The sequence below is a fragment of the Sphingomonas larreae genome (assembly GCF_051400595.1).
In the GTDB taxonomy this organism is placed as follows: Bacteria; Pseudomonadota; Alphaproteobacteria; order Sphingomonadales; family Sphingomonadaceae; genus Sphingomonas.
This window is the reverse complement of record NZ_JBLFFI010000008.1, coordinates 57,672-113,477: the sequence shown is the minus strand read 5'-3', so window position 1 is coordinate 113,477 and position 55,806 is coordinate 57,672. Positions and strand designations below refer to the sequence as shown.

The following is a 55,806-nucleotide window of genomic DNA, read 5'->3' as shown; positions in this document are numbered from 1 at the left end:
AAGCGCGTCTCGGCCTTCACCTTCTCATAGTCGATCGCGATCAGCGTGGCGGCATGATCTGCCTGCTCCTGCGTCTCGGCGACCACCGCGGCGACGATCTGGCCGTTATAGTGGACGCAGTCGTCCTGGAGGATCGGAAGGCTGCTGTTCCCGGTCGCGGTCGGATCGGTCATCGAGATCAGCCCCGGCGTCCGCACCCGCGGCATGTTGCGATGGTCGACCACCAGCAGCACGCCCGGTGCCGCCGTCGCTGCCGCGGTGTCGATCCGGACGATCCGGCCGCGCGTCACGGTCGCGTGCACGAGCGCCGCGTAGCAGAGCCCCGGCATCGCCACTTCTGCGGAGAAGCGCGCGTCACCCCGCACCTTAAGCTCAGCATCAACGCGCGGCGCCTGTCGACCGAGTTCGCCGTGCGCGCCGATCAGCGGGTCGGGCGTGCCGCCTGGAAGCCACTGCGCCGGCACCCAGCCGAGCGCGGTGCGGACGGAATCAACGACGACGTTCTGCACCCGGCTCATGCGCGCACTCCACTCAGCTCGGCGAGAACCGCCACGATCGTCCGCTGAGCCAACGGCACCTTGAACGCGTTGCCATCCAGCGGAGTCGCGGCCCCGAGCTCTGCCGCCGCGGCGCGTGCAAACAGCGCGTCACTTGGTCGCTCGCCCAGCAGCACAGCTTCGGCGTGACGCGCGCGCCATGGCTTCGGCGCAAGGCCGCCGAGCGCCAGCCGAGCCTCGGCGATACGACCGTCCTCGATCGCCAGCTGCGCCGCGACCGACACCAGGGCGAACGCGTAGCTCGCGCGGTCGCGTACCTTGCGATAGGCGGCGGGGCCGACCAGCGGAGGCGGCAACTCAAGGGCGACGACGAGCTCGCCCGGCCGAAGCTCTGTCTCGATGTCGGGCCGGTCACCCGGCAGGCGGTAGAGATCGTCGAGCGCGACCGAGCGCGTGCCCTGCCCACCGGCCAGGTGGATCCGCGCATCGAGGGCGACGAGCGCCACCGCCATGTCGGACGGGTGGGTTGCGACGCACGACGCGGAAGTGCCGAGGATGGCATGGTAGCGCGTGAAGCCGCCGCGCGCGTCGCATCCGCTGCCGGGTGCGCGCTTATTGCAGCGCGATCCGGCCGCGTCGGCGAAATAGAGGCAGCGCGTGCGCTGGAGCAGGTTGCCGCCGATCGTCGCCATGTTGCGCACCTGCGCCGAGGCGCCCGCGAGGATCGCGCGCGAGAGCATCGGATAGTGCGCGCGGACGAGCGGGTGCGCGGCGACCGCGCTGTTGCGCGCCGCCGCGCCGATGACCAACCCGCCCCCTGCCGCGCGCACGATCGGCGCCGGCAGTACCGACACGTCGACGAGGGTGGTCGGATGCTCGATCTGCTTGCGCATCAGGTCGATCAGGTTCGTCCCTCCGCCGAGCGGCCGATGACCTTCTTCGCCGGCGAGGCGGATCGCATCCGCGGTCCCATCGGGGCGACGATAGCCTACCGGGGTCACAGTCGGCGCCCGGCCGCGACTGCGAGGATCGCGTCGACGATGCCGTTGTGCGCGCCGCAGCGACACAGGTTGCCGCTCATCCGTTCCCGCACCTCATCGCGCGAGAGCGTCGGCGGGGCCGCGAGATCGGCGGTGACGTAGCTGGGGACGCCCGCGGCGATCTCGTCGAGCATCGCAGACGCGGCGCAGATCTGCCCCGGCGTGCAATAGCCGCACTGCAGCGCGTCATGCGCAATGAAGGCGGCTTGAAGCGGGTGGAGCGTCGCGTCACCGCCGTCAGCGGCGAGACCCTCGATTGTGGTGACCGAGCGGCCGTCTGCCTGGGCAGCCAATGTCAGGCACGCGAGGACGCGCTGGCCGTCGACGATGACGGTACAGGCGCCGCACGCGCCCTGGTTACAGCCCAGCTTCGTGCCGGTGAGGAGAAGCCGCTCGCGTAGGTGATCGAGTAGAGAGATACGCGCATCTGCCGGAGGTGCGACCGAGACGCCGTTGACCAAGATCGCCATCGCTCATCCCCAGCAGCGCGCACCCCTCATGCGCCACCCTAAGATACAGCGATGTTCGCACTATTCAAGTCTCGGATGAAAGGATCTTCGTCATCATCGCGATTAGCTGCCGGCGCTCGGTGATGGTGAGCGGCTCGAGCATGCGCCGATGCAGATCACCGTAGGACGCTTGTAGCGCGTCCACGCGCGACTGGCCCGTCGGAGTGAGCCGCAGCGACACCGCGCGACGATCATGTTCGGGGCGATGACGCTCGATCAAGTCGCGCTTGACGAGCCGGTCGCTAGAGGAGGAGATCGTCGTGGTCGGTACGCCGAGAAACCGCGATATGTCGGTCGGGCCGCAATCAGGGTGCCGCCCGACAAAAACCAGCACCTGCTTGTCGAGCTCGTTGAGCGGCTTCTCCGCACCGAGCGCCTCGGCAAGCTTGTAGCGGCGCGTGAAGAGGTCGAAGATCTCGCTTAGGGCCGCGAGCTCTGCGTCAGACGGAGTAGACATCCTCGGGGCATAGCGCCCGGTGAGCTACCGTGACCAGCACCCTCCTCTCTCCGCCGTATGGAAGCTACAAGGTCCTGGCGCTGCGCCGAGACCCAAGAGTGGTCACTCCCAACGCCCTGCTTGGCTTCCAACTTCGGACGCCCATTCATCTCCGCGGCCGACACGCGTGTCGCGCCGCAAAACCGCTCGCTTGGTCGGGTCTAGGAGGGATAGCCGACGCCCAACTCTCGCGAGAGCTGGCTACTGCCTAAACCATCGCCGAGCGACTCGGCGCGTAACAACGAACCCAATCGCCGCAACAGCCAAGCACGTAAGCGCAACTGCAAGCACCACCGCGGCCATCAGCAGGTCTGAGCAGGGATCAAGATCGGGGTGAAGGCGGTGAGACGGATTACAGACCCAGAAAAGCGCGAAGAGGACCCACGCTCCCGCCGTGCAAAACACGAGCAGGCCAGCCATGAGTCCGCAGGTCATGCCAATGACGTTAGACCAAAGGATTGATGCCGCCTTCATTCCAGCAGTATGGCGCGATCAGCCGTGTCCGCAACAGGGAGGCAGTTCGATCTCGAACGCCCATGATCTGAGAGATGCGGCCCCGCCGCTTTTGAGCGGCTTGCGACTCCCTCGCCTCTCGTGCCGAGGACCCACGTTCGGTCACTCAGATCGTGCGAGGCTCATCCGTTAGCGGACGCTTGTTCAGGTCTCCGGTGCCGAAGCTACTCACCGGTTTAACGGCACTTTCCTGCCCGAAAGCACGTTGCCATACTGATACTGTCCGAACAGACGAGACACGTACCGCCTGACAGGGTGGCCTACGATCGCTTCGCGAGATGGTTAATCCTCACGTGCTGTTGCCCGGACGAAACGTCGGATGCCACCGCGCGTTCTTGATGGATGATCATGTCGAAGCTGCTCATGACCGTGTCGCTGATGGCAGCGGACTCCGCAAGTATCTCTGCGATGAAGTGGGGGAAGCGTGTGCTGCTGGTCAGCGCGCCCAATGCAAACGATCCCTCGCTCAACGACCAACGCCGCATCATCGCTCGATGGAGATCGGGCGCGGCGGAGCGCGACATTACCATCGTCGAAGTTGTAGGGGACAACGTAGTGGGAGTGAGCAATTCGGCGGCCATGCTCCGGCAACGTTACAGATTGCCGACCGCCAATTTTGCGGTCGTCTTGATCGGCAAGGATGGCGGCAGCAAGCTGCGCGGAACACGACCGATCGCTGCCGCCACGCTTGAAGAAGTGATCGACGCGATGCCGATGCGTCGCGGCGGCAAGCGCTAGCCCACCTTCAGCTCGAGCACGAGATCAGGTCACTTCCTTGAGAGCGACCGCATAATCGATACTGACACGCGAAGACCCACTTTCGACCATTCACGGGCTTTTCGCGCAGTCCGAAACCTGCCGTTCATTCATGTCAGCCGCTTAATCCAGCGCTTTGACATGTACTGGCGTTATGGGTTGAGGATATCGACGTGGCGACCGGTGTTACCCCCTGATGCGTAATCGCTTGCTCTCCGCCCTCGCCTGCTCGGCCATGCTCTCGACCACCGCCAGTGCGCAAACCGAGCCGCTGGGCGTCAATCTGGAGCGGTTCGACTATCCGGCCCCCGTGCACTGGTTCGAGGCGGAGTCACAGGGCCATCCGATTCGCATGGCCTTTCTCGACTGGCCGGCGGCCACCACGCCCAACGGCACGACGGTCGTCCTGCTCCACGGCAAGAACTTCTGCGCCGCGACCTGGGGCGACACCGCGCGCGGACTGACGGCGGCGGGCTATCGCGTCATCGCACCGGACCAGATCGGCTTCTGCAAATCGTCCAAGCCGACCGGCTATCAGTACAGCTTCCATGCCATGGCCGCGCTGACCACGGCACTGCTTGACCGGGCCGGAGCCGGCAAGGTCGTGCTGGTCGGCCATTCGACCGGCGGCATTCTCGCCACGCGCTTCGCGCTCCTGTACCCTGAGCGGGTCGCGAAGCTGGTGCTGGTCAACCCGCTCGGCCTCAACGACACGCTGAGTGAGGGCGTGCCCTATACCGACCTCGGCAAGCTTCGCACCGAGGAAGCCAAGACCAACGCGGCGTCGATCAAGGCCTATCAGCTTCGCAACTATTATCATGGGGTCTGGCGGCCGGCCTATGATCGCTGGGTTGCCATGCTGGCCGGGCAATATGCCAGCCCCGATGGCGAGACGGTGCGCGACGCACAGGCCCGTCTGTCCGATATGATCCAAATCCAGCCGGTCGCGGCCGAGCTGACGCGCCTAGCGGTGCCGACTACGCTCATCATCGGCCAGCGCGACCTGACCGCCTTTCGCGCCAACAGCGCGCCCGAGGATCGGCGCGCACGCATCCGCACGGTGCCGCAGGCCGCAGAGGAGGCGGTGAAGCGCATCCCGGGCGCCCGCCTCATCCGCCTGGACGATCTCGGCCACTCGCCGCAGGTCGAAGCGCCCGCCGAGTTCCTGCAGTCGCTTCGCTCTGCGATGACGCCGTGAAGCGATATGCCTGCGCGCTGGCGCTCCTCCTCGCCAGCGGTTGCGATGCTGCACCTGCGCCACGGCAAGCGGTCGTATCCAGCCCGGTTAAGACGCGCGGCCTGGACAGCGCCATCCTTGCCGACACCATCGCCAAGGCCCGTCGTCTTCCCCGGCTCCGCTCGCAACTGGTTCTCCGCGACGGGCAAGTGCTGGCTGAGCAGCGGTTTAACGGCGGGCCGCCGCTCGATCGGCCGGTTAATATCAAGTCCGCGTCCAAGTCGGTCCTGTCCGCGCTGGTCGGGATCGCGATCGCGAAAGGCGCGCTAACCGACGTCGATCAGCTCGTGCTGTCGGTGCTCGGCAGCAATGCACCTCCCGATCCGGACCCGCGTCTTACCCGGCTGACCGTCGAGGACTTGCTGACGATGCGCGCGGGGCTCGAGCGGACGTCGGGCGAGAATTACGGGCGCTGGGTGTCCAGCCGCAACTAAGTTCGCTTCGCCCTCGCGCGCCCGTTCGTCGATGAGCCGGGCGGTGCGATGCTCTACTCGACCGGCAACACGCATCTGCTGTCGACGATGCTGACCCGCGCGTCGGGACGCGACACCCATGCCCTGATGCGCGACTGGCTGGCGGAGCCGCTCGGCATTACCATCCCGCCATGGTCGCGCGATCCGCAGGGCATCTATCTCGGCGGCAACGACATGATGATGTCGCCGCGCAGTCTAGCGCGGTTCGGCGAACTCTATCGCCTGGGCGGCGTGATAGACGGACGGCGGATCGTGCCTGCCCGCTGGATCGAGGAAAGCTGGCCCCCGCGCACCGTATCGCCGTGGAGCGGTGGACAATATGGCTTTGGCTGGTTCGTTGGCACCATTCGTGACCATCCGTTGCGTTTCGCCTGGGGCTATGGCGGGCAGATGCTGTTCATCGTGCCTGGCCTGAAGCTGACGGTCGTCATGACCCCAGACCCCGGGGGCGCGCGAAACAATGGTCATATTGCTGCGCTCCACACGCTCCTTAATGAGGGAATTGTGCCTGCCGCCGAGCTGGGTAGTGCGCCGTAACGGGCCTGGTGGTGAAGATGCCACAGATCGAGCAGGCAATCCCGTGGTGCGGCAGAAGCGAGATCAATTTTGAGGCTCGCGCCCAGGCCTTATGACCCATTTGCGGTCATTCAGGAGGCTCCGACCGCTCCCCAACTCCGGTCTATCGTTCATCACGTGGGAGCAGCCCAAAATGCCGTTTTGTGGCGGCTACCATGCTGAGGCGCGCAGCGCAGCTGTCCAGGCTTCATCCTGACGTTGATCAACAAACACGCCATTTTAAACCTTTGCGTTGCAGTTGGGGTCGACGGAAACGCGCTCCGTTGAGAGCGCCAAAGCGGAGTGATGGATCGTGGCGAAGCTCTCCGGCTTTTCGCGCCGACTTTTGCGCGACCGGCGTGGCAACGTCCTGCTGATCGGCGCGGCGAGCATGTTGCCACTCCTCGGCATGTTGGGAGGTGCCTTCGATATGGCACGTGCCTACCTCGTTCGCACTCGGCTGCAACAAGCGTGCGACGCCGCGGTGCTCGCCGGTCGGCTTGGTATGGGGGCTGAGGCTTGGAGCAGCGTAGCTCAGCAAAAGGCCGACCGCTACTTCCAGTCAAACTTCCGCACTGGCCAGTATGGCTCAACGGGGTCACGTATCATCTACGAGCCGCGGAGCATTTCGACCGTGCACGCCACCGCTTCGGCCAGCGTTCCCATGCTAATCATGAAGGTGTTCGGCTTCGGCGCGATAGATCTGCAGGCGAGCTGCGACGCGCAGATGGAGTTGCCAAATGCCGACATCATGTTCGTGCTCGACACGACGCTGTCGATGGCGGAATCCAACCCCGGCGACTCGATCAGCCGCATCGCGGCGCTTCGCTCGTCGGTGCAGAATTTCTATACGGTTCTGCAGAAGGCTAAGGGCAGCGAGACGCGGCTGCGCTACGGCTTCGTGCCGTATGCCTCCACTGTTAACGTGGGAACGTTGCTCAAGCCAGACTGGCTCGTAAGCCGCTGGACCTATCAGTCGCGCGTCGCGAAAGAGGTAGAGAGTGTTCCTAGAACAGGCTCAGAGTTCAAGGAGGAGCCGACTGGACCATGGACGTACGTCAGCGGCAGCAAGGACACGACAACATACACCATCCCGGCTGAGCGTTGCACTGTCACATCCGAGCAGAACTACAAACCATACGATGAAAACCGTGTGAACAATCCTGACGGCACCGCGACATGGACAGCTGTTCAGATAATCAACAACATCGATCGAAGCGCCCGCCTAAGTGGTGGCGCCTGCACGGTGACCGAAGTGAGATACAAGGATTACGTGCAAAAGCAGCCATGGAGAAGGTACAAGAATCCAGATGCCGGCGCCGTTACCTACGACAATCGCTACTGGTGGGACTACGCACCCGTGGAATACGCGCTTGCGAGCCTGCGCAATGCTGATGGACTTGGTAATGTCTCAGGTGGTGAGTTCACGGCGCAGGTCGCCAACAATCATCAGATGCGCACGATCAGCTGGACCCGCAGCAACGCCTGCATCGAGGAACGCCAGTCGTCGCTGAACCATGACGCGATGAAGGCCGACCCGGGGTTCGACCTTGACGTCGACACGGTCCCGATCGCGGGCGATGCCAAGACACAGTGGCGCCCCGCCCTGCCGGGTCTGGTCTACTCGCGCAAACAGTGGAATGCGAACGACATCCGCGATGACCGCTGGGGTGCGCCGACGACGGTGCTGCACAGCTATGACAATTACATAACGCCGAGCAGCGACACCGCCGTCCGGGCCGCCTGCCCGACCTACGCCCGCAAGCTGTCTGTGATCGATGCCACCACGCTGAGCAGCTATCTCGCCTCGCTTAAGCCGGCGGGTCTGACCTACCACGACGTCGGCTTCCTCTGGGGGCTACGCCTGCTCTCCGCGCAGGGCCTGTTCGCGAGCGAGAATCAGGCGCCGCTCGGCAGCAAATTGGCGCGTCACCTGATCTTCATGACGGACGGTCAGACCGAGACCCACGTCGCCGATTATGATGCCTATGGCCTCTCCGCGCTGGACCGGCGGCGCACGCCGGCCACACGCCTGCCCACCGCGGGCGAGCAGAACAGCCTCGTCGAGCAGCGGCTCGGCAGCCTCTGCCTGGTCGCCAAGGCCAAGGGCGTCACCGTCTGGGTGATTGCCTTCGGCACCTCGCTCACACCGCTGCTGAGCGGCTGTGCGACACAGGGCCATGCCTTCGAGGCGAAGAATGCCGCCGAGCTGGAGGCAGCCTTCTCCGACATCGCCAAGCGCATCTCGCACCTGCGGCTGGTGCGCTGATGCGCCGGCTGCTTCACGATCGCACCGCGGCAACCGCAATCGAGTTCGCGCTCGCCGCGCCGGTGCTGCTGATCCTCGTAACCGGCGGGCTCGAGCTCGGTTATGACGCCTACGTCCGCACCGTGGTGGAAGGCGAGATGCAGCGCGCCAGCCGCAGCCGCACGCTGGAAACCGCGGGCGACGCGGCGCAGCGCGCCTTTATCGAGAACCGGGTGCGCGACACGGTGCACCAGCTCGCGCCCACCGCGAGCGTGACCTTCACGCGCCGCTCCTTCCGCGACTATGCCGAGGTCGACGCGCCCTTTGAGCCGTTCAACGACGTCAACGCCAACGGCGTCTGCGACGCGCACGAGACCTACCAAGACCTCAACAACAACGGCCGCTGGGACGAGCGCGGCGGCAGCGACGAGAGCGACGGCAACGCGCGCGACGTCGTCGTCTACACCGCCACCGTCCACCATGCGCGGCTGATGCCGATCGCGATCAACCCGCTGCGGCGCGAGCGCCCGATCGTCGCCCGGACCGCCTTCCGCAACCAGCCCTATGATCAGCAGACCGCGGTGATCGAACGGAGCTGCCCGTGAGCATCCATTCCGGTGTGGCGCAAGCGTTGCGCCGCGATTGCTCCGGGGTCGCCTTGGTCGAGCTCGCGCTCGCGCTGCCTTTGTTCCTGCTGATGATCATGGGCCTGGCCGAGCTGTGCCACTATGCTTTGATGAAGCAGCGGCTCAGCCAGATCGCGCTGCAGGTCGCCGACAATGCCGGCCGACTGGGCAGCGTCGAGTTGGCCGGACCTCAACGCCTCACCGAGGCGCAGGTCAACGACGTGCTACTCGGCGGCACCGTCGCTGGCGAGGGGCTGGATTTCGCGCACCGCGGCCGCATCATCCTCTCCAGCCTCGAGCAGAATACCGACAAGGGACAGTGGATCCACTGGCAACGCTGCCGCGGCGGGCTGGACCATCCGTCCTCCTACGGGGTGGAGAACGCCGGGGCCGAGGGCACAAGCTTCCCCGGGATGGGGCCGAGCGACTCACGCATCCTCGGCGACGCCGATCGCCCGGCCATGTTCGTGGAGGTGGCGTATCGGCACGAGCCGCTGACTTTCCTGAACCTGCTCTCCTCGCCGATGATCGTGGAGATCGCGGCGATGCCGGCGCGCGTCGAGCGCGACCTGACGAGGCTCGACAACGGCACGGACGTGAACGTGTCGCGTTGTTTATAGAAATCGCGGTCGTTGCGCCTGAAAGGCGTTGGTAAGAGGGACCCAGAAGCGGTCACTCCCGGACCCGGGGCGCCTTTCAACTTCGGTCGTCCATTCATCTCGACGGGCGGCACGCCTTGCGCGCCGCAAAGGCTGTCGCCTTATTCGCTTTTTCTCTACAGCTTGCGGAACGCGCTCTTTGGGATGAGTAAGCGCGCGTAGTGCAGCGTTGTAAGAGAATCTTAGGCCAGATCGGCCACTTAGCACCGCACTGACGTATGCTGGGGTGTGGCGTGAAGGGCTTGGTTTTCACCACATTTTTCGAGTTCTGCGAGCGGAACTTCGGTGCCGATATGCTCGATGACGTAATCGAGGCGGCCAACCTCCCCCACGGGGGAGCCTACACGAGTGTGGGAACCTATCCATTCCAGGAGATGGTGGCGTTGATCACCGGCCTGACGCGCCGCTCGGGAACGCCCATGCCGACGTTGATGGAGCGGTTTGGCACGTTCTGTTTTGAGCAGTGGGTGAACAAATTTCCGCAGCTTTTCCGCGACCGCGACCTCTTCGATGTGCTCGACGGCATTGATGACTTCCACGAGCGGGAGGTGCGACGATTGTACCCCGACGCCGAGCTGCCGTCCTTTCGCGTGGTCGAGCGGACGTACGATCAACTGACGCTTGATTATCGCAGCTGCAAGCCGCTCGCAGACTTAGCCGTCGGCGTCATCAAGGGCGCCGCCGTCCACCTGAGAGAGCCTGTCGAAGTCAGCTATTCCCCACTCGGTGACACAATCCGCTTCACCGTGACGCGCAACACCTTGAGGCGTGTAGCGTGATCGACACGGTTTCACCGGACGATGAGATCCGGCGCCTTCAGGGCCGTCTGGCACGCGAGCGTGCCGCTCGCGAGGCCGCAGAAGCGTTGGTGGAGGAGAAAACCCGCGAAATCTACGAGATCAACCTGCGGATCGTAGAGGCGAATACCCAGCTCGTAGCACGTAACGCCGCTCTAAAAGCGTCAGAGGCTGAGCTTACCGGTGAGCGTAACGCCCTCGAGATTGCGATGCGTGAGCTGTCGCAGGTCGTTCAGGTTATCGCCGGCATCGCGAGCCAGTCCCGTCTGCTGGCTCTCAACGCGTCCATCGAGGCTGCACGCGCAGGAGACGCCGGGCGTGGCTTCGGCGTAGTTGCTGAGGAAGTCGGCAAGCTAGCCGGTGCCACGCGGTCAGCGACCGAGAAGGCGGCCGACGTCCTGGCAGCTGGGCTTAGCGGATCCATGGCACGGACTATTGCTAAAGGCGTCCCCCTAGGCCCTTAATGTTTACTTCCGGCGGGAGCGGAGGTTGGCGGCGGGTGTCGCCCCGTTACAGCAGGCAGGATCACGGGCGTTTTCCAAACGCACGGAGGGCACCTCGACGGAGGGTATCTCCGCCACACACCGGCTTCTTAGCCGATAGCTTCGGCGTCGAGCTGACCGCTGTCGCCGGATCGCAGCCGTTTTTGTGCAAGGCGCTGATGTTTACCGGCTAAGGCCCGAGGCTCTCGAGTACGAGATGCGAGCTGACAGGATCGTGCGGCATCGTAATGATTCGCAGATTGCAGCCCCGCGCGTGCGCCGTGGCGCTGATCAAGCTGGCTGAATGTTCAGCCCACTACGCCGCTACCGGCCGCGATTGAGATGCTGGCGATCGCGACGAGCGCCAGATATGCCGCGCCAGCCAGCTTATTTACCTGGCTAGTGCGTGCCGATGATCGTGCTCTCATCTTCTCCCGATCGATCAAGCGTCGCTGAGTCCACCGGGGTCGTGGCTGCTCGACATTACCGTAGCTGGTTCTGATTCTCAGAACGAAGGGCAGCAAGGCGGAAGCCAAGAGTTACGACCGTAAAGCTCGGCATAGGCGCTTGCGAGCCCTCGCCTCTCATGCGAAGACCCATGCAGCACCCGAAAGCGATCGTGCCGTTCTGCCCTTCGATGAGCGATCGGGTCTCCACGCTGAACGAACGACTGGTTTTCTCGGCCGTCCGCCCGAACGCGGACCGGCCGCTTTCCACCCGACTCAGGATCTCGGGCCCCCTCCCCTGCCGTCTGAACGAACGGCCGAACTTCCCAGCAGACCGCTCAATAGCGGACGGGCAGCTATCCACCCTACCCGGGCAGGCGTTCAAGCCCCCTGCCTCGCCTGATCGAACCTCCGCGTTGTTGGCGATCGCCATACCACGGAGTGGCAGCTTTCCCCCCTTCGTCGCGACCGAGCCCCCTCTTCTTCCTCCTGAACTAACGGACGGTTTGCCCTCCCGTCCGCCCGATAGCGGACGAACAGCTCTCCCATTCTGGGCCGGCAATCGAACCCCCTCCCCTGCCGGCTGAACGGCTGGTTCTACCGGCCGACCGCCCCGCAGCAGGGGGCGGCTATCCACCCGCCAATCATGGTGTCCGCGGCGCCTAACCAAGCGCGCGGTGCTGCGCTGGCGCGGCATCCGAGATGGCAAAGCGGAACAGTCGCCGCATGCCCAAAACCAAATACTCATACTCGCCCGCGGCAGCCACCGCACTTGCAAGCGCTCGAAGCATATACCTCATGCGCTTCCCTAGCCTGCCCCGCGCCTGCCACGATCGGCGCTGACGCCTGCGTTTATGATGAGATCCTCTCAATTTGACCTTGAACAGCGAAAGAGTCGGAGCAACACCCTCATACGCGTTCGGCCGAGGGCGACGCCGCTGCGAAGCTGACCGACGACAACGCACGGTCCGCGTTGACCCGGTGCCAGCGCTACCTTGGGCTATAAGGTTCAGGACCAGAAGCTGTACCGCGGGCCCCGCAGATCAGCGTGAGCCGCTCGAGAGTGGCTCGCCCATACCAGCCGGCAGTAGCGGTGAAGAGGCGCTTTCCCCGATAAGCCGTCAGGCAGACGATCGCTTCCGGTCTTCGCATATCTCCGCTGTAACCGTTCGGTTCGCCCGAACCGCCACGAGCAAGGCGGGTCGAAAATCAGCGGTCTGCTTTCCCCACTCCCCTGCTCCCCAAATCGTTCCCCTTACTCGCGACCTCCTATCTACCCTTTTTGCGCGCCGCCTCAGCCTCCTCGGCCAAATCCAGAAGAAGCCTCATCGCCTCACCCTTTTTCATTCGGTGCCGGTATGCGAACTCGTCATAGCGGTCGCGATCCTCCGGCGTCGTGCGGATGTGAAAGTTCGCGGTGTAGATGGCAGCTCGGACCGGCGAAGGCACGGCCGTAGGCTTCGATGCCGTATCAGCAGGTTCAGACTTGAAGCCAAGCCGCTCCCCGCCCTGCCGCGCGGCCGCGCGCTGTTCTGCCGTCGGCACGGGGATGTCATCATCTTCGTCGAGTGCGAATTTCGCGAGTCCGGGGCGAGCGCTGCCTTTGGTCATGCCGGTGCCTTTTCGTTGAGGAGGGTCAACACATCGACGGTGAAAGCTGCCGCGTTAGCACGGGCGGTGGCGAGCGAGCCGACGTCCGTCGCCTTCAGCGTCGCGAGCGTGCCGCCGAAGCTGAACAGCGCGCGAAACGCACCGCGATCCGCAAGTGCGGTGCTTATCACGGGGATGCCAGCCTCTTGCAGGCCGGCAATGATCTGCTTGAGGTCGCGCGGCCATAGGCGGTCGGATGCCTGGGTCTTAGCCAGCACCGCCGCGAACTTGAGCGGCTTATCACGGTGTTTCGAAACCTGCTTGACGTTCTTGAAGGCACGCGCCGCTTCGTTGGAGTCTAGCGCCGATCCTTGCATCGGAATCAGCGCGAGATTGGAGACGAGGAGCGCGTTTGTTACTCGGCCGGAGGCCCTGCCCTCCAGGTCGACTATTACGAACTTGGCGCGCCGACGTGCTTCGGTGATCGTGTCGATAATTGTCTCTTCATCGATCTCCTCAACCACCTCGATGTTGTCAGGCTTTCCCTTCAGCGCTGCCCATTTCGACAGAGGAAAGTTCGGGTCGGCGTCGACCAGGATCACGTTGGCGCCTTGCGCTGCGAGCTCCGTGGCAAGGAGCAGGGCGGTAGTAGTCTTACCCACCCCGCCCTTGGGCGACAGCAGCGTGATGACGGGCATTCGAACCTCCAACTTGCACGTTCACGTGGCAATCCGCTGCGTTAAAGCGGTTCCGGCGGTTCCGCAAGTCACAACGGTTCTAGCGGCCGCGGCGGAGCGCGCGGTTACGGCGGTTCGAAATGACGATGCGAAGCGCCACTAATTGCCGGTCGCGAAGAGCTCCCCTACCCCTGACAAATCGGCTCCTGCCGGCTTTGTCTTGCGCGCCCCGCGCACACGGTACCAATAGCCTGTGACGTTCTTGGCCGGATCGATGGCCTAGGAGCAAACCGGCCTATCCTCGCCTTACTAACGATCCACAACTGATAGCTCCGCTTCCTCATCGCTCAAGAGCTCCGAACCAGCTCCGTCGAGCGCCGCGTTTGCTTGACAAGCGAGAGAACGTCCTTCTCGGCCACGCCAGTGCTACAATCCTCCTGCGCGACTATGCGAGCGCTGAGAGCGCTGTAACCGCTGTGAGCCCTGTGGTTGCCGTGAACGCTGTGAGCGCTGTGGGCGCTGTGGGCGCTGTGCGCGTTGTACGCGTTTCGAGGGCCGCACGCCCTGTGAGCGCTGTGAGTGCTGCGAGCGCTGTGAGCACTGTGAGCGCTGTGAGCACTGTGAGCGCTGTGAGCGCTATGAAGGCTGTGATTGCTGTGAGCACTGGGAGCGCTGCGAGCGCTGCGAGCCCTGTGAGCGCTGCGAGCGCTGTGAGCGCTGCGGGTTTTTGAGCGCTTGGAGCGCTGTGAGCCCTGTGATCGCTGTGAGCGCTGTGAGTGGTTTGAGCGCTGTGAGCGCTGTGGGCGCTGTGGGCGCTGTGGGCGCTGTGAGCGCTGGGAGCGCGGTAAGCGCTGCGGGCGCTGTGAGCGCTGTGAGCGCTGTGAGCGCTGTGAGCGCTGTGAGCGCTACGAACGATTCGTTAGCAAGTGTGAGAACTGCTGCTTCGCTACAATTCGTTGGGAGGCTCATCACAACACGTGATGAACCACAGGCGACGAAGAGATTAGGAGCAGCTCTTTCGCATCACAAAGGACCTTCGATGTTTGCAGCGTGACCCAGCGCACGCCTAACGCGGTAAGGGCGAACCGAACGAGTCGCGGCGAGCAAGCATAGTCCGGCCACCGCAGGAACCACGGCGAGCGCGCGGAGCGCGGCGAGCGCACGGAGCGCGGCGAGCGCACGGAGCGGGCGGAGCGTAGGGAGCTGAAGGAACAGAGGGTCGCGAGGGCCGCACGGGTTGCAAAGAGCGCGAGGAGCGCGAGGAGCGTGGGCAACCCGACGAGTGCGGTGAACGCGCGGGGCGCCCGAACCTCCGGAGATGCGGGGGAGGGGCGCGGAGCGCGCAGAGCCCGCGTATCGCGCTGAATACGCGAAGCACGCCGGTGGGCGGAGATACCGGAGCGTGCGGAGCGTGCGGAGCGCGCGGAGCGGGCGGAGGATGCGAGGCGTGCGGAGCGCGCGGAGGATGCGAGGCGTGCGGAGCGGGCAGAGCGGCGGAGCGGGCGGAGCGGGCAGAGCGGCGAAGGGGGCGGAGCGGGCGGAGCGGGCGGAGCGGGCGGAGCGGGCGGAGCGGCCAGAGCGGGCGGAGCAGCGTTATGGAAGATTTAATTGATCTTGTGGAGATAGAGGGCGAGATACACCAAGATGAAAATGCTTCGACAATCTCGAGTCACTTGCGCGGAACGGGTGGCGTAGGCGAATAGCGTTCGACTAGGTAACAATTTTGCGTGATTTGCGAGCTGTCGTGCGATCGGACTGGTCGAGCATCAGGCCTCTATCTGCTGTTTGGGACGGCGGCCGCTGGGGAGGGTCGTAGGCGGCCGTGGCCGCACGACGGCGAAAACGGCGGGGTAAGCGGGCGGGGTAGGGGGGCCCGTCCGAGCTTCACCTCAGCCGCCTACCTTCTCGCGCACGAGTGTGCTTGCGGCAGTCACCGCCGAGAAGCGGCTCGGGCCAGACCACGATGGCGGCAGGGAGACTATAAGGCGGACGACATTTTCGGCCGCCTGGCTCTTTCTGATGGAAGAGCCAGCACGTCCGCTTGCAGGATCGACAAGGCTTCGTGGTGCTACCTGGCGGCAAGGACGTAGAAGACGTTCCGCAATAGCCGTGCGCTGTCGCGATAGTGCCGCGCCATTTGATCTAGGGAAACGTCACGACGTTCTCCTTGCGTCCGAACGGCTGAGCGCTTCCTAGAATGCTGGGTCGCAGAAGAGGATCGGGGTTGCCCGGCACGTGAAATGTTCGGCGAGCCGGTGACAAGGGCGATTATCTTCGGCGGTGAAGCCGCACGGTATGCGATGGGCTGAGTCGCCACTCCGGCGCCTTAGATACCGCGCCATCGCACCAGCTATCTGCCGTCGACTGAAAAAGATCGTGTTAGCGAGTCTGCGGCTTCATCGCTGCGCCTTTGGTTTGGAGGGCAGGGGAGGGTGGGTCCGGACGGCACATCGACCATCCGTCCTCTCCTCTCCTCCCTTCTCTTCACTGGCTCGGGCCGATTGTGGCTGGGAGCCCCTGGTTGGCCGCGGGTTGAGACGTTCCCCTGGTCGGTGCTAGAGGAGCAGGGGCTGGTGCAGCCGCGGGTGCGATGCGCGATTGCGCCTGCGTCGTCAGCTTCCGGAAGGCGTCGAGCATAGCATTCGGAGCACTGCGGCGGGGAGAGTGTCCAAGGTGCCTTCAACGATAAGGGTCATGGCGGTCGTCACATGTCCAGGCCAAGGTGCTTCTGGGGCAATCCGGGTATCTGGTCGGCAATCGCGGGCATCGCGGGCAGGGCGCTCAGGTCGTCCACGTTGAGCGGCCGCAGACCGAGCTCGTCATCCTTCCGCAATTCGGCCGGTTTTTCGCGATCTTCGCCGTCCTTACGATCCAGCGACGGAGCGTCAGCGTCGAACTGCTTCGGATCGGAGTAATTGGTCTCCGACTTGCCCATGTCGGGCAGGTCGGTGAGATCGAGACTGGCGACATCGATCAGCGCCTTCCCGGCATCATCATGGTCGAGCGATGCGGCAGCGCCGCTCAGGGCATCGTCGGCCGCTTGGTTCCGCGAGGAAGTGCCGTCGATGTCGAGGCGGTTGAGACTCTCGATCGCCGCGGTCTTGTTGCCGGTGTTGCGGTCCAGCTGCCGCTCCAGCTTCTGCTGGTTGTCGACTACCATCGTCAGGTCGAAGCGGATGCGCGTCACCCCGACGTTGAAGAGGCGCTGGTTGGAGAGGTTTCGCTCGTAGCTGAGCATGACCGTGATGGCTTTGCCGGTGGTCACGCCCTGCGCCATGTGCATGTTCAGCGCGTAGGCTAGGTCCAGCCGCTGCAGCATCTTGTCGTCCTTCTCTAGCGTTAGCTGCTCCTTATTCGCCAGCTCCACAGTGACCTTGCCGTCATCGATACCCTTGATGGTCGCGAGCGAGGCATTGTCGATGCCACGGTCTTTGTCGTTGTCGGTCCAGCGGATGCGGTCACCTTCGTGGATCTTGATCGTCTCCAGCGTGGCGAGCGACATTCGATCCTTCTCGATCGCCGGATCGATCTTCTGCGGATCGAACCTGATCGTCTGACCGTCCTTGCGGATCTCGACCTTGCCGTTGGCGAAGGTCCTCGTAACGTCGGCCGAGCCGCGCTTCAGATCGAGCTCAGCGACATAGCCCTTTATCTCTAGCCGCTGACCTTTGGCATAGCTCTGGACGTAACGGAGCTCCTCGCGCTCTAGATTAACGTTCTGGAGGACGGTCAGGGTCAGGCCCTCACCTTTGAGGGTGCCTTCCTCCCTCAAGCCTTTCTGCACTGCCTTGTTGATCGCGGCGCGCGTTTCGCGGCCGGACGCAAAGATGGCAGTGTCGGCCCGCTCTTCGGGCGACAGAGCGAGCCACAGCTCGGATGCCTTCTCCGACGGATCCTCGTGCTCGATGACCTTCTCTCCGAGCACCTTCATCGCCTGGCCAGCGCGACCGACGTTGGCGAGCGCGGCGACGGTTTTTAACTGGTCGGTTTGTTGACGCAGGTTCTCGTCCATGCGCGCCATCCCGATCTTGGCCGCCAACATCATGGCGAAGGCCTTGCCGGCGTCGATCGGGAGCAGCTGCTGGCGATCGCCGACGAGCGCGATCTTCTCGATGCCGAGCGCTTCCGCGATCGTCAGCATCTCCAGCATCTGCTCGTTCGGGACCATGGAGGTCTCGTCGACGACGATGACGGTATCTTTCAGCTCATTGCGCCGCGCCTGTGCCTCCGGCGTATTCGAGTGATTGGCGTGCTTCTCGTTGTGCCAGATGAAATGTGCGATAGTCTCCGCACTGACGCCGGCCGCCTCCATTTGATCGACCGACATCTCTTTGGATGGCACCGGATCGGGCCGAGCCATGCCTTCCTTCATGTCGCTGACCATCTTGTTCTGAAAGGCGAGTCCGAGCACCGACTTGCCCTCGGACTCGACGACGCGAGCAACGGCCTGCAGCATCGTCGACTTGCCCGCGCCGGCGATTCCCTGGACGGCAACGATGCGGTCGGATGTCGAGACGATCAGCGTGGCCGCTGCGAGCTGCCCCTCGTTCAATGGGTGAGGGGAGGCGGCCTGCAGCCGGTCCGGCGCCTCAGCTGGCGCGACCAATGGCCTGGTGGCGTCTCGGCCAGCCTCGACCCGCTCGAGGATCCTTTCCTCCGTCCTGAGCGCCTGCGGGGTCGTGACAGCGTCGACCATCCGCCCTTCGTGGCGGATCTCACCGGTGAGCAGCTTACCCTTCTCGACCAGCTGAGCGATGCGGGTCTCGACCTGGTCGATGGTCACGCCCTTCAAACCGAAGTCTAGCGCTTGCTTGGCGACCTTGTTGGTCTCGAACGCCGCCTCACGCTGGCCGAGCTTGCGAATAGCTGATGCCACGGCCAGCTGAGCATTCGCCTGCCCGACGCTCTGCGCCAGGCGGACGAAGCCTCGATCGACGAGCGGGTCGGGCGTTCGTAGCAGTCCTGATACTGTCTCCTTGGCGACGCTTACCGCATCAGCGATGGCCATGTAGGTGCGCCCTATCGGGCCTGCGTTCTCACGCTGCTCCAGCTTGGCGGCCATCATCTCGGCCGCCTCGCGGATCTCCTGACCGGTAAACCCGAGCGCCTCAGCCTCCTTGATCCACTCGGCATTTAGCTCATCACGGTCCTCGATGTTCAGTTTGGGATCGCGCGTGCGGGCGGTGACATCGCGCATGCCCTGACTGCTCTTGATCCCGAGCCGTTCCGCTACAGCGACAATGTCGCCGCGGCGCTTACTGAAGGTTTCGAGGATGACCTTCGGGACGCCAGCGATCTCGAACGTGCCGTGCTTGCCGAGCGACCCGATCTGGTAGCCGATCTGTTCCAGCTCGTTGCGAAGGTGGGCATGATAGATCGCACCAATCACGCTGTTGTTCGACCAGATTTTATCGGCGTGTAGAGCGTGCCAAAGACCGTCTGCGCCTTTGGTCAGGTTGGCGATGATGGCGTGGATATGTGCCTGCGGATCAAGCGCGCGGCTCGTGTCGTGCTGGAAGAGCGCATAGACCAGGTTGCCGGTTTTCAACGCCTCGGTCTTGCCGTCCTTTGTAATGCGGGTCTCGGCGACGTTCTTTTCGATCCAGGCCATCGTCTGCTGGACCGCCTTGGTGTGCGCGCCCTCTGGTCCGAGGATGCGCTTGTCACCAGCGACATAAGCCATAACGGAAACCGACTTGGGCGCTGAGAAGGTGAGGTCGTAGCCGGGGCGTCGACCCTCGCGCTGGTCGACCTTCTCGCCGGATGGCAGCTCGCCGTTCAGCGCCTTGGCGAACGCTCCCTGCGTGACGGTGCCGGTGAGCCCAGCCGCGGCCGCGCCCTCACCGCCCCACAGGCTGACATCGGCGGCCTTCTCGTCGGTGTAATACTCGCCAGCGACATAGTCGTCCTGGGTGAAGTATTTTGCGGCGCCAGAGGCGGACTTTACGCTTGCGATCGAGTGCATGTCAGTCGCCCATGCCCAGACCGTCGTCGATCTCATCGGGGAAGGCGTCGCGTGCCTCCCGGATCGACAGATCCTCTGATCGTTCGTCGATCGACATGCGCTCGCCGCCGTCACGGTGCTTCGGCTGCGGCACCACGCTCTGGCCGTTCATCGACTTAGCGCGCTCGTCGCGATCTTCGTCGCTGGTACGCTCGCTGGAAGATGCCGCACGCGGGTCGCCACTGCCCCTTGCAGTGGCATCGAGCGACAGGCCGTCGTTGGACCGGTCCAGCTCGCCCTCGGTCGGCTGTGAGAGGATGCTGGCGGCGAGGTTGTTCGCCTCATTCGCCGGCGTCAGCTCGTCTTCCGTCAGCGCCAGCGACTCCCCACGCCCGCCTTCGTCATCACCACCTTTCGGCTTGCCTCCACCTCCGCGCACACCCGACCCGGCGTCGTCCGGCTTGTCCGGTTTGCGAGGCACGAAGCCCTCGGCGACCTTGGGGTAATGCTCCCACTCGAGCTGGATGCGCGCGGCGGGGAAACCATCGGGAAATTTGATGAAGCCGTGCATCGACGGCAAATTCGTGATGTCGTCGGGGATGACGAGCGGCTCGATCTGCTTGCGAGGGGTCAGCGTTGAGGCGTCGCGGGTGCTGTTATAGCCGTAGCTATACCCCTCATCCATCTGCCGGATCTCGCGGTTCCCGATGTATCGTGCGCACTGCTCCGCGGTGTCCAGATCAGCCGCAGCGAGGATGAGCTTGGTGCGCGCAAGCGACGACAGATTGCGCGCGTTTTCCTCGCCGTAGACCTGCACCAGCTTGTCGAAGGAGTGCAGCCCGAGGATCATCGCCCCGCCGTAGTTTCGGGCGGTCTGGAGGCCGCTCTCGATCGCGGGCAGGCGGTGCAGCGCGCCGAGCTCGTCGAACATGAACCAGGTCCTGAGCGAGCGGGTTTTCGCCATCGTCATGAGCGAGTGGATCGCGAGGTTGGACCACAGCGTCAGCAGCGCGCGGTTCATCTCTAGGTCGGTGTAGTTGGAGGTGATGAAGAGGATCGAGCCGAGCTTCTTCTCGCCCGTCATCCAGCCCCTGATCGAGTAGCTCGGACCGGTGTCGGGGAGGAAGCGGAGCACCTGCGCGTTGGTGTTGAAGACGGCGCGGATCGACTCCGCCATCTTGGCCGCTTCCGGAGCCGTGATGGGGTCGGCGATGGTCTTGGCGAGGTGCTTGTGAACCTGCTTCAGATCGGCCGTCATGAGGTTGTCGGCCAGCGCCTGGTTCGACATCATGTTCTTCTCGATGAGCTTCATGCACATCTCGATGAACAGGGTACGTGCAGCCAGCGCCCAGAAGGGCTCGGCCGCGCCGCCATCCGACGGGATCAGGGCCGCTGCCGCGGCGGTGAACTCGCTGTAGGTAGTGCAGTCGTTGAAGATCGACCAAGCCGGGCAGCGCGCGTCGAGCGGGTTCAGGATCGTGTCGCGCTCGGGGTCGTAGAAGGCCTCCACATAGGCCCCCGTGAGGTCGAAGATGACGGCGCTGTCCTGGCGCTCGCGCATCTGCCGGATGTGCTTGCGGAGCGCCGTCGTTTTGCCCGAGCCGGTGGTGCCGAGCAGCATCGTGTGCGACTGCTCAAGACGGTGCGGGTAGGGGATGCCAGCGATGTAATAGGGGTGGTGGATGCCGCCCGCCTTCCGAGCCCCGAACGGCAGCCTCAGCACCTCCTTTGCGGTCTTGCCCGGGAAGAGGGTCTGAGCCTCTTTCACGAACTCGATTTTGTTGTGCTGGACGATCTCGGCGTAGAGCAGATCGCGCTCGACCAGCATGGCGCCGCGCTCGTGCCGCTCCTGGATCATCGCCTTGCCGCGGCGCTTGGAGAAATCGACGAACCAGATGGCCAGCGGCACCGTCACGCAGGTGGCGATCATCATCGATCCGAGCACCCCGCGGACCGCCTTGTCCCACACGCGCGCAACCTCCGGGACGTGGGGCACATAGCCCATGATCGTGCGGTGCAGACTGTTGTCCGGCATGCGGAGGTCAACCTGCTTTAGATTGTCAAGCGCGACCCAGTTCCACAGGCTCGAGAGGACCCGCATGCAGATGAGCTGCACGTTGTTCTCGTCGAGGGTGATGGACAGGATGGTGACGTAGGCGAGGGCGAACACGCCGAGCCACATGAGGACCGGCAGTTTGGCCCCCTGCAGCCACATCAGCACCTGTGTATTCAGGAGCTGCGAACCGCGGGTGAAATTGCCCGAGTTGCGGGGCGTGTCGCCGCGGGACGAATGGTGCTCCTGCGGGATCGCCAGGCGGTTGTTGCGGATGTCGCGCCGCGTGCCCTTGGGGTCGTCACGCGCCATGGTATTTCTCCATGCGGCGGTTCGTCTCGAGGACCAGCGTATCGCGCAGCTCCGGGTGCTCCTCCCGGATGATCGCGTCGAGCGCGACCTGCGTATATTCGGCAACGCGGAGGTGGCGTAGCTCACTCGCCGAGAGCCTTATCTCTCCGGCCAGAAAGCGATCGATCGCAAGGCGAATGAGGTCGGCTACCGAGCGCTCCTGCTCGACAGCGACCCTCTCGAGCCGAGCCAGACTTTCTGGATCAAACCGGACGGTCCGAGCATATTTTGATTGCCGCAATCCAACCTCCTAGCAGGGAGGATGGTGGGCACTGCGCGTATGCGGTTTAGCCGATTGGCGAGCCACGCGCAATGCGCGGCCGGCAACCGGATCGAAAAAGCGCACTCAAGCGAACCTGCCAATCTGACGGGTATTAGCCATTTTTGATGCGGGTGCGGACGGGTTCACAAACGGGTTCGCTCGTACACGCACGTTCAAAGCTGCCAAAGGCGCAGAAAATCTAGGAAAAGGGCAAGCGAAGCTTGCGTTCGGTGTGCTGTCAAATCAGCATGTGTTTCGCCCTGTTTGTGTCGGAGTATCAAGAGCCGACGGCGACCTGATTATCGCCTTTCTGCAGGCACTTAGGCGCGCGGGACAGCGCGCCTAAGTGCCGCTCCCGTTCCGTCGTCGAGGCGGCGCGTTCCCTATTTATCCCGCTTTGGGGATCAAATAGCCATCACAGGAGGCCGCGCGCGAACGCCTCAGGGAACCAGAGCCAAAGTCGCTCCGCTGCCGATCCATCCGCCACTTGTCGGATCCGGACGCCTTGAGCCCTCCAGGGGAGCGACTGGCTCACGTGCGCTGCTCTGGAAGTAGGCTACTAGCGGCGAGTTGGACGGCGAGAGCGGCACGCGCGAGTGGCGTTTCCTGAAGTCGGGTTTGGTGCGACGAGTCACGCTATTCGGCTCCTGACTGGCGAACGCGTTCTGACGACCGACGACGTGTACGAAATCGAGATTCAGAGATCTCGAAGACCGCTCAGCGCGTGTTCGAGTCATAAGCCGGTTCTGTCGCTGACAGCCTTTGCTTCGCGGCCGGAATTACACGCGCAGCCACTTTGGCGACGATCCCGCTTACACCGCCTTGATAAATGAGCCCGCGATCTTCTTAGAGGCCGGACAGCGAGGATCAGGCGGGCACATGTTGAACGCTGCGACGAGCCTGGCACTTGCCACCAGGTTGGATGCAACGCCGTACGACGTAGGCCCGAATTCTGCTCAAGATGTCGTTCGACGATCTCCGTCAGCGAGCGCGAACCCGCCCGCGTTGGATGGACGTTGTTGGCGCCAGATGGACGTCGCTGCGAACTCATTGGTGAAGGATTTTTGACCCATGAGACTGCTGGATCGGATCACCTCATTGTTCTACGACTGGCATGCCTCGCCGAGCCTCTCGGCGCCCAGTGAACCTGCTATCAACCAAGCTAACGGCCTGCCGATGACCGGCGGGATCGGCGGCGTTGATGTGCTCGGCAATCCTTTCGGTACCGACCTGTCTGCGCACCGTCGCGACGACTGGCATTCCGCAAGCTCCAAGGCATACTCAACCTCTCACGATAATCCGTCGCATTGGCACGAAGGCGGCTCATGGAACAGCATTGGAGGCGGTCATGATTCCTGGCGCGATTGACCGCGTGACAGCGGCCGACCGGGCACTCGCAGCTTGGGAGGTGGGGCCACTCAGCAGCATGCCGGGGATCATCCATCTCCCAATTTCCGGCATGATGCTGAAAGCTTCGCTGACGGTGACCTTTTTCGGCGACAGGATGTCGGCCCTCGTATTGCTTGTAGCGCTCGCAGGATGGTTGTTGATTGCGGCGGCCGATCTCGCCCGAGGTCTGTGGGTACGGCGACATCCCTATGCTTCGCAGCGGTGGCTGACTGGGGTGCGGAGAGCAGTCGGAGGTGAGACCTTCGGCGAGGCGCTCGAGCGCCTGAAGACGTGCTATGGTCCCCACGAGGCATATGCCTTGCGCCGAGCCGATATGGCTCTCGAGATCAGGGTCGTACGGGCGATGAAACGCGACAGTCGGCGACGCGCCGAAGGCACCCCGCTCGCGACCATCGCGGGACGTTGAACGAGCTTCCATAAACGGCACAGGATGACCGGAGGAGAGTGGAAAGGAGTGAGCTACAAGGCCGCCGGCTCCGCCGCTATACCACTCGTCTCTTCGACCATCGACGCTGAGTGCAGTGGTACCTGGAAGTGAGGACCGAGCGTGATAGCGGCAGACAGTCGGTCCGCGCTGTCGCTGCGTCGGTGGTCGACGCCTTCGTCCGGAGTGCGATGCTGGTGGCCGCCGCGTGCGAGGGACAAGCTTCGGTTCAAATCGGTCTGGTCCCGCGGTAACGTGAATAGGTGGCAGCCCACTGGCGGCCGGATCCCGTCCCTTTATGGCGTCCGCTTGACCATGCGACAGCCGCAGGTAGGACATAGTGGCGTGGACGCTGGGACGGGACCGGCGCGGTGCGGTCCTTCGAGGGTGACAGCCGGGAGCGGGACGTGCGTCCGGCATGGCGACGAGCTTGCGTCGGGGTGGTTAGCGACCTGTCCAATTTCAAGCTGTCGGCTGAGGAAATCCGCCGTGCGTTCAGCGGGTAGGTGAGGGGGCTCGATCGCCTGCTGAGGGTGGAGAGCAGGCCCTTCCTCATGAACGATGACGCCACTTGCGATCTCTTTCGATGACAAGGAAGCCAGCGATCAATCATGCGGGCGACCGTATCGGGCCGACGCGGGCGGGCGACTGCCCGCCCGCGTTGAACGTCAAAGGAGGCGCTGAAATGCTTGGGTGCGGCGGGCCTGATCGCGACCCGCGTCGAGGCTACCCATGTGAAGAGCGCCGAAAGTCAGGAAGCGGCCGGCGAGCCCCATGATTTCGCCGAGGCTCGGCGTGGTGGAGCCGGGACCGTAGGCCTCGCCGGGCCGCGTGGCGTCCAAATCCTTCTGGTTCGCCACGGCGCCATGCTCCGCCCGCCAGCCTGAGCCGGTAGCGTTCTCGTACAGCATAAAGCCATCGCGGTGCGCCGCGTCGAGGGCGCGTCCGTTCGCGCCGACGCTGACGGAAAGGTCTCCGAGTCTGTTCTGGCTAATACCGTCGATCACCACCGAGTTCGCACCCTTCGTGACGACGACCTGCGAGGCGACGTACATGTTCGGGTTTCCTGCATACCGCTCGGTGTTGATGGTAATCTTGGCCCCGTTCTCGAGCTGGAACGTGGTGGTTCCCCAGAAGTCGAAGGCATGACGGCCATCGACCTCCACGTGCGGGTCGCCCCATACGCGAGTCGTTTCGCCAGTCTTCACGTTCAGGATCGTCATTTCGCTGTTACGCTCATCGATTCGCAACGAATAGCCGTCGCCGAGATCGACGTTCGCGGTGTGCGCGCCGGTCGTCGTGGCGGACCACTGCGCCATTGGTTCGGCGCGACCGGCTGCGATGGCGCTGATCGTGACGGCCAGCGGCATCATGGCCTGAGCGAAGGGACCAGCGCCGAGCGGGTCGGCCTGCTTGACCAGCAGGCCGGCCGCCGCCTGAAGCTGCGCCGCGCTGCCGAGCATCGACGCGCTGGCGCCCAGCGCCGTGCCGAAGCCGATGGATGCACCGTCCACGCTCATGATCTCATCTCCCTGTCTACCGCCCGATGGAAGCTAGCTCCCCTCGACATGTCCCGCTCTCGGCGGAACGAGGAGACGATCTAAGCGAATCGCGGGTAAACGGGGCGTGGTCGCGCCGTGCACGTTTCGTCTAGGGCGTTCACATCGTCGATCGGCTAGTCGGGACGTGCGCGATCGTCTCGCCGGGAGCTGCGAAGGAGTCTTGTGATGGTCGGTCCCATCGGTTCGCGGCGTCTGGACGGCGTCGGTGCGATCCGGATCGGCGGTCCCGGTGTGGGCTCGCGGGCAGGTACCGCGATGCGGACGTTGGCCGGTCGGATTGGCGACGCCTTCGCCCGCGAGTTCGATCTCCTCGACGAGGATCGCCGGCGCCGGCATGAGGGCGACCCCTACGACGTCGACGGCACGGCGCGCGAGCTGACGCACGAGCTGGGAGGTGGCCCAGTCGATCAGGGCCTATTGGCTCGCTCGCTCGGTGCCTTCGTCCTGGAGAGCGCCAGCCTGGTGGGCGCAAGACCTGAGGCGAGCTCGCTGGAGAAAATCGACGGGGCCATCGCGAGAGCCGAGGCCGAGGAGCGCGAGGCGGAGTCGATCGACACCGCCTTGCGCTCGATTGATCGGACAACGGCGATCGTGTCTGAGAGACGATAGGCCGAGCCGCGCGCTCAGCGCGCGGCCACGAAGCCCTGCGGCGTCAACGTCATGGCGTCCAGATCGAGGCCGGAGGCACGCGCCCCCTGCCGCACTGCGGCGGCTACCTTCGGACCCATAACGGCGTCGTTATGGTACCGCTCGAGCATGCCGTCGATCATAGCGGCCTGTACCAGCATCGCCTCCGCATACTCCTGCTTCGCCACGTCGTCGGCTGCGCCGAACTGGGGAGTGGAGGCCATCGCGCGCGCTGTTTGGGCGCGTACCGCCTGCGCAGTTGTACGATCCGGCGTCGACCTGTCGCCGTGCGCCGCGCCCCAGGAGCTCATCCACCATACGGCGTAGGCGTCGGCGACATCGTCCGTCCGTAGACCCAGCGGTCTGATCGCGCGCTCCATCCCGCCTAGCACGTCGACCTTGGCGAACATGTCGCGCATCGCAGCGGCAGACGCCGGATCGCCACGGCTCTTCTCGATGAAGCTCGCTATGTTGGCTTTCCGTCGTGCGGGCGACGATACGAACCTCATCGAGCTGGCGCTCGCCGCAGCGCCGGCGGCGGAACTCCGTCCTCTGGCTCCGGATTGCTGGTCCGCACGGCGCTGCTGCAGCTCGATCTGCGGTACGAAGGTCCGTCCCGAGAGGCGCGGCCCAATGAAGTTCATCTGCGCCGTCGCACCATCGGCGATACACAGCACGCCTGCCAGGGCGACCGCGAGCAAGTGCCGGCGCATACCTGTTCCCCTCATCGTCTCGATGCCCCTTACAATAGCAGAGGCGCGTGCGGGGTCATCCCCGCACGCGCCGCCTTCATCTCGCAGGTGAGGCGACTTAGCCCTTGCGCGAGATGGTCGACACGCCTTCACCGATCGTCTTGATGACGTTCGTCATGGCGTTCGAGATCAGACCGAACTCCTGGCTCTTGCCCTGCATCTTGCCGGTCAGGCTGGTGATCTCGTTCTGCTGCTTGCCGTCGGTGGTGGCGCCGATCTGGTCGGCCAGGCCGACCATCTCGCCCAGCTTCTTGTCCGCGAGTTCGCCCAGGACGCGAGCGATCTTCATGAAGATGCTCTCGCCGCCCTTGCCGGTGCGCGCGGCCTTGAACTCGTCGCTTTCCGCGAGTGAGTTGGAGAGGCTGCGGAACGCGTCGTTTGCCGAGCGGGTCAGCTGCCCCTGCTCGAGCGCCGACAGGCCGAACTGGTCGGCAAGGCCGGAGACCGCATCCTGAATGTTCAGCGGGCCGCCGAGCGTGCCGGTGGCGGCGCCGTAGCTGTTCTGCGCGAGGCTGATCACGCTCTGCGGAAGGCCGAGCTGCTGACCGAGCTGCTGAAGCACCTGCTGGCCGACCGCCGAGGCCAGCGTGCGCATCGCCAGCGTGGCCCAGCCCGCAGGACCGGCCGCCAGCTGGGCGAGCGAGAGCGGATTGACGGCCGAGCGCATGATGCCACCGAGAAAACTCATGATCATCCTCCATCTTCGCCCGGCATCGCGTGGACCATCCCCGCGCCGCCCGGCCTCGAGGTGCGTTATGCGTCGATCGTACCGGGTCGGCTCTCGGCGAAACGCTTAGAACTGCTGGCCGATTCGATGAGGCGAGCATTCGTCTTCTTCGCCGCGCCGTACTCAAGCCGTTCGAGTCGGATACGTCGACGGTCAAGGGCGACCCGTAGCTCGCATTCGATCGCGGCAGGTGCGACGATCGGCACGGTGGGCACGCCGTCCAGGCGCAGCGTCAACGCTCCGCCCGGCTCGCGCGTGAGCAGGGCACGCTCCGCAAGCGGTGACGCGCCGTTGAACTCGATCGCGTATACCGGCTGTTCTCCACGGGTCAGCGCGGCTGCGATCGCTCCGGCCAGCCGCTCGATCGCTGCCGCGGCGGCAGGATCGACGCCCATCCCTGTGACGGCTGGGTCGGGACGAGCAACCGCGGAGGTCCTTGCCTCGGGCGGCGTTGCGAACGCCAGGCTCGCGTCGGGCTGCGGCGATCTGAGGCGTGCGGACGGCACGGACGCCTTGTTCGATTCATGTCGGGTCCGGTCGTGCGGATCTCGCTGCTGTGGCTGCGGCCGTTCGGTCGCATGCTCCACCTCCGGGTCGCCACGACGCGCCAGGCTGGCACGGAAGCCTCGTACCAGAGCGTCTCCCAGGCGTTCGCGCGGAAGGGCAGGGTTTGTGGTCGATGTTGTCGCGCTGGATGCAGTGTTCCTCGGGACGCGATCGATCGCGCTCATGCCAGCCGCGTCGTTGGGCGGTCGTCAGCGTCCCGCTCGTCGCGCTGACGCGCATAGGCGCTGGCTGCGCGTGCCTGCAGCGAGCTCGTCCGATCGAGCCGGGCATCCGCGCGCAGCAGTTCGGCTCTTGCTCGATCCTGCGCGACCACTGCTGCGTCGAGCGCCGTCGTGCTTGCTGCCGCCGCCTCGCTCGCCACGGCGGCGCGCTCCAACTGGACACGTCGCCACAGAAGCGCCTGCTGGGAGGCAGGAGAAGCGGCGAACTGACGGTCTGCGTCGTGAGCGCTTCGCGCTGCCGCGCTTGCTACTGCCTCTGCTGCGGCATGCGCCTGCTCTCGCGCGTCTCGCGTCCGTGCCGCGTCCGAGAAGGCGATCTCGTGTCGGTCACGTCGGAGCGAGGCAACGCGGGCGAGCTGGCCTAGCCGGATCGGGTCAACCATCTGGGTCCAGTCCTCTCAGCATAGCGATCGTGGTCGTGTAGGGAGACGGCGCGTCCGCGTCCTGGCGCAGGAAGGAGTCCATGGCCTCCTTTTGCTGCAGCGCCAGGTCCGCAAGCCTGTCGTGACCGGGACGGTACTCCCCCAGCTGCACCAGAAGCTCGATGTCGGCCAGCTTGGACAGCATGGCGCGGACGCGCCGCGCGGCCTGCGCCTGAGCAGGGCTGGCAAGGCCTGAGAACAGACGCGACAGGCTGGCTCCCACGTCGATTGCGGGATAGTGTCCGCGAGCGCCGAGCGCGCGCGAGAGTTGGACGTGGCCGTCCAGCAGGGAGCGGACCTCCTCGCCTATCGGGTCGCCGTCTTCCTCCTCGAGCAGCACCGTGTAGACGCCGGTGATCCCCCCTTCGGTGCCGTTGCCCGCGCGCTCGAAGAGCCGCGGCAGCTCCGCGAATACCGATGGCGGGAAGCCGCGCCGAACCGCAGGCTCGCCAGCTGCAAGTCCGATCTCGCGCAGAGCGCGTGCGTAGCGGGTCACGCTGTCCATCAGCAGGAGAACGTGCTGACCGTCATCGCGCATCCCCTCGGCTATGGCGGTTGCGACCTGAGCCGCGCGCACGCGCTCCATCGCGGGCCGGTCGGCAGTGGCGACGACCACTACCGATCTCGCCAGCCCCGTTTCGCCGAGCACGTCCTCGACGAACTCGCGGACTTCGCGTCCGCGCTCCCCGATCAGCGCGATCACCACCGCATCGGCACGGGTCTGGCGCGCAAGCATGGCCAGCAGCGTCGACTTTCCTCCACCTGCCGCCGCGAACACGCCGAGCCGCTGGCCACGTCCGAGCGTCAGCAGCCCGTCGATCGCCCGCACCCCGGTCTCGAGCGGCTCGCGGATAGGCCGTCGGCTCATCGGCGACGGCGCGGCGGAGTCCAGCGCTCGCACCCGCTCGCGGGAGACCTGCGGCAGTCCGTCGAGAGCGCGACCGTGCGCATCGATCACGCGACCAAGCAGCGCGTCGCCGAACGCCACCTGGTTGTAGGCTGGGCGCAGCACAACCTCGGCGTCGAGCGACAGACCCTTGAGGTCGCCGAGAGGGGTCAGCAGCAGCTCGCCCTCGGCGAGGCCGACGACTTCGGCCATCAGGGCGCCGCCTCGTCGCGGATCGACGATCTCCACCGTATCGCCGATCCGGGCTCGCACTCCGGCGGCTCGGAGCGTGGTGCCGATAGCGCCCCGCAGCCGCCCCCGCTGCTCAAAGAGCGGCGCCTCGGCCAGAGCGGCGAGAAGCGCGGTCATCGTTCGACGTCCCAGCGGTCGGCCAGCTGAGCTAGCTGAACGTCGAGCCCGGCGACCACTCGGCCACCGCCGGTGAGCAGCTCGACACGTGTGACCGGGTAGTCGGGTCGTTCCTCGACCGTCGTGTCGTCGCGCTGTGCCAGGGCCGCACTCAGCAGCGTAGCGACTTCGGGCGAGCAGGCCACGGTGAGACGATCGTCGTCAGGAAGCTGCGCGGCGGCCGTAAGCGCGGCGCGCATGGCGGCGTCGGCAGGATCGAGCGCTCCGATCATCGCGGTGACTGCGGCAAGCGCCGCAGAGGCGATCTCGTCGCGGCGGGTACGAGCGTGCGCGGCCGCGGCAGCGGAGATTTCGCACAGAGCGGCCGAGATCGACTCCTCGATCGCGGCGATGCCGGCAGCATGGCCTGCCTGCCAGCCTTCGGAACGGGCATCGGCGACCTTCTGAGCTACGCCCTCTTCATGTCGCGCTGCGCGATCGAGCAGCGCTACCGCGTCGAGGAAGGACTCGCGTTCGGCGGCAGGGATACGTGTTCCGTCGCCGCTCAGCAGCGCGCGCGTCCCTACGAGCAGGTGGAAGCTCATGTGCGCTCGACCAGAAGGAAGGCGCTGGACGCGAGCGCCCTGGCGGCCGGATCGTCTCGGCGCTCGATCAGCTCGTGACCGAGCAGCAGCAGCGACTCGGCGTCAGGGATCGTAGACGAGGTAGCGCATTGCTCCGGCGGCGGCGGGATGGTGGCGCATATCCGGTCAAGCAGCGCCTCTCCGCATAGGGCCGCGATCGGCTGAAGTCGCGCGCCGCTCAGCTCGGCGTCCAGCTGACGACGGTAATGAAGCAGTCCTGCGGCAAGAGCGACCATGTGCATGTCGGCCTGTGGATGAAGTTGCGAGAGCGGGACCTGACCAAGGGCGTCGAAGTGCGGCGGAACGACACCGGCAAGCCGCAGCCGGAGCCTGGCAGCGCGCGTAGTGGCAGCGACGAGCGAGCTGAGACGCATCGCCCGTCTGGCTTGGCGTGCAGAGCTCATGTCGCCTCGCGGGACACGACGGTCACCGTGCCGGCGCGCCGCCGTCGTATCAGGCGCGGTACCGAGAGCGCCGCGGCGACTACGGCGCCGAGCGCGAGCAGGAGCATTGAAGCGCCCGACACGATCGTCCCGACGGACGTCCAGGGCGAGGCGTCCGCAACCGGCATCGGACGCGCAGCCAGCATGACGACGCTCACACGGTCATAGGTCAGGCCCTCAATGGAATTGGTGACGAGCGACTTGATCGCGCCGGTCTGGCCACGCAGGTCGAAGCCGGGTCGGTACTTCACGAACACGGCTGCGGAAGCGGGCGGTGCCTGGCGGCTGAGCGGGTCGGCCTCGGGCATCGTTATATGCACCCGCGCCTGCACCACACCGTCGATGTTCGAGATGGTGTGGCTGAGCTCCTGGCTGAGGCCGTAGATCAGCCGGGCACGCTCGGCGAGCGGCGAGCTGGTGAAGCCCTCCTTCTTGAACACCGTCCCGAGGGTCTCGAAATCTTCGCGCGGCAGGCCGTTGGCGCGGAGCACCTCGACCGAGCGCGCAAAGTCGGCGGTGGCGACGTCGACGTTCCAGGTGCCTTTCTCGCCGGCGGCCTTGGTGGCGGAGATGTGGGCCGTGCCGAGAGCCGCGACGATCTCGTTTGCCTCGTTCTCGGTGAGGCCGGTGTGAATCTCCTGCCCGCCGCAAGCGGCGAGCAGGAGCGCCAGCGTCGTGACGCCGACCAGGCGCATGCGCCTAGCCCTGTTGCTTGAAGAGCTGCTGGACACCGTCCGAACTCCGGTTGGCGATGTTGGAAGTGAGCTGGCACTCGAACATGAACTGCTGGCAGCGCATGGTGAGCTGCACGAGCTCTCCTGGGGTCAGCTGGGTGCCGTTCGCCTGCGCGGTGGCGGCATATTCCGCCACAGACCGCGCCTGTCCGTTGATCGCATCAAGCGACTGGAACAGGCCGGTCACAGTCGGGGGCAGATCGGCTACTGCACCGGCGGGCGGCGCGGCTCCCGCCGGGCCGGCGCGCTCCAGCGCCGACTGGAAGCGAGCCGCTCCAGCCGCGTCGGGGGCAGTGCCCCCGATCGGCCCGAGATCGGTCACGCGCGCGGCGGGCGCCGCTGCGTTCGCAGCCGCAGCGGCCTCGACCAGCACCGCGATCAGCCCTTGCGCGCCATCGTCTCGAGCGCCTTGGAGACGCTGTCGAGCGAGGTGTGCGAGCTGTTGGACATGAAGCCGAACCGCATCGACTCCGCCGTCAGCTTGGTGATCTCGGACGGCTGGTCCACTCCGTCCACCGAGATGCGGTTCGACTGTGCCTCGATCCGTGCAGCCTGGCCATCGAGCGCGTCGCCCCAAGCGCTGGCGAATGCCTCGAACCAGTTGGCACCTCGGGGCCTTGCGGGAGCGTTTGCGTTGTTGACGAGGGCGGCGCTGGTCATGCTCGTCGTTACTGAATCGGTCATCGTCTCTCTCCTTCGCTGCTGATGAAATCACATGCTGATCACGTCGACCTGCCCGCCGCGTTCCAGCGTCACGCGGCCATGCCCTACCGCCACGAGGCGGTGACCCGTCGGCAGTATCGCGCCATCGAACCAGCGCGAGCCGTCGGCGGTGACGATGTAGCCGGGGTCGCCGTCGACGAAGCTGGCGGCGCCGTACTGCGGCGAGTTGAAGAAGTGCCGTAGCTCGTCCGAACCACCGCCATCGGTGGCGCGGTAGTCGATGCGACGCAGGCCCGGAATGTCGCGACGGAGCAGCGCGGACAGCTCACGCTGACGATCGTGAGGCAGGAACTCGCCCTCAACCGCGATGGCGCGGGCGCCTAACGGCCGCGCCTCGGCCGCCACGCCATTGGCGCGCAGCATGTCGGTCGCCGCAGCGGCAAGCGCTGCAGCGCTCTCGACCTCAACCAGAGCGTCGGGAAGGCGTGCGGCTACATATGCACGAAGCCGCTCGGCGTCGCGATCGGTCGCGACCGCACCGGTCACCAGCACGCCAGCGCCACCCGGGTCACGTGCCACGTCGAGAGCTCCAAAGCCGGCGGTGGCCAGCTGCCGTCGAACCTTCGCGGGATCGCGAGCGGCCGCGGTATGCCACGCGTCAGCGACCGGTACTCCTACGGAGAGCGCAAGCAGCGCGATCAGGCCGGCGGCCCCGGCCATGATGCGGCCGCGGCCAAGGCGAAGCCATGGCACCGCACGTGCCGCGATGCGGTCGGCCAGCGGAGATCGAGGGCGAAGCAGCAGCTCGGGCGCGAGGGTGGCGGCGCCGTGAGAGGCCATCGTCGCAGCCTCTGCCCAGCGAGCCGGATCGTCACCCCCGACGGCTATGGCGAGATCCCCCAGCCGTACGGGGAGGTATGCGGGGAGGATGAGCTCCTCGCCGGCCGCGAGCGAGCGGCCCAGCACGTCGATCGCGCCAGAGCGCACGCGCAGGAGCAGTTCGGCACCGACGTGCAGTTCCATGACCAAGCCCTGGGTCGCTCGCCCGCGCAGCACGACGTCGTTCTCAAATCCGTGTCCCACTGTCACGCTACGACCGGCGTGAAGGCGATACTCGGCGCCCGCGAGCCTGCCGGTGAGTACGCGAAGCAGCGGTGATGCAAGCGGCGGCATCGGCTCTACGACGCTCACGTCCGGTATGGTGTCTGTCGTCATTTCAGCCTCCCTTCGCCATGCCACCGCGAAGAACTTCTAGCGGCAGCGGTGGGGGACCCTTCGCGACCGGACGTCCTGGCACGCGCGATGACACGATGCGCGGAGTGATCAGGAAGAGGCGTTCGAAGTGCTGGTCTCCCTTGTTGCGCTTGCGGAAGACCTGCCCGGCAATGGGAATATCGCCGAGCAGCGGCACCTTGCTCTTGTAGTCGTACTGCGTGTCGGAGGTGATGCCGGCGATCAGTACCGCCTCGCCGTGACGGACGATCGACTGGGTTGAGATGCGCGGTCCCGAGTAGAGCGGGATGCCGTCTACCACGAGTCCGTTCAACCGGGTGTCGGCGATTTCGACCGCGAGGCGGATGCGCATGACGCTGCCGTCCTCGATCGCGGAAGGCTGCACCCTCATCGAAAGGCCGTAGGTGATCGTCTTCAGCGCCACCTCGCGCTCGCCGGTGATGCGAGCGAACTGCTGCGTGGTGTCGTCGAAGACGGCGACTTGGTTGGTCGGCGTCGACAGCACCGGACGGGCCACCACTCGAAGCGCGCCGCGCTGCTGTAGCGCGCGGATACGCGTGACGAAGCTGTCGCCGTTCCCCGAAAGATACGATCCGCCGACGTTTGAAGCGCCCGGGGTAGGGCCGCCCACCTCTCCGCCGAAGGCAAGGCGCAGTCCGCCGACGCCGAGGTTCCAGTCGATGCCGAGCTGGCGCAGCGCTTCGGTCGAGACCTCGATGATCGTCGCCTCGATCTCGATCATGACCGGCTCGGTGTCTAGGTTCGCGATCAGCTGCTCGTACACGCCCATCCGCTCGGGACGATCGCGTACGATAACGGCATTGTTGGTGGGGTCGGCGCTGATGCGCGCGCCCTCCGGGTTGGTCAGCCCCGCCAAAGCGGCTGCGGCGGCTGCCGAATTGACCGCAGGATCTCCGCCGTAGCCAGGGAGTACGCCATCGGGCCTTGCCGCGTAGGGAACGCCGCTTCCCCAGCCGCCGTATTCCTGGGAGCGGTCGAGGTCCGAGATCCGATACTGGTTCGTCGACGCGGTCGAGACTCCGCGCCCGTCTCCCATCTGTTCGCGCAGGAGCGATGCGACGCCCGGCACGACCGTAATCCGATCCGATGAGGTGAGCTGCCTGTCGGCCGCATCGCGGTACTTGAGAAAGAACATGCGCACCTCGAAAGGCGAGCCGGTGCCTGCCGGCGCGGTGACCCGCGACCGTACCGGCGCGCGGGCCGGCAGCGCCAGCAGCGGAGAGGCAACAGCACCGCCGGCGAGAGCGGGAGAGCCTGATCCGCCGCGGCCGCTACTGCCAGCACTCAGCCGCGTGGCACCGGCCAGGTCCTCCACCCTCTGCAAGAACTCGGGAACCCCGGTCGCAACCACCAGGGCGGACCCGGTCTGGACCACGTTCGTCGCGTCGCTCAGCCCTAGCCGGCGTACCTCGCCCGCCAGCTGGACCGGCGTAGCGGTCGCAATGGAACGCGTGCCGATCTCCGACTGCGCGTATATCCGCATGATGGCACCGTCCCAGTATCCAACCAGGCCATAGGCGCGCGCCAGCTGAGCCCAGACGCGGGCGGGCGGACCGGCGAACGTGCCGTTGACCTTGCCGGCGACGCCGGTACTCACCTTCACGCGGAGCCCGCTCTGCCCGAATAGGTCGGCCAGGAAGGTCCTGACGTCCTCGCCGCGAGCACTGATCGACACGGGCCGCTCGCTGAATGGCGGCTCACCCGCGTCCGCTTCTCGCGGTGCCGTCACCAGGGTCGCGGCGATCAGCAGGGTGGCGAGACGACGCTTCATTCGGCGGCTTCCAGCTCGGCGCCGAAGCCGAGCAGCTCCGAGGCGTGGTTGAGCTCTGCGACGACGTCGAGCGCGACAGCCGGATTGAGCTCGTTGAACGAAAGGACCGGCACGTCGAACAGGTCGGCCGCCGTGACCAGGCGGAGTGCTCGTCGCAGATCCTGAGCCGTTAGGATCGCACGTGCGCCCGAGACCTGTACCTCCTGACGAAGCAGGTCGATCATGGCGCGCATCTGATAGGGGGCGATCGCCAGGCGAGGTGTTCCGTCGATATTGGTCATGGTGTCGCGGATCGCCTGCTCCACGACCGTTCCGATCATCAGCACCCGAAGTCGGCCGTCCTCGACGAGCGGCGCGACGATGTTGCGGCGGAGCGCGATGCGTACTCGTTCGGCAATCGCGCGTGGATCGCGCTCGATTTGTCCGGCGGCGGCGATCGCCTCGGCGGCATCGCGGAGGTTGCGCAATGGCACGAGTTCGTCGGCGAGAAGCCGCAGCACGTCGGCGATCGTAGCCGTAGGTACCGCCCTGACGGCCTCCTTGACCACCTCGGGGTAGTGCCCGCCTAGCCAGTTCAGCAGGTCGGTCACCTCTTGCAGGCCGAGCATCATCGACAGGTTGCGCCGAAGCAGCTCCGCGGTCAGTGCAACCACCCGGGCGTCGTCGTCTCCGGTGCCTTGGCCGAGCGGCGCATCATAAGCCTCGAGCAGCCAACCATCGGCCGGAACAGCCCCGGAGCGATCGACCAGGACCCGTATAGGCGGGATCGCGACGCCGTACCTGTGCTGCAGCTCGCCCAGACGCGTCTGCACCGCCGTGCCGAGTAGGGTGAGCGAGGTGGGAGATCGGTCGGCTCCTACGCGTAGCTGGAGAGGATCCGTAGGCACCAGGTCGCCGGCACGCACCGTGCTGTCCTCTCGTGGCGGCACCGCCGTGGCGGTGCCGATGCGCGCGCGCAGTAGGGCCCCTAGGTCGGGATGACTCCATGCGCCGGAGGCCAGCAGCACCGCGCCGATCAGCAGAAAGACGAGCGCCGGGAACCCCGGCACCAGCGCCATGGCGGCGGCGAGCCCGCCCGCCACCAGAAGCACGTGGGGCTTACCGGACAGCTGCCGCAGGATCGTGGGCGCGAGATCGCGTTCCCGCGTCTCGTCGGTAGTGCGGGTCACGAGCAGTCCTGCGGCAAGCGCGCAGAAGAAGGCGGGGATCTGTGCCACCAGGCCATCGCCGATGGTGAGGATCGAGTAGGCCTGGATCGCCTCCGCCATCGTCATGCCGTGCCAGAAGACGCCGACCGCGAAGCCGCCGAGCAGGTTGACGACGACGATTACCAGTGCGGCAATCGCATCGCCCTTCACGAACTTCATGGCCCCGTCGAGGCTGCCGTAAAGCCGGCTCTCCTGCTCGACGAGCCGGCGCTTCTCGCGCGCCTCCTCCTTGCCAAGGAGCCCCGAGCGGAGGTCGCTGTCGATCGACAGCTGCTTGCCCGGCATCGCGTCGAGGCTGAACCGTGCGGCCACCTCGGCAACGCGCTCCGCGCCCTTGGACACGACGATGAACTGAACGACCGTGATGATCAGGAACACGACCAGACCGACTACGAGATTGCCCCCGGCTACCATCTGGCCGAACTGCTGGACGATGTGCCCACCGTTGGCCGTGAGCAGGATCATCTTGGTGGTCGCGACGCTGATCCCGAGCCGGAAAAGCGTGGTGAGCAGCAGCACGCTGGGGAACGTGGAGAAGTCCAGCGGGGTGGCGACGTAGAGGACGCTCAGCAGCAGCAGCAGCCCTAGCGTCATGTTCAGCGCGATTAGCAGGTCGAGCAGCAGCGGCGGCAGCGGCAGGATGAACAGCGCGATTACCGAACCGAGCACGCCGATGAGGAGCGTGTCGGCAAGCCGGAGACCGCCGGCTCGTGGCAGGGATAGCAGCTTCATGGTCGGCGTGTCGCCGCTTGCACGGCACCGGAGGCGAGCTTCCAATAGCCGTCCTGGACGCGGGCCACGTATGCCCGGGTCTCCCCATACGGCGGCACGCGCATCCCGAACCTGCGTACCGCGCCCTCGCCGGCGTTGAAGGCGGCGAGCACAAGATCGAGCCGCCCACCCATCCGGCTCCATAGCTGACGCACCAGCCGCGCGCCCGCGTCGACGTTGGCGCGCGGATCGAGCAGCTGCAGCGGGTCGGCGACGCCTAGCGAACGCCCCGTGGCAGGCATGATCTGCATGAGGCCACGGGCTCCGGGAGCGCTTACCACCGCTGGCCGGTAATGGGACTCCTGCGTGATGATCGAGTGAAGCAGCAGCGGATCGACACGGTGACGTTCCGCGGCTCCTGCTATCATGTCGTCGTAGGGAGTGCTGGCCGCCGGCCGGAGGCCGAGCACCTCGGCGCTCGTCTCACCGGCCTGGAGTAAAGCATCCTCGGCAGAAAGGTCGGCCGCCGGCGCAGGCGGCAGAACCGGCATGATCCGCACCACCTCCACACCGGCGCCGTCCAGCCGGGCACGTTCAACCCGTGTGTCGCCGATACGCGGACGGCTGGCACGGACCGCCACACCGACCCTGCCGGCAGCGCCCATCGTCCGCATGGCGACTGGCGGTCGCTGTGGCAGCAACCGGCTCGGCACCGCGACGCGGATACGCTCGGGCGCGCAGGAGGACAGCGCATCATAGCGCCGCAGCGTGTCGTCGCTTCCGACCCGCACGGGCTCAGCGAGTGGGCACGCTGGTGGCGAGCCAAGAGGAACCTCGTCGTGAGCCAGCAGCGTCTGAGACGACGTCACTAGGATGGTGCCAACTGCAAGCAACCGCTGCAATCGTTTTAGTCGATCTTCTCGCAGACGCATGTACGTCTTCCCGCCATGGCGCAGTGTACTCGCCAGCTACGGAGTTCCGATCGTGAATCATGCCCGACCCCCGAACGACAGGAAGGATAACGAGCCGTTTACGACAGTGACAACCCCCAATCTTTTGTACAAAAAACATGGCTGCAGCGTCGCAAAACGGTCATGTAGGAAGTCTAAACGCGGCCTCGATAGCTGATGCCGAAGAAAGGATCCTGAGGCGTAGCTCGTAGGTAAGCACGCCTGCGACATCCGTTGGTAAGTGGAGTTCCGCCAACGCGTTCTCGCGCGATCAAGTGCGTGTGCTTGCAGGATGCCCCTCTGCAGCACCTGAAATTTGGCGGTTGAACCGCTATCCAATTCAACTCGAAGCAGATCCCGCATGCAGCGACGCTGCATCGCTGCGGATGCTTTGTGGAAGGGGCGTCGGCGATTGGGCAAGGGTCAGGACAGCGGCGACAGGACCGAGTTGCCGACCCCGAAGAAACTTCGTGATGCGCGCCGCAAGGGTGACGTCGCGAAGTCGAAGGAGCTTGGTGCCGCGGTCGTGACGCTGGCATGGCTAATTCTGTTAGCTACGACGTTGGGAAGCCTGGCCGAGCAGCTTGCAACACTCGCCGAGGCGAGTCTGTCAGCGGCACTCGCCGGCGAATTTGCCAATGCCGCAGTAACGATTGGCTGGCGGACGGGCGCGCTCCTGGTTGGTGCCACCGCGCTTCTGCTGGTTCCGGTCGCGGTGATGGGCCTTGTCGCCGAGTCGCTGCAGATTGGTCCGATCCTTACTGGGGAGAAGCTGAAGCCTTCTCTCGACAAGCTGAATCCGATCGAGGGTCTCAAGCGCATGTTCGGGCTCGACGGTTTGGTGGAGCTCCTGAAGTCGCTCGCCAAGGTGTTGATCCTGGTGGTGCTGACATGGCTGGCGCTCCGCGGACTGATGCCCGAGCTCGGCCGCATGGTGGCTCAGGTCGAGTGGGCCGGGGATCCAGGCGGCGCTCAGTCGGCGGCGCGGCAGAACCTTGCTCTTCTTGAGGCGGTCACGCTCAGACTGCTCGGCTGGACGGTCGCCGCCTTCGTCGGCGTGGCACTTCTCGATCGGCTGCATGCAAAGCACAGCTTTACCAAGAAGATGAAGATGAGCCGCCGGGACGTGAAGCAGGAGCACAAGAACGACGAAGGCGACCCACACGTGAAGTCGCATCGGCGCGAGCTGCATCGCGAGTGGGCCAACAGCAACGCGGCAGGCGCCACACGGGGAGCGGCAGCGCTCCTGGTCAATCCCACGCATATCGCCATCGCGCTGGAGTATCATCCCGAGACCTGCCCGGTGCCGGTGGTGGCGGGCAAGGGTGAGGGGCCGCTTGCCGCACTCATGCGAGAGGCCGCGCGCGAGGCGCGAGTGCCGATCGTCCGCAACGTCGCGGCCGCGCGAGCGCTGTGGACCGAAGGCGAGGTGGGTGGTCTAGTGCCGGAGCCGCTGTTCGACGCGGTGGCCGAGGTGATCCTGTGGGCGACGCGGGCACGTGCCGGAGAGGCGCCGCTGGAGCAGGATCTCGACAGGCGCCGATACGAGCCGGTGGGGAAGGCGTAATGGGCCTGGGTACGGTCGTGTCGTCGGTTGTGGCCCTCGTGCTGTCGCTCGGCATGGTGCTCGCACTGGCATGGGGCTCTATCTACCTGCTTCGGCGCTGGCAGGAGCGCTCGCTCGGCTCGCGTGCCGCGGGTGTGTCGGGCGAACGGGCGCTACGCTTCGTGCGTGCTCTGCCGCTCGGGCCGCGCGAGCGGATAGTCATGGTCGAAGTCGGCGGCGAGACTCTTCTGCTCGGGATCGGCGCCGGCGGCGTGACCCTCCTCAAAGAATGGAGCGGGTCCGACCCATCCACCGCTCAGACCACAACATCCAAGGCTCGGCCGGCGGGGGAGCTGCCGTGGTAGTCGTCGCCCGCCCGCGTCTCCCGACACTCGACCCTGAGAGGCAGGCGCTAGCCGAAAGGGCGGCGCTGATGGTTGAGGCCGCAGGTGAAGAGGGCCTTACCTTCCGAGTCGGGATCACGCGCGACGCGGGGGCAGGCCCATGGCTGGTCGGTGCCGATGGTGTCGCTCTGCGCATCGATACGCTCGAAGGCCGCGAGGCCTCGCTACACCCGGAGAGAGTGGAAGCCGCCGTAGCGGCGCTGGATCAGGTAGAGCCTCTGCTCGACTTGATCGAGGCGAGTACCGGTCTGGTCATCGAGCCCGATAGCGCCATCGGGACCCCCGCCGGGGACGCCATCATGATTTCAGTAGCGGCGTTCCGGGACGAAATCGCGGTGGCCGAGCTCGCGATAGCGATCCCGCCGACGCTCGTCGCGGCGATGCCGGTGGACACGGCCCGTCTTGCCGCGCGGTCCGGCTCTGTGCCGGTGGCCGGCTCACTAAGCGCGACGGCGGTGCTGCTTACGGTCGAGGAGGCGGGTGCATTGGCCGTCGGCGACCTGGTTGTGCTGGCCGGCGGCGCTTGGCGTGGAGTGCTCGACGTGGGCACGATCGGTCAGTGGCGGGTCCGGTTCGACCCGGCGAACGGACGTGCGGTTGCCGACGAGGGAGAGCCGATGGGCATGGACGTACCTGCGGACGGCGAGGTGCTACGTGCCTTCCGCGTACCGCTCGAGCTGAGAGTGGAAGGCGCAGCAGCGACGCTTGGCGAGCTGGCTGCGCTGCGCGAGGGCGGCGCGCTGGCGCTCGGTCCGCTCGACGAGGGACTACGGGTCACACTGTGCGTCGGCGGACGCGTGCTCGGTCGTGGCGAGATCGTGCAGCTCGGGGACAGGTTCGCGGTAGTAGTCGAGCAGCTCGCGCAACCGCCCAGATCTACCGCCGAGGTTAAACCCGAGACGGCCGAGCGCTGATGGACCTCTCCACCTTCACTCCCGGCTCCGCGCTCGTCGTGGTGGTCCTGCTTGCGCTCGCGCCCTTCTTCGCGGTCATGGTGACGTCCTTCACCAAGATTGTCGTGGTGCTCAGCCTGCTGCGAAATGCACTTGGGCTGCAGCAGGTGCCGCCTAACGTCGTACTGAACGGGCTCGCGCTCATCCTCACCATCTACGTGATGTACCCGACGCTGACCGACATGTCCGCGGCGTCGCGTGTGCCGACAGCGGCGACGATGCCGGGCGACGCGGCACCGCCGAGGACGATCGACAGCAGCGAGCAGATCTTCGCCACCGCCGATCGTGCGAAGGAGCCGCTTCGCGCCTTTCTGGTGAAGCACTCGGACCCGCGCGAGCGAGCCTTCTTCCTCGCGACGCAGCGAAACATCGGCGGGGCGCAGCGAGCCGCGACGCTAACCGACCGCGACTTCGTGGTGGTAATCCCATCCTTCGTCGTCCGCGAACTCAAGGTCGCGTTCCAGATTGGTTTCCTGATCTTTCTGCCGTTCCTGGTCATTGACATGGTGATCTCGAACATCCTGCTGGCGATGGGGATGATGATGCTGTCGCCCACCACGATCTCGATGCCGTTCAAGATCCTGTTGTTCGTGCTGATCGACGGTTGGGTGAAGCTGGCCCACGGCCTGGTGCTTTCATATGCGTGAGATCGTGCCATGAATGGTGACGTCATCGGCGTCACGGTGGAGGCGCTTTGGCTGGTGCTGCTGCTGTCGGCGCCACCGATCGTCGCGGCTTCGGTGGTGGGGCTCCTCGTGGCGGTCGTACAGGCCGCCACGCAGCTGCAGGAGCAGACGCTGCAATACACGCTGAAGTTCTTCGCCATCGTACTGACGTTGTTCGTCACGTCGGCGATGGTGGCGGGAGCCCTTCTTCGGTTCGGTGACAGCATCTTCACCCGCTTTCCAGGGATGGTGGGATGAGCGCGGCCCCGGCACTCGCGGCGCTCGCGCCGTGGACACAGCAGGCGCTCACCGTAGGCGTGGCTGCGGCGCGCTTCGCCTTCGCCTTCGCGCTCGTGCCCATCTTCTCGCCTCAGGTCATCCCAGCGACGGTGCGCAACTCCCTTCTCGTGGCGTTCGGCCTAATTGCACTAAGCCTGCCGCATCCGTTCGATCCGGGTTCGCTTGATGCCGGCCAGTGGGTGTGGCTCTACGCCAAGGAGGCGGTGGCGGGCACGACGATCGGCTTCTTCTTCGGAACCGTCATGTGGGCCATGGGAGCGGCAGGCGAGATGATCGATGCCAAGGTGGGAGCGACGGTGGGTCAGCTGATCGACCCCATGTCCGGGTTGCAGGAGTCGATCACCGCCGGCCTCCTGGCACGGGTGGCGCAGCTGGTCTTCGTCTCCGCAGGAGGCATAACGCTGCTGGTCGGTACGGTCATGCTGAGCTACGCGGCGTGGCCGCTCGGTCCGGGCGACATGGCCTTCGATCGAGGCGCGGTGCGCCTCTTTGAGGCGGAGTTCGGACGACTGTTCGCGCTGGCGTTCCTCTTCGCCGCGCCAGTGCTGCTGGTACTCTACGTCATCGATCTCGGGCTCGGGCTGCTCAACCGCTTCGCGCAGCAGTTCAACGTCTTCTCGCTGTCGATGCCGATCAAGGCCGTGGCCGCTGTGGTGGTGCTGATCATGCTGCTGCCGCTGTTCGCCGGCTCGGTCATCCGCGAACTTGGCACGCGCCAGCGCATGGCCACTGAGGTGCTGTCGCGCGTAGGGTCACAACGGTGAGGCCGGGTGTCGATAAGTCGCGCGCGGGAGAGGGAGTCACCGATACGGGGGAGCTCACCCGGCTGATCGCGCTGCTTCGACAGGCCGAGACGAGCCGTCCAGCGCGTCCCGACGTCCAGATAGGCGAGTTCACGGTGGAGGGTGTCCGGGTACCCCTTGCCTTCGTGTCCGGACTCCAATCCCTCACACGCACCGAGGCCGCGACGCTCCGGCTGCTCGGATGGGGGCGTTCCAACGCCGACATAGCCCTTCTGCTGGGCATCAACGAAAGCACGGTGCGATCGCACTGTAACAACGCGGTTGCCAAGCTGCAGGTGGACGGCATGCGCAAGCTGGGCTGTCTCGCAGGTCTGCTCTTCCATCCGCTGGACTGAAAGGAGGCCTACGTCTTCTAGGCGATTCGTCTAGCGACGCCCTCGCGACACTCGGGTAGCACCGACCTGGTCCGAGGAGAGCCGCGCCGTGTACGTCAACCGCCTCGATCCTGTAGCCCCAGCCTCTCCACCCCTGAGTGTTGCCTCCACGTCACCCGCCGAGCGCGCGCTGCTTGCAGCGCACGCCGTGACCGCAGGAGAGCGCGCGGCGTGGGGACCGGCCGATCGCGCGAAGCATGCACCGGCGGCGCACGACATGGCGGCCCCGTCTGCGCCTCGTGCGGCTTCCAAGCTCGACTCCACGACGCTCGCCGAGCTCGCGCAGGACGTCTACCTCGACGTGGCCGTGCCGCCTTCCGGATTTCATGTTGCGACCAAGGCGGAACTTGCACGTGTAGGTGTCACACCTGCGATGCTGGCCGACCAGCCCAATGGTTTCCGCGCACGCGCGTACGTTCAAGGCAGCGGAGACGATGCACAGGTCGTAATCGCCTTCCGAGGCTCGCAGCAGAGCGGCGACTGGGTCGCCAATGCGCGTCAGGCGGTAGGCCTCAACACCGACCATTACAGTCGTGCGCTCCAGCTCGGCCGTGCCGTGGCGCAGAGCGGCGTCGAGAACGTCACCTTTGCCGGTCACTCACTTGGCGGTGGTCTGGCGTCGGCGGCGGGGTTGGCGAGCGGCGCCCCCGCCAGCACCTTCAACGCGGCGGGTCTCAGCGCGGAGACGATCGACCAAGCGCAGGCGATCCGAGGCGCCTCGGGACGGACCATTCCGGACATCCGTGCCTACTACGTCCGCGGAGAAGTGCTTTCCGCGCTGCAGGATGGTGGCGATCGTATCGCCGGCGCACTGCTGTTTGGTCCGCTCGGCAGCCGGGTCGATGCCCCTGAGGCCGTAGGCACGCGCGTGCCGCTCGAACCGGTCACGCCCCAGGGGAAGCGCTTCTGGAACGACAACGCGATCGATCGGCATGGCATGGAGTGGGTCATCGCCTCGCTGCGCGGGCGCTAGCCCGACGCGCCGACACACGCTAGGATCATGATCATGGCGCCCCGTTCCCGTCTGCTGGCGCCGCTTCTCGCCGGCGTGCTGGTCGCCGTGCCGACCGTAGGGTGCACGATGCCGCCGACCTGTTTCAGCCATCGAACCGGCTGGTCTTTCCCCATTTCGCAGAAGGTGCGTCCGCATCTCACGCACGGCGAGACGGGGCGTCGGTTGTATGACAGGCTGATCGACGGCGACCGTGAGGGCACTGTCGCCATGCTGCGCGCCGATCCGTCGCTGATGGGGCTGCAGGTCGACTACGACCAGCGCGGCGATCGTCCCGATGGTCAACACGGCGACCTTCTGACCTTCGCCGTCACCAGCTGCGATACCGCCATGTTGTCGGCTCTCCTTGATGCCGGCTTGCGGCCGGATGGAGCCGAGCGCGGGCGTGCGCTCGAGTGGGCGCTGGCTGCTGACACACCGGTCATGGCGGAGATGCTGCTTTCGGCGGGAGCCTCGCCCGATCCTCAAAAGGCGGGCGGCCGCGACGTCTTCGCGGCCGTTGCCGCCGACCGCAACCTCGGTGGAGCGATGATGCTGATTCGCCATGGACTCGACCAGCGCTGGGTCGATCCGATGGGGCGCGGGCACCTTGAGACTGCGCTCGCGATGGAGGCGTTCGACATTGCAGCGGCTCTGGTGGACGCAGGAGCGCCGCTGTGGCGCGTGTCGCTTGGCGGACACATGGGCGTTCACTCGCTGATGGAGCCAAGGCTTGTCGTCGATCCTTCCCAGGATGCTTCGCATCGCCGGCTCGTCGAACGTGCCCGTGCGTCGGGACTGTCCTGGCCGCCGCCGCCTGCGGCCGAGGTGATGCGTCACGTACTCGACCGATCCTGGCCATCACCGGCGCTGACGCAGGCCGGAGTGGTGGTCACGCCGGAGGCGAGAGCGGCGATCTCCTCGCAGCGTCAACAGTAGCGGCAGGGCGTCAGCGCGGATCGAATGCCCGAGCCGCCGCTCCCTTCATAAGCTCGCCGAAGCGATGACCCGACATGTTGCCTCGAGGTGCCATCTTGGCGTGGCAGATGCCGAGCATGTGATCGTCCATGTCGAGGACGGTCGCCTCCCAGTCCAGCGCACCCGGCTTCATGAGGCATATACGTCCGTAGCTCGGCATGTCGGACAGCTCGGGCACCCGATTGATCGACCAGTCGAAGCTCGGGTCGTACGCTCGCATCGATTCTCCCTCGAGCAGTGCGAGGTCGGCGACGAGGCTGTAGTATATGTCTGCACCCGACCGGTCGCTATCTCTTGCCGCTGCGCGCGGCGCGTTCGGCATTTCGTCACCCGACACGGGAGAGAAGGGGCGTTTCGGCAGCGTTCTGTCGAGCCACGCGTCGACGGCGTGAGCGGCAGCGACGCTGCCGCTGCCAGGATCAAGCATCGCCTGTGGATCGGTGCCCTGTCGGCGGAGAAAGTCGCCGATGACCTTTATGCGCGCAGGACGCTCGTCCAGGAAGCGAGCCAGGTTCGCGTCCTGCTGCTGAGCAGTCAGTGTCTCCGGCGCTCCAGCGTAGGCGGGAGAGTTAGGCGGATAGTCGACGAGGAGGTGCGCGAGCACGGCATCGATGTCGGCGTCGCTGCCGGCATCGGCACCTCTGCCGCGCAATCTATCCCAGAATCCCACCACGCCATGATCCTACCGTCTGAACGCGCCCGAGTCAGGGGTTTCCGCTCAGAACCAGCTCCTGATCGTGTCGAAGGCTCCTCGGCCGGCGGCGTCGCCGGCAATGGCGCCGCCGATGCCACCGATCAACCCGCCCACGACCGTACCTACACCGGGGAATACGGCCGTGCCGATCGCAGCGCCCACGGCGGCGCCGCCCCAGCCGCCCGCCGCACCGCCGGCAAGGCCGGAGGCGGCCCGGCCGGTGTTCGCCCCGACGGTGTTGCCGTCGGCCTTGAACGCGGTGCCGATCTCGACCGCGTCCATGACCATGCCGACCGGCCGGGCGACCTTTCCGACCTTGGCGAGGATCTCGCCACCCCTGGCGAGCGTTGCGCCTCGCGCCTCAAGTTCGAGGCCGCTGGTGCGTGCCGCGCGACTCGTCTCGAGCCGTGCACGATCCTTCGCTACCTCGTACTTCGGAGTTCCGGACTGGGAGGCCGGACCCGAGTGGCTGGTGTAGCCGACCTTCGACTCGATCTCGATCCGCTCGTTCATGCGAGGGTCGGCGTTCGCGCGAGTGCCGATTACGTCCACCTTGCGCGAGCCGTTCTGGACGAGGTTGGCGCTGCTTGGCGCGGTAGTGACGGTGAACCCCTGCGAGCGAAGCCGCCCGGCAATCGCCTGCTCGGCGGCGGCACCGTTGATGTTGGCCGCCTGACCTTTCGTGTAGCCGGAACCTTTGCCCACGCTGCCCGGAGGCGGCAGCTGGTTTGGCGGATTAATGGTGATTTGGGGCAAATCGGGACTGGGGTTCAGTGCACGCTCGAGCGGCCCGGAGAGGCCGATCTGGTTGTTCCAGGCGCTTCGCGTCGCCTCCCACTGGAGCGTGAGAATGGGGTTGTCGACTAGCAGCTGCGTGCCCGCGCCCTTCACCATGTTGCCGTTAGCTGCTACCCTACTACCGTACTGGATGGCGCCTTGCGCGGCGCCTGTGATCGTCGGGCCGGGAACGACGTTGCTCGCGTCGCCACCTAGTGAAGCGGTCCGGCTAGCGGTAAGTTCGAGCGCCGCAGCGCGAGTGTCTTGAGCCAGCCGACTACGATCTCCGAGGCTCAGCTGCTGCTCGATCGCTTGATAGGCGGCATCTGCCTTCGCCCGATCGCTTCGCGCCGCGTCTACGATCTGCAGCGCCAGCTGCTTCGTGTTCACGTGTCCGGTGGCAGCGTCCGTGGCTTGGGACACAAGCCGAGCGGCGGGGCTGGGGATGCGAGTGGTGCCGGTAAGGCGATTTCCGGAAACGATGCCACCGTCGGCACGGGCAAGCTGGCTCATCAGACGTCCTCTCGTCGCTGAACGAAGACGGACTTAGGTCGAGGTGCACAACGCCGACATAGGCAGATCGCTTAGTTCGTGTTCGAACGGTCGAATTGACGAGGCCGCTCGCCTTTCGGACGACCAAGCTCGCCTCTCGAGCTATGCGCGCTGCCTGTGCGCAGCCGCTCTCAAGGTTCATCGGAGAGCCCTCCACGCTGGAACAGCCATCGACTTTGCTGACTGCTCTCTAATCCCGGCTTCAGTAGCAACGTTGGATAGTGGTGACGCTGGTGTGAATGACAGTCGCCGGGTCCTTCGCCATGCCGGCGGCAATCGGTTATGATACGAAACGCCATCGTCTGCTGGTGCCGCAGATCCGGCTCGCGTCGCTCGCCTTCTACGATCTGCCCCGCTGAGAGGCAGATCCATCTCAGGATCTACCACAGGCGGGTCACGGGCGGATCGGAGACAATCCCCTTGAGGACGTCGCCCGCCTCAATAGCTGGCCCGATCCGCCGCCAATCTAACGACCAGACCACGCCAGCGCGTGGACGTCAGACATGCTGCCCACCGTTCACGTGGACCTCCGCTCCATTGATGTAGGACGCCTCGTCGGAGCAGAGGAAGAGGATGGTTCTTGCGACTTCAATCGGCTCACCAAGGCGGTGCATCGGAATCAGTTTGTCTACGATCTGGTCGGTGCCGCCCCATCAAAGAAGCGCGCCATCGCTGACGTTATCGGTGAGGCTGTGGCGTTGCTATACAATAAGGAGTTCGGACCAAGCGATCGTGAATAGCAGGAGGAATGGTGGGCGGCGCTTATCGGGGGTCGCCCTATAAGCGAGCCGAGCATCTGATCAATCACGACGTCAATCTGCTCAGCCGCTTCGAGAACGTGCTCTTAGCGGAGATGCGCATATGTGAGGTCCCCGCGCTACGATGACAAAGCAACCAGCCAATCAAGGGGCAAGACCTTCTTGCGCATCGCCGCCTGAGTGGCGAAAGTGTGCTTAGGGTGTGCTGTCAATTCGCCACATGGTTCGCACTTATCTGGTCCGCAGATCACGCTCGACGGCAACCTGATTATCGCCTTTCTGCAGGGACTTAGGCGCGCGGGACAGCGCGCCTAAACGCCGCCCTGTTCGCTCATCAATGCGGCACGTTCCCTGTTTGCTCCGCTTTGGGGACCAAATAGCCATCACAAGAAGCCGAACCGCGCACGATTGCGTCAGGCGATCCGAGCCCAAACCGCTCCGCTTTTTGCTCCCTCCGCGACGAGCGAAATCCAGGCGCCTTCGGCGCTTGCAGGAAGCGACTGACACACTGCTCGAAAGCTAGCACCTAGGCGCCAGTCGGAGGGCGAGAGCGCCACGGCCGAACGGCGCTTTTTCACCGGCTTTGTCGCGACAAGCGACGCTATTCGGACCCTGGCTGCCGAACGCATTTTCGTGATCGACGACGTTTGCGAAACCGAAATCTAGAGACCTTAAAGCTAGCCTAGCCCATTTCGGTTTCTCGAAGCTGTTCCGTCGCTCGCAGCGCTCGCTTCGCTTTAGAGTCCACACTCGAAGATCGTATAAAGGGAGCGACTGCGAGGCGACCTGCCGCCTACCGAGGTTTGAAGCGCGAACAGGAGCTGATGCAACAAGCCGGTTAACCGAATGAAGCGGATGGCAAGCGGCTGGGGCGACCATGCGAGGGATCCATCTGCCCTTCCTCCACCGCGACGACGAGCGCCTGCCTTTCGCGCATAGCTTCGCGCCGGACGTGTGGCTGGAGGGGGAGGAGGAGCGCTGGGGCTTGATCCCCTTCAGCGGCGGCCCCGGCGAGTGCCCGGCCCGCAACTTGGTCCTGCTGCTCGGGAGCTTGATGTTGCAGTTTGTGCTGCGAGAGAGCCGGTTCGACATGCCGGCGGGCGAGGCGCTCAATACCAGCGCTTTACCGCCTACGTTCGATCATTTCAGCCTGATCATTCGCACGGCGCGGTTGAGGGCGGATCTTCGCTAAACCCAAGCGTCAGGTCCAGATGGACGAGCGCTCCGCGGGAACGGAGCGAACGAGTGCGGCAATCACCCGTGCGATCTTCTCACCACCTTGCGCAGACGGTTCGATCGGATTGGCGTAGTCCGCCGGCGCGCTGCAGATCAGGCGCAGGTCGACGACCGGCAGCCTGCGCGAAAAGGCCGTGCGCATGATGACATCGTTGAACAAAGACAGCGCCGACACGACCAAGCGGCGTTGCGGCTCCGGATAATTCGCGTCGTAGATGGTGCAGACGGCGACCGGCAGGCCAAGCGCCACAACGGCATTCGCCATGCTTTCGTAGGATCGTGCAAAGCGCGCCTGCGCTTCGGCAAGGCGGTGGATCGCCTCCGCGACTGAACGCGCGCCCTCGCCCAGTATCGAGGCCTGGCCGAGCGCGTCATTGCCGCCGACCGAGATGACGATGTGGCTGATCCCGTCCGGCAGGCGGTCGAGCTGACGATCCCGCACGTCTTGCGTTACATGGCCGTCTACCGCGACGAGGCTTACCTTCCAAGCTGTCCCCAATTCCGCCCGCAACTGCGTACTGACATCAGGTGCGGAGGTGACATAGGCGCGGTTGTCGAAGATGGAGTCGCCCAGCAGTGCGACGTGGTTCATTGTCAGCTCCTCTCGGCTAGGTGCCGCAGAAGGTCGCTGCCACCCGCTCGTGCGGTAGCGGCGGGGCGGCGAGCGCCCGCGCGTCGGGCTGATCCTCGTAGGGCCGGGAGAGCACATCCAGCATACGCCGGAAGGGTCCAAAGTCTTTCCGGTTGACCGCTGCGGCGATCATTGCCTCGACCTGATGATTGCGCGGGATGAAGGCAGGATTCATCCGGTCCATGGCTGACCGGCGGCTCGCCGCATCCTGTTCCTCACGGGCCAAGCGCAGGCGCCATTCCGCCGCCCAGGCGTCGAAGGAGGTAGGATCGATGAAGAGCGCGCGTGCCGGCTCCTTCTCACCAAGCGCGGCTCGCCCAAGAGCGCGGAAGAACAGAGTGAAGTCCACCTGGTTTTCGGTCATCCTGGTCAGGAGAGTGTTGATGAGTTCAACGTCCCCATCTTCGTTCGACGCCAAGCCGACCTTGCGGCGCAGCCCGGCGAAATAGGCCTGCTCGAACAACGGTCCAAACGCGGCGAGCGCGTCCTGCGCCTGTTCGACGGCCGCGTCCTCGTTCTCGTCGAGGAGCGGAAGCATTGCTTCTGCCAGCCGGGTGAGGTTCCAATGAGCAATCCGCGGCTGGTTGCCATAAGCGTAGCGGCCCATCCGATCGATTGAGCTGAATACCGTCGCGGGATCATAGGTGTCCATGAAAGCGCATGGGCCGTAATCGATCGTCTCACCGGCTATCGACATGTTGTCCGTGTTCATCACGCCGTGAACGAAACCGACGAGCAGCCAGCAGGCGACGAGTTCCGATTGAGCAGCGATTACGGCGTCAAGAAGCGCCCTGTATGGCTGCTCCGCCCCGGCGGCTTCGTGGTAATGTCGGCTGATTACATGGTCCGCGAGCAGCCGTAGTGCTTCTACGTCACCTCGCGCCGCAAAATACTGGAAGGTGCCCACGCGGACATGGCTCGACGCGACACGGGTCAGAATGGCTCCAGGCAGGACGGCGTCGCGGATGACCGGCTCGCCTGTGGTGATTGCGGCAAGCGCACGGGTGGTTGGTATTCCCAATGCCGCCATGTTCTCGCTGACGAGATATTCGCGGAGCACAGGGCCAAGCGCCGCCCGCCCGTCCCCGCCACGAGAGAACGGGGTGCGGCCTCCACCCTTGAGCTGGATGTCGCGGCGGCGCCCATGCCGATCCACAACCTCGCCCAGCAGGATGGCGCGACCGTCGCCGAGTTGGGGCACGAAGTTACCGAACTGGTGCCCGGCATAGGCTTGGGCGAGCGGCTCGGATCCCTCAGCGATCAAGCGGCCGGAGAGCATATGAAAGCCATCCGAGCTCTTCAGCCACGACGCATCGATTCCGAGCTCGGCCGCGAGATGGTCGTTCACCTCAATCAGCGTCGGTGCAGGACTTTGTAGCGGGCGGACGGGAGCGAAGAATCGTTCGGGCAAGCGGGCGTAGCTGTTATCGAACGGAACCTGCATCTGCGTCTAACTATCTACGATCCTTGAAGTTTCCCTTTAACGGCCCATATCCGGGTTCCTGTTCAACAACGGAAAGGAGGTGGTCGAATGTCTCATTGTCACATGCCGCGGAAGGCGGATCGTCAGAACTCGACCGGCCTCGTAGCGGGTCGAAGCTTCTAACGGATCAGCCGTCAGTGGCTGGCAATGGAACGGTCGCTCCAGCGATGGGGCGGCCGTTCGTGCGTCTGGATGAAAGGTCGGTCTGCTGCGTGCCTCTGTTGCCTCGCACGTTAGCTATCAAACCTGCGGTAAGGACAAGGTGTATAGGGGCCGTGCTTCGCTCACCAAAGCTATTCAGCCCAGCCCACTACATCAGGTATTGATGTCCGAGTTCAAATTTCGGTCTGCCACGCCTCGCCTGGCCGAGCTGCCAGACAAAAGGGTGTGCTTGTCGGCGAGCCTCGCCACAAAGCTTTTTGGAACAGCCTCGGTTGTTCGCCCGGGGCATCAACAGCGAGATGAACGAGCGGCCGGAGTTGGGAAGCGGGCAGGTTGCTCTGGATGACTGATTATGGGTTATCGACCATGCGTTCCAATATGCTCGGTCGACACGCGACCTCGTCGGATGTGAGCTGGTCCAGCGGCAACGAGTGTCCCGCGGGCGTCGTGCCAGTGAGCTGTGAATCTAAGTCGCCAAGAGTGATCGCGGCCTCGAAGGCCTGGAGCAGGGCGGGGACCTGGTCTGCCTCCCAGAACGTGACAGACTGCCCGTTGATCACCAGCTGCTGGCCGTCGGGTCTCGTCGGGGAAAAGGCCACGCGCCCGCTGTCATCGGCGGCAAGCCAATGACCTCCGGCCTGCGCAGACTGGTTCATGTTGAAAGCGGTGCGCGCTTGACGGAGCTTATCCAGCATCGCGGATCTCGCCGGACCCGGATCGATCGTGGCGGCGCCCGCCATGGTGTCGACGACGGATTTGAGGGACATGACCTAACCTCGTGCGTTGATGCCACCCTGGTGAGGGAAGGCTCAACCCAAGAGAAGGTTGCGCGAAATCGCGCACATCGCCTCGGGCGCGAGACGCAACGGACAGGGTAACGGGCGATGACACCATCTTTCGAGCAGCCGGCCGAGGCGTTGGCGCGCGCGCTCATCGGCGTGACCTTGCTCTTCCACGATGTCGGCGGCGAGATCGTGGAGACCGAGGCTTATGACGCCGGCGACCCAGCCTCACACAGCTTCGCCGGCCCGCGGCAGCGAAACGCTACGATGTTCGGCCCGGCGGGGCATGCCTATGTGTACCGCATTTACGGACTGCATCATTGCCTGAACGTCACCTGCGGCGCGGGCGCCGCGGTGCTGGTCCGTGCGCTGGCGCCGACCCGCGGGTTGGCGGCGATGCGGGCTCGTCGCGGGATCGATGATTTATCGCGGCTATGCAGTGGACCCGGTCGGCTGTGCGCGGCTCTCGGAATTGACCTCTCCTCTGACGGCGCTGACCTGCGTGTACCGCCATTCACCTTGATCGAGCGTCGCGGCGATCCGCTCATCGTTGCGGGACGGCGGATTGGCATCTCACGCGCGGTCGATCGACCATGGCGCTTCGGCCTCGCCGACTCGCCCTTCCTTAGCCGTCCGATCAGTAGCGACAACACGGCGCCCGCACAGCCGCCCTCGAGGCAGGGATTTATCGGCAACGTCTGACATCAGGACTTGTGGAGCGGTCGGCGGAGCCGGCGAAGCAACATCCGCCGCACGCCGCCGCGACGAGTCAGCCGACGGACGGAGAAAGCGAAAGTCGTACGCTCTCGAAGCTCACGATCTGCGCCGCCGAGCGGATCGGTTGAAGCACCGTGAGTCCCGGCGCGTCGAAAGGGTAGGCGCTCCTGTCCAGCCACTCGATCGCCGATCGCATGTCTTCCAGCCCCGACCGCCATCGCGCCGCCACTGAGGCCTTTGAGAAATCGAACGCTTTGCCGCTGACTTCCCGGGCCTGATCGTCGTAGGCGAGGTGAAGCAGGAAAATGGGCGCGGACGCGTTCTGGCTGCTTTCAGCCCGAGCGCCGAGAATCGCCTGCCATGCCGCCAACACGCGGCGGCTCTGTGTTGCAAACTGAAGGTCCTGCGCGCGTGAAAGCGTTTCGCCTAGGGTCGCGGGGCGCCGCGCGCGAAGCGGCAAGAGGTCGAGCGCGAGGCAGAGTGTCGGCAGTTCGGCGTTCTCCGAGAGAACCGGGTCGAGCGGCAGGTTGGCGGAGAGGCCGCCGTCGCCGAGCAGGCGGTCGCCGATCTGTACCGGCGGGAACGCGGGTAGCAGTGCGCTGCTCGCGCGGAGATGGTCGGGGCCAACGTCATGAGTTCTCGTGTCGAACACGACATCATCGCCTGTTTCGAGATCCACCGCAGTGATGGTCAACGGCGGGGCGGCGGCTTGCAGCAGGTCGAAGTCGACTAGGCGCTCGAGGGTCGCACCCAGCGGAGCGGAGTCATACAAACTCGCGGGCTCGAGATTGCCAAGCGGGTTCCAGGAGGTCCCAAACAGGTGACGCGGCGAGAAACGGCCAGGTTGACCGGCCAGCGCGCTCGTCAGCGCCGCGGTGGTGCGGCGCCAATCTTCTAAGAACGACAGAGCCGTAGGCGAGGGCAGATCGTCTTCATCGACGCTCCAGAAGGTGCGTAGTCTCGACAGCCGCCGATCCGGCGGATTGCCACAGACGAGCGCGCCATTGATCGCGCCAATGGAAGCGCCGGTGACGAGGTCGGGAGCGAGACCGGCCTCCTGCATCGCCTCATAAGCGCCGGCCTGATAGGCGCCGAGCGCATTGCCACCGCTCAGCAGCAGCACGACCCGCATCTCAGCACCGATCATCGGCCGGCGAGCTCGGCAAGGAACGGGTGAGCTGCCGCCACGCACTGACGCCTTCCCGGGATGTGACGACGGCTCGCTACCTCTCCGCTCTCGCGAGGAACGTGGGACCCGGTGGCGGTTCGGTGCGCCTGTGTCAGCTGCATAAGGACCATCTCTCTGTCGCGCGTCGACGCCCTGAACGTAGCGGATGCCGCCCGCCACTTCGTCGACCAACCCCCGTCCGGCGTTACACGCGACTCCCGCCGACACGTTGCGGACATGCTTGTCAGCTCATCAACCATGATACCGCCGCTGCCCACCCGAACGTAGTTCTGCACAACCTTGTTCGGCGTAGCCGCCCGCAATTAGCCGCCGCATGACTGTGCTTCGCGAGCCGGATAAAATCGGTCTGAGTGATAGATGTCGGTCGTCACAGGCACATCTAAAATCGCGGCTTGGTCACGCTCAAACACCGCAAGCGCCCGTTGGTGGCGACCAAACCTGCGCAGATGCTCGCAATCTGAATGATTTGCATCAGTGGCTTGACCAGCAGGCCGCATGACCATCGCGCGCGAGCGCGATCGGCCGTGTGCCCGCCCGCTGAAATGCCGCATACAGCCGCTCGCGCGCCGACGGATAGCCATCCCGGAAATCTAGGTTGAACGGCACACCCGCGCGGTACTCGCAAAAGACGCCTGCAAGCGTGCGCGCCATTGTTCCGGAAGCTTCGCCAACATTGCCGCAAACCGCTCTTTACGCAGGATTGAGGGCAACTTCAGTCCCGCTACGCGTGCCATCACCACCTGATTCCCGGGCAACTGCCACGGCTTGCCCGCTTCCACCGAGCGGGCGAGCACGTCTTCTAGCCAGCGCTGCTGCTCCGCGCCCAACAACTCGCGGCTTGGCCTCGCGCGTGCTGCCAGCACGGCGGCATGCTCGTAGGGCTCAGGCGCCGCGCCCTTGCGTCGGGTTGATGACGTCAGAGCCGTGGGTGGAACCGCTGCGCGCCACCGCGATCGGCGATGCGTAAAGGGAAGTTGTGCCCCAGGCGCTCCAAATGGCGGGGCACAGTGCATGGCTAGGGGAAGAGGTGAAATCCTCTCAAAAATTATTCGGTAGGCGGCGCGGAGAATCACCGGGTTCTCGTGGATCGGATCAAACCGAGACGCGCGGCGACATCGAGGCGATTGAGCAGGTCGGCGGTGGCTTCTGGCAACCGGCGCTGCCAGTTGGGATGCTCGTTGATTGTACCGGGCAGATTAGGTTGCTCAACCAGTCCGACGAGGTCCTCCATAGGCAAGATCGCCAGCGCACAGGGGGTGCTGGCGACAAATGTGAC

At 65.2% G+C, this 55,806-nt stretch carries 56 protein-coding genes and 1 pseudogene (2 of these 57 running past the window's edge); 23 read left to right on the top strand and 34 right to left on the bottom strand.

What is annotated here, in order from left to right:
* The 4 genes from ACMGDM_RS19235 to ACMGDM_RS19220 form a co-directional block, all read right to left on the bottom strand.
* The coding region annotated (locus ACMGDM_RS19235; RefSeq protein WP_436805740.1) for a xanthine dehydrogenase family protein molybdopterin-binding subunit crosses the window boundary (this coding region is incomplete at its 3' end): on the bottom strand, window positions 1-518 show 518 of its 1,810 nt. 1,292 nt of the annotated region lie to the left of the window's left edge.
* Entirely contained in the window at window positions 515-1,498 is a 984-nt protein-coding gene (locus ACMGDM_RS19230) for an FAD binding domain-containing protein (RefSeq protein ID WP_436805739.1), read from the bottom strand. The genes ACMGDM_RS19235 and ACMGDM_RS19230, both read right to left, overlap by 4 nt.
* Window positions 1,495-2,007, bottom strand: coding sequence for a (2Fe-2S)-binding protein (locus ACMGDM_RS19225; protein WP_436805738.1), 513 nt, complete (start codon window positions 2,005-2,007; stop codon window positions 1,495-1,497). Before ACMGDM_RS19225 ends, ACMGDM_RS19230 begins: the two co-directional genes overlap by 4 nt.
* 64 nt (window positions 2,008-2,071) lie before the next feature.
* Window positions 2,072-2,503, bottom strand: coding sequence for a MarR family winged helix-turn-helix transcriptional regulator (locus tag ACMGDM_RS19220; protein WP_436805737.1), 432 nt, complete (start codon window positions 2,501-2,503; stop codon window positions 2,072-2,074).
* A gap of 900 nt (window positions 2,504-3,403) precedes the next feature.
* On the opposite strand from ACMGDM_RS19220, the gene ACMGDM_RS19215 reads away from it, so the two are divergent.
* From ACMGDM_RS19215 to ACMGDM_RS19175, 9 genes and pseudogenes are all read left to right on the top strand, one after another.
* The gene (locus ACMGDM_RS19215) at window positions 3,404-3,793 is read left to right on the top strand and encodes a DUF4174 domain-containing protein (protein WP_436805736.1); all 390 of its coding nucleotides are present in this window, start codon (window positions 3,404-3,406) and stop codon (window positions 3,791-3,793) included.
* 214 nt (window positions 3,794-4,007) lie between these two features.
* The gene (locus ACMGDM_RS19210) at window positions 4,008-5,009 is read left to right on the top strand and encodes an alpha/beta fold hydrolase (protein ID WP_436805735.1); all 1,002 of its coding nucleotides are present in this window, start codon (window positions 4,008-4,010) and stop codon (window positions 5,007-5,009) included.
* Entirely contained in the window at window positions 5,006-5,482 is a 477-nt protein-coding gene (locus ACMGDM_RS19205) for a serine hydrolase domain-containing protein (protein ID WP_436805734.1), read from the top strand. Before ACMGDM_RS19210 ends, ACMGDM_RS19205 begins: the two co-directional genes overlap by 4 nt.
* A 15-nt stretch (window positions 5,483-5,497) precedes the next feature.
* A pseudogene (locus ACMGDM_RS19200) lies at window positions 5,498-6,058 on the top strand (serine hydrolase domain-containing protein); the annotation flags it as partial.
* 331 nt (window positions 6,059-6,389) lie between these two features.
* Window positions 6,390-8,345, top strand: a complete 1,956-nt coding sequence (locus ACMGDM_RS19195) for a TadE/TadG family type IV pilus assembly protein (RefSeq protein ID WP_436805733.1) — start codon at window positions 6,390-6,392, stop codon at window positions 8,343-8,345.
* Window positions 8,345-8,929: a TadE/TadG family type IV pilus assembly protein gene (locus ACMGDM_RS19190; RefSeq protein ID WP_436805732.1), complete on the top strand. Its 585-nt coding sequence runs from the start codon at window positions 8,345-8,347 to the stop codon at window positions 8,927-8,929. The genes ACMGDM_RS19195 and ACMGDM_RS19190 overlap by 1 nt, the downstream gene beginning before the upstream one ends.
* Entirely contained in the window at window positions 8,926-9,570 is a 645-nt protein-coding gene (locus tag ACMGDM_RS19185) for a TadE/TadG family type IV pilus assembly protein (RefSeq protein WP_436805731.1), read from the top strand. Before ACMGDM_RS19190 ends, ACMGDM_RS19185 begins: the two co-directional genes overlap by 4 nt.
* Window positions 9,571-9,842: 272 nt before the next feature.
* Window positions 9,843-10,388 carry a heme NO-binding domain-containing protein gene (locus tag ACMGDM_RS19180; protein ID WP_436805730.1) on the top strand — a complete coding sequence of 182 codons (546 nt, stop codon included), beginning with the start codon at window positions 9,843-9,845 and terminating at the stop codon, window positions 10,386-10,388.
* On the top strand, window positions 10,385-10,870 hold the full coding sequence (locus ACMGDM_RS19175) for a methyl-accepting chemotaxis protein (protein ID WP_436805729.1): 486 nt from the start codon (window positions 10,385-10,387) through the stop codon (window positions 10,868-10,870). The genes ACMGDM_RS19180 and ACMGDM_RS19175 overlap by 4 nt, the downstream gene beginning before the upstream one ends.
* A gap of 1,733 nt (window positions 10,871-12,603) precedes the next feature.
* On the opposite strand, the gene ACMGDM_RS19170 is transcribed toward ACMGDM_RS19175, so the two are convergent.
* From ACMGDM_RS19170 to ACMGDM_RS19150, 5 genes are all read right to left on the bottom strand, one after another.
* Window positions 12,604-12,945 (bottom strand): hypothetical protein, encoded by a 342-nt coding sequence (locus ACMGDM_RS19170; protein WP_436805728.1) that lies wholly within the window; start codon window positions 12,943-12,945, stop codon window positions 12,604-12,606.
* Window positions 12,942-13,622 (bottom strand): AAA family ATPase, encoded by a 681-nt coding sequence (locus ACMGDM_RS19165; protein ID WP_436805727.1) that lies wholly within the window; start codon window positions 13,620-13,622, stop codon window positions 12,942-12,944. The genes ACMGDM_RS19170 and ACMGDM_RS19165 overlap by 4 nt, the downstream gene beginning before the upstream one ends.
* Window positions 13,623-16,305: 2,683 nt before the next feature.
* Window positions 16,306-19,566, bottom strand: a complete 3,261-nt coding sequence (gene mobF / locus ACMGDM_RS19160; protein ID WP_436805726.1) for a MobF family relaxase — start codon at window positions 19,564-19,566, stop codon at window positions 16,306-16,308.
* A 1-nt stretch (window position 19,567) separates the two neighbouring features.
* On the bottom strand, window positions 19,568-21,910 hold the full coding sequence (locus tag ACMGDM_RS19155) for a type IV secretion system DNA-binding domain-containing protein (protein ID WP_436805725.1): 2,343 nt from the start codon (window positions 21,908-21,910) through the stop codon (window positions 19,568-19,570).
* Complete coding sequence (locus tag ACMGDM_RS19150; RefSeq protein WP_436805724.1) at window positions 21,900-22,190, bottom strand: hypothetical protein; 291 nt, start codon at window positions 22,188-22,190, stop codon at window positions 21,900-21,902. Before ACMGDM_RS19150 ends, ACMGDM_RS19155 begins: the two co-directional genes overlap by 11 nt.
* A gap of 1,092 nt (window positions 22,191-23,282) precedes the next feature.
* Here ACMGDM_RS19150 and ACMGDM_RS19145 point away from each other — a divergent pair.
* Together ACMGDM_RS19145 and ACMGDM_RS19140 are read left to right on the top strand one after the other, a co-directional pair.
* Window positions 23,283-23,579 carry a hypothetical protein gene (locus ACMGDM_RS19145; protein WP_436805723.1) on the top strand — a complete coding sequence of 99 codons (297 nt, stop codon included), beginning with the start codon at window positions 23,283-23,285 and terminating at the stop codon, window positions 23,577-23,579.
* On the top strand, window positions 23,548-24,027 hold the full coding sequence (locus ACMGDM_RS19140) for a hypothetical protein (protein ID WP_436805722.1): 480 nt from the start codon (window positions 23,548-23,550) through the stop codon (window positions 24,025-24,027). The genes ACMGDM_RS19145 and ACMGDM_RS19140 overlap by 32 nt, the downstream gene beginning before the upstream one ends.
* Window positions 24,028-24,713: 686 nt before the next feature.
* Here the strand turns inward: ACMGDM_RS19140 and ACMGDM_RS19135 are convergent.
* Window positions 24,714-25,565 carry a DUF1521 domain-containing protein gene (locus ACMGDM_RS19135; protein WP_436805721.1) on the bottom strand — a complete coding sequence of 284 codons (852 nt, stop codon included), beginning with the start codon at window positions 25,563-25,565 and terminating at the stop codon, window positions 24,714-24,716.
* Window positions 25,566-25,772: 207 nt separating this feature from the next.
* Between ACMGDM_RS19135 and ACMGDM_RS19130 the strand changes: the two genes are divergently transcribed.
* Entirely contained in the window at window positions 25,773-26,216 is a 444-nt protein-coding gene (locus ACMGDM_RS19130; RefSeq protein ID WP_436805720.1) for a hypothetical protein, read from the top strand.
* A gap of 14 nt (window positions 26,217-26,230) precedes the next feature.
* Here ACMGDM_RS19130 and ACMGDM_RS19125 read toward each other — a convergent pair whose 3' ends face one another.
* The 14 genes from ACMGDM_RS19125 to ACMGDM_RS19060 form a co-directional block, all read right to left on the bottom strand.
* A complete protein-coding gene (locus ACMGDM_RS19125; RefSeq protein WP_436805746.1) occupies window positions 26,231-26,878 on the bottom strand; it encodes a DUF6683 family protein in 648 nt (215 codons plus the stop codon).
* A gap of 166 nt (window positions 26,879-27,044) precedes the next feature.
* Window positions 27,045-27,674, bottom strand: coding sequence for a hypothetical protein (locus ACMGDM_RS19120; protein WP_436805719.1), 630 nt, complete (start codon window positions 27,672-27,674; stop codon window positions 27,045-27,047).
* Between the two features lie 65 nt (window positions 27,675-27,739).
* The gene (locus ACMGDM_RS19115; RefSeq protein WP_436805718.1) at window positions 27,740-28,444 is read right to left on the bottom strand and encodes a hypothetical protein; all 705 of its coding nucleotides are present in this window, start codon (window positions 28,442-28,444) and stop codon (window positions 27,740-27,742) included.
* Window positions 28,441-28,641: a hypothetical protein gene (locus tag ACMGDM_RS19110; RefSeq protein ID WP_436805717.1), complete on the bottom strand. Its 201-nt coding sequence runs from the start codon at window positions 28,639-28,641 to the stop codon at window positions 28,441-28,443. The genes ACMGDM_RS19115 and ACMGDM_RS19110 overlap by 4 nt, the downstream gene beginning before the upstream one ends.
* 235 nt (window positions 28,642-28,876) lie before the next feature.
* On the bottom strand, window positions 28,877-30,178 hold the full coding sequence (locus ACMGDM_RS19105) for a FliI/YscN family ATPase (protein WP_436805716.1): 1,302 nt from the start codon (window positions 30,176-30,178) through the stop codon (window positions 28,877-28,879).
* A complete protein-coding gene (locus ACMGDM_RS19100) occupies window positions 30,175-30,762 on the bottom strand; it encodes a hypothetical protein (protein WP_436805715.1) in 588 nt (195 codons plus the stop codon). The genes ACMGDM_RS19105 and ACMGDM_RS19100 overlap by 4 nt, the downstream gene beginning before the upstream one ends.
* Complete coding sequence (locus ACMGDM_RS19095) at window positions 30,759-31,175, bottom strand: hypothetical protein (protein ID WP_436805714.1); 417 nt, start codon at window positions 31,173-31,175, stop codon at window positions 30,759-30,761. Before ACMGDM_RS19095 ends, ACMGDM_RS19100 begins: the two co-directional genes overlap by 4 nt.
* Window positions 31,176-31,201: 26 nt before the next feature.
* Window positions 31,202-31,939: a type III secretion system inner membrane ring lipoprotein SctJ gene (gene sctJ, locus ACMGDM_RS19090; protein WP_436805713.1), complete on the bottom strand. Its 738-nt coding sequence runs from the start codon at window positions 31,937-31,939 to the stop codon at window positions 31,202-31,204.
* A gap of 4 nt (window positions 31,940-31,943) precedes the next feature.
* Window positions 31,944-32,351, bottom strand: coding sequence for an EscF/YscF/HrpA family type III secretion system needle major subunit (locus ACMGDM_RS19085; RefSeq protein WP_436805712.1), 408 nt, complete (start codon window positions 32,349-32,351; stop codon window positions 31,944-31,946).
* A gap of 5 nt (window positions 32,352-32,356) precedes the next feature.
* Window positions 32,357-32,662, bottom strand: coding sequence for a hypothetical protein (locus tag ACMGDM_RS19080; RefSeq protein ID WP_436805711.1), 306 nt, complete (start codon window positions 32,660-32,662; stop codon window positions 32,357-32,359).
* Between the two features lie 27 nt (window positions 32,663-32,689).
* Window positions 32,690-33,856: a SctD/MshK family protein gene (locus tag ACMGDM_RS19075; RefSeq protein ID WP_436805710.1), complete on the bottom strand. Its 1,167-nt coding sequence runs from the start codon at window positions 33,854-33,856 to the stop codon at window positions 32,690-32,692.
* A gap of 1 nt (window position 33,857) precedes the next feature.
* Window positions 33,858-35,666, bottom strand: coding sequence for a type III secretion system outer membrane ring subunit SctC (sctC, locus tag ACMGDM_RS19070; RefSeq protein ID WP_436805709.1), 1,809 nt, complete (start codon window positions 35,664-35,666; stop codon window positions 33,858-33,860).
* Window positions 35,663-37,606, bottom strand: a complete 1,944-nt coding sequence (locus ACMGDM_RS19065) for an FHIPEP family type III secretion protein (protein WP_436805745.1) — start codon at window positions 37,604-37,606, stop codon at window positions 35,663-35,665. Before ACMGDM_RS19065 ends, sctC begins: the two co-directional genes overlap by 4 nt.
* On the bottom strand, window positions 37,603-38,376 hold the full coding sequence (locus tag ACMGDM_RS19060; protein ID WP_436805708.1) for a lytic transglycosylase domain-containing protein: 774 nt from the start codon (window positions 38,374-38,376) through the stop codon (window positions 37,603-37,605). The genes ACMGDM_RS19065 and ACMGDM_RS19060 overlap by 4 nt, the downstream gene beginning before the upstream one ends.
* Window positions 38,377-38,896: 520 nt before the next feature.
* Here ACMGDM_RS19060 and ACMGDM_RS19055 point away from each other — a divergent pair.
* The 9 genes from ACMGDM_RS19055 (at window position 38,897) to ACMGDM_RS19015 (ending at window position 45,510) form a co-directional block, all read left to right on the top strand.
* A complete protein-coding gene (locus ACMGDM_RS19055; protein WP_436805707.1) occupies window positions 38,897-40,102 on the top strand; it encodes an EscU/YscU/HrcU family type III secretion system export apparatus switch protein in 1,206 nt (401 codons plus the stop codon).
* Complete coding sequence (fliO, locus tag ACMGDM_RS19050; RefSeq protein ID WP_436805706.1) at window positions 40,102-40,446, top strand: flagellar biosynthetic protein FliO; 345 nt, start codon at window positions 40,102-40,104, stop codon at window positions 40,444-40,446. The genes ACMGDM_RS19055 and fliO overlap by 1 nt, the downstream gene beginning before the upstream one ends.
* Window positions 40,447-40,514: 68 nt before the next feature.
* Window positions 40,515-41,399, top strand: coding sequence for a FliM/FliN family flagellar motor switch protein (locus ACMGDM_RS19045; protein WP_436805705.1), 885 nt, complete (start codon window positions 40,515-40,517; stop codon window positions 41,397-41,399).
* Window positions 41,399-42,085 carry a type III secretion system export apparatus subunit SctR gene (sctR, locus tag ACMGDM_RS19040; protein ID WP_436805704.1) on the top strand — a complete coding sequence of 229 codons (687 nt, stop codon included), beginning with the start codon at window positions 41,399-41,401 and terminating at the stop codon, window positions 42,083-42,085. The genes ACMGDM_RS19045 and sctR overlap by 1 nt, the downstream gene beginning before the upstream one ends.
* Window positions 42,086-42,094: 9 nt before the next feature.
* Window positions 42,095-42,361: a type III secretion system export apparatus subunit SctS gene (sctS, locus tag ACMGDM_RS19035; RefSeq protein WP_436805703.1), complete on the top strand. Its 267-nt coding sequence runs from the start codon at window positions 42,095-42,097 to the stop codon at window positions 42,359-42,361.
* Window positions 42,358-43,167 (top strand): type III secretion system export apparatus subunit SctT, encoded by an 810-nt coding sequence (gene sctT, locus ACMGDM_RS19030; RefSeq protein ID WP_436805702.1) that lies wholly within the window; start codon window positions 42,358-42,360, stop codon window positions 43,165-43,167. The genes sctS and sctT overlap by 4 nt, the downstream gene beginning before the upstream one ends.
* On the top strand, window positions 43,164-43,541 hold the full coding sequence (locus ACMGDM_RS19025) for a helix-turn-helix domain-containing protein (protein ID WP_436805701.1): 378 nt from the start codon (window positions 43,164-43,166) through the stop codon (window positions 43,539-43,541). Before sctT ends, ACMGDM_RS19025 begins: the two co-directional genes overlap by 4 nt.
* 88 nt (window positions 43,542-43,629) lie before the next feature.
* The gene (locus tag ACMGDM_RS19020) at window positions 43,630-44,553 is read left to right on the top strand and encodes a Tle-like phospholipase domain-containing protein (RefSeq protein WP_436805700.1); all 924 of its coding nucleotides are present in this window, start codon (window positions 43,630-43,632) and stop codon (window positions 44,551-44,553) included.
* A gap of 27 nt (window positions 44,554-44,580) precedes the next feature.
* Window positions 44,581-45,510, top strand: coding sequence for an ankyrin repeat domain-containing protein (locus ACMGDM_RS19015; RefSeq protein WP_436805699.1), 930 nt, complete (start codon window positions 44,581-44,583; stop codon window positions 45,508-45,510).
* A gap of 10 nt (window positions 45,511-45,520) precedes the next feature.
* On the opposite strand, the gene ACMGDM_RS19010 is transcribed toward ACMGDM_RS19015, so the two are convergent.
* From ACMGDM_RS19010 to ACMGDM_RS19000, 3 genes are all read right to left on the bottom strand, one after another.
* On the bottom strand, window positions 45,521-46,222 hold the full coding sequence (locus ACMGDM_RS19010) for a hypothetical protein (RefSeq protein ID WP_436805698.1): 702 nt from the start codon (window positions 46,220-46,222) through the stop codon (window positions 45,521-45,523).
* A 45-nt stretch (window positions 46,223-46,267) separates the two neighbouring features.
* Window positions 46,268-47,533, bottom strand: coding sequence for a glycine zipper domain-containing protein (locus ACMGDM_RS19005; RefSeq protein WP_436805697.1), 1,266 nt, complete (start codon window positions 47,531-47,533; stop codon window positions 46,268-46,270).
* A 536-nt stretch (window positions 47,534-48,069) separates the two neighbouring features.
* Window positions 48,070-48,186, bottom strand: coding sequence for an SDR family oxidoreductase (locus ACMGDM_RS19000; RefSeq protein ID WP_436805696.1), 117 nt, complete (start codon window positions 48,184-48,186; stop codon window positions 48,070-48,072).
* A 1,021-nt stretch (window positions 48,187-49,207) separates the two neighbouring features.
* Here ACMGDM_RS19000 and ACMGDM_RS18995 point away from each other — a divergent pair.
* A complete protein-coding gene (locus ACMGDM_RS18995) occupies window positions 49,208-49,522 on the top strand; it encodes a cytochrome P450 family protein (RefSeq protein WP_436805695.1) in 315 nt (104 codons plus the stop codon).
* A 9-nt stretch (window positions 49,523-49,531) separates the two neighbouring features.
* Here ACMGDM_RS18995 and ACMGDM_RS18990 read toward each other — a convergent pair whose 3' ends face one another.
* The 3 genes from ACMGDM_RS18990 to ACMGDM_RS18980 all read right to left on the bottom strand — a co-directional run bounded on the left by ACMGDM_RS18990 (window position 49,532) and on the right by ACMGDM_RS18980 (window position 52,609).
* A complete protein-coding gene (locus ACMGDM_RS18990) occupies window positions 49,532-50,158 on the bottom strand; it encodes an SGNH/GDSL hydrolase family protein (protein ID WP_436805694.1) in 627 nt (208 codons plus the stop codon).
* Between the two features lie 16 nt (window positions 50,159-50,174).
* On the bottom strand, window positions 50,175-51,641 hold the full coding sequence (locus ACMGDM_RS18985; protein ID WP_436805693.1) for a protein adenylyltransferase SelO: 1,467 nt from the start codon (window positions 51,639-51,641) through the stop codon (window positions 50,175-50,177).
* Window positions 51,642-52,192: 551 nt separating this feature from the next.
* A complete protein-coding gene (locus tag ACMGDM_RS18980) occupies window positions 52,193-52,609 on the bottom strand; it encodes a hypothetical protein (RefSeq protein WP_436805692.1) in 417 nt (138 codons plus the stop codon).
* A gap of 117 nt (window positions 52,610-52,726) precedes the next feature.
* Between ACMGDM_RS18980 and ACMGDM_RS18975 the strand changes: the two genes are divergently transcribed.
* Entirely contained in the window at window positions 52,727-53,326 is a 600-nt protein-coding gene (locus tag ACMGDM_RS18975; RefSeq protein WP_436805691.1) for a DNA-3-methyladenine glycosylase, read from the top strand.
* Window positions 53,327-53,393: 67 nt separating this feature from the next.
* Here the strand turns inward: ACMGDM_RS18975 and ACMGDM_RS18970 are convergent, their stop codons facing one another.
* The 4 genes from ACMGDM_RS18970 to malQ form a co-directional block, all read right to left on the bottom strand.
* Entirely contained in the window at window positions 53,394-54,488 is a 1,095-nt protein-coding gene (locus ACMGDM_RS18970; protein WP_436805690.1) for a patatin-like phospholipase family protein, read from the bottom strand.
* A gap of 513 nt (window positions 54,489-55,001) precedes the next feature.
* Window positions 55,002-55,181, bottom strand: a complete 180-nt coding sequence (locus ACMGDM_RS18965) for a hypothetical protein (protein WP_436805747.1) — start codon at window positions 55,179-55,181, stop codon at window positions 55,002-55,004.
* The gene (locus ACMGDM_RS18960) at window positions 55,121-55,543 is read right to left on the bottom strand and encodes an alkaline phosphatase D family protein (RefSeq protein WP_436805744.1); all 423 of its coding nucleotides are present in this window, start codon (window positions 55,541-55,543) and stop codon (window positions 55,121-55,123) included. The genes ACMGDM_RS18965 and ACMGDM_RS18960 overlap by 61 nt, the downstream gene beginning before the upstream one ends.
* Before the next feature lie 56 nt (window positions 55,544-55,599).
* Window positions 55,600-55,806 carry the final stretch of a 4-alpha-glucanotransferase gene (malQ, locus tag ACMGDM_RS18955; protein ID WP_436805689.1) on the bottom strand. It continues 1,800 nt past the right edge of the window, so only the last 207 of its 2,007 coding nucleotides appear in the window; its start codon lies beyond the right edge, outside the window; it ends in the stop codon at window positions 55,600-55,602.

Excerpts from the sequence above, each read along its gene's own strand:
- ACMGDM_RS19075 (WP_436805710.1), bottom strand. The coding sequence starts at position 33,856 with ATGACGACAGACACCATACCGGACGTGAGCGTCGTAGAGCCGATGCCG.
- ACMGDM_RS19120 (WP_436805719.1), bottom strand. The coding sequence starts at position 27,674 with ATGAGTTTTCTCGGTGGCATCATGCGCTCGGCCGTCAATCCGCTCTCG.
- ACMGDM_RS19125 (WP_436805746.1), bottom strand. The coding sequence starts at position 26,878 with ATGAACTTCATTGGGCCGCGCCTCTCGGGACGGACCTTCGTACCGCAG.
- ACMGDM_RS19155 (WP_436805725.1), bottom strand. The coding sequence starts at position 21,910 with ATGGCGCGTGACGACCCCAAGGGCACGCGGCGCGACATCCGCAACAAC.
- ACMGDM_RS19065 (WP_436805745.1), bottom strand. The coding sequence starts at position 37,606 with ATGAAGCTGCTATCCCTGCCACGAGCCGGCGGTCTCCGGCTTGCCGAC.
- ACMGDM_RS19145 (WP_436805723.1), top strand. The coding sequence starts at position 23,283 with ATGAGACTGCTGGATCGGATCACCTCATTGTTCTACGACTGGCATGCC.
- ACMGDM_RS19045 (WP_436805705.1), top strand. The coding sequence starts at position 40,515 with ATGGTTGAGGCCGCAGGTGAAGAGGGCCTTACCTTCCGAGTCGGGATC.
- ACMGDM_RS18980 (WP_436805692.1), bottom strand. The coding sequence starts at position 52,609 with ATGTCCCTCAAATCCGTCGTCGACACCATGGCGGGCGCCGCCACGATC.
- sctJ (WP_436805713.1), bottom strand. The coding sequence starts at position 31,939 with ATGCGCCTGGTCGGCGTCACGACGCTGGCGCTCCTGCTCGCCGCTTGC.
- ACMGDM_RS19015 (WP_436805699.1), top strand. The coding sequence starts at position 44,581 with ATGATCATGGCGCCCCGTTCCCGTCTGCTGGCGCCGCTTCTCGCCGGC.
- sctS (WP_436805703.1), top strand. The coding sequence starts at position 42,095 with ATGAATGGTGACGTCATCGGCGTCACGGTGGAGGCGCTTTGGCTGGTG.
- ACMGDM_RS19100 (WP_436805715.1), bottom strand. The coding sequence starts at position 30,762 with ATGAGCTTCCACCTGCTCGTAGGGACGCGCGCGCTGCTGAGCGGCGAC.
- ACMGDM_RS18970 (WP_436805690.1), bottom strand. The coding sequence starts at position 54,488 with ATGATCGGTGCTGAGATGCGGGTCGTGCTGCTGCTGAGCGGTGGCAAT.
- ACMGDM_RS19055 (WP_436805707.1), top strand. The coding sequence starts at position 38,897 with ATGCAGCGACGCTGCATCGCTGCGGATGCTTTGTGGAAGGGGCGTCGG.
- ACMGDM_RS19000 (WP_436805696.1), bottom strand. The coding sequence starts at position 48,186 with ATGCACCGCCTTGGTGAGCCGATTGAAGTCGCAAGAACCATCCTCTTC.
- ACMGDM_RS18985 (WP_436805693.1), bottom strand. The coding sequence starts at position 51,641 with ATGCAGGTTCCGTTCGATAACAGCTACGCCCGCTTGCCCGAACGATTC.
- ACMGDM_RS18975 (WP_436805691.1), top strand. The coding sequence starts at position 52,727 with ATGACACCATCTTTCGAGCAGCCGGCCGAGGCGTTGGCGCGCGCGCTC.
- sctT (WP_436805702.1), top strand. The coding sequence starts at position 42,358 with ATGAGCGCGGCCCCGGCACTCGCGGCGCTCGCGCCGTGGACACAGCAG.
- ACMGDM_RS18995 (WP_436805695.1), top strand. The coding sequence starts at position 49,208 with ATGCGAGGGATCCATCTGCCCTTCCTCCACCGCGACGACGAGCGCCTG.
- ACMGDM_RS18965 (WP_436805747.1), bottom strand. The coding sequence starts at position 55,181 with ATGGCGCGCACGCTTGCAGGCGTCTTTTGCGAGTACCGCGCGGGTGTG.
- ACMGDM_RS19170 (WP_436805728.1), bottom strand. The coding sequence starts at position 12,945 with ATGACCAAAGGCAGCGCTCGCCCCGGACTCGCGAAATTCGCACTCGAC.
- ACMGDM_RS19115 (WP_436805718.1), bottom strand. The coding sequence starts at position 28,444 with ATGAGCGCGATCGATCGCGTCCCGAGGAACACTGCATCCAGCGCGACA.
- ACMGDM_RS19165 (WP_436805727.1), bottom strand. The coding sequence starts at position 13,622 with ATGCCCGTCATCACGCTGCTGTCGCCCAAGGGCGGGGTGGGTAAGACT.
- mobF (WP_436805726.1), bottom strand. The coding sequence starts at position 19,566 with ATGCACTCGATCGCAAGCGTAAAGTCCGCCTCTGGCGCCGCAAAATAC.
- ACMGDM_RS18960 (WP_436805744.1), bottom strand. The coding sequence starts at position 55,543 with ATGCACTGTGCCCCGCCATTTGGAGCGCCTGGGGCACAACTTCCCTTT.
- sctC (WP_436805709.1), bottom strand. The coding sequence starts at position 35,666 with ATGAAGCGTCGTCTCGCCACCCTGCTGATCGCCGCGACCCTGGTGACG.
- ACMGDM_RS19080 (WP_436805711.1), bottom strand. The coding sequence starts at position 32,662 with ATGACCGATTCAGTAACGACGAGCATGACCAGCGCCGCCCTCGTCAAC.
- ACMGDM_RS19190 (WP_436805732.1), top strand. The coding sequence starts at position 8,345 with ATGCGCCGGCTGCTTCACGATCGCACCGCGGCAACCGCAATCGAGTTC.
- fliO (WP_436805706.1), top strand. The coding sequence starts at position 40,102 with ATGGGCCTGGGTACGGTCGTGTCGTCGGTTGTGGCCCTCGTGCTGTCG.
- ACMGDM_RS19005 (WP_436805697.1), bottom strand. The coding sequence starts at position 47,533 with ATGAGCCAGCTTGCCCGTGCCGACGGTGGCATCGTTTCCGGAAATCGC.
- ACMGDM_RS19135 (WP_436805721.1), bottom strand. The coding sequence starts at position 25,565 with ATGAGCGTGGACGGTGCATCCATCGGCTTCGGCACGGCGCTGGGCGCC.
- ACMGDM_RS18990 (WP_436805694.1), bottom strand. The coding sequence starts at position 50,158 with ATGAACCACGTCGCACTGCTGGGCGACTCCATCTTCGACAACCGCGCC.
- ACMGDM_RS19130 (WP_436805720.1), top strand. The coding sequence starts at position 25,773 with ATGGTCGGTCCCATCGGTTCGCGGCGTCTGGACGGCGTCGGTGCGATC.
- ACMGDM_RS19220 (WP_436805737.1), bottom strand. The coding sequence starts at position 2,503 with ATGTCTACTCCGTCTGACGCAGAGCTCGCGGCCCTAAGCGAGATCTTC.
- sctR (WP_436805704.1), top strand. The coding sequence starts at position 41,399 with ATGGACCTCTCCACCTTCACTCCCGGCTCCGCGCTCGTCGTGGTGGTC.
- ACMGDM_RS19105 (WP_436805716.1), bottom strand. The coding sequence starts at position 30,178 with ATGACCGCGCTTCTCGCCGCTCTGGCCGAGGCGCCGCTCTTTGAGCAG.
- ACMGDM_RS19225 (WP_436805738.1), bottom strand. The coding sequence starts at position 2,007 with ATGGCGATCTTGGTCAACGGCGTCTCGGTCGCACCTCCGGCAGATGCG.
- ACMGDM_RS19215 (WP_436805736.1), top strand. The coding sequence starts at position 3,404 with ATGTCGAAGCTGCTCATGACCGTGTCGCTGATGGCAGCGGACTCCGCA.
- ACMGDM_RS19095 (WP_436805714.1), bottom strand. The coding sequence starts at position 31,175 with ATGCGTCTCAGCTCGCTCGTCGCTGCCACTACGCGCGCTGCCAGGCTC.
- ACMGDM_RS19210 (WP_436805735.1), top strand. The coding sequence starts at position 4,008 with ATGCGTAATCGCTTGCTCTCCGCCCTCGCCTGCTCGGCCATGCTCTCG.